Raw genomic sequence first — 54,629 nt, 5'->3', positions numbered from 1 at the left:
CAGATGAGCAACTGGTGATAGTGGCAGTCCACACACCGCCTAAAATCCGTTTTCAGAGGCTCAAAGCCCGCGGCAGGCACGACGATCCTCATACATGGGAAGACTTCGAGGAGAGAGACTGGAAGGAGCTCCGCTTTGGAATCGGAGGCGTTATCGCGATGGCCGACCACATGCTTGTGAACAACGGCTCAAGAGAGAACTACGAAAGGGCCGTCCAAAAGCTGGTCGGTGAGATACTCTCCGAGCTTTGAGAAGCTTTTTAATCCTTTTCTCCCAACTCCACTGGAGGTGAAAACATGAGCGAGCTGTTCGAGGAAGTGGAAGTCGAGGCTTACGTTTATCCCACGGAGGACATCGAGAGGGTAAAGAAGGCTATGCTGAACCTCATCCCCGATTTGGAGTTCGAGGCCTTCGATAAGGGAGACTACGTAATCCTGGCTGGCAAAACCAAGAACAGAAAAGCCCTGAGCAGACTTTACGAGCTCTTCCGCGGGCAGGCCATTCTTGACACCGCGCGCTCGTTCCTGGAGGAGGGCTACTTCGGCGAGGAGATAATCATAAAGGTGAACAAGCAGGCAGCCTACGCTGGAGTTGTGAACTTCAACGAGGAAAGTCCGCTCGGTTCGATAACAATAATCATAAGGACGAAGGATCCAGGGAGGCTAATGAAATGGCTTGCTCCGAGGACGAAGGACGGAGTGCCCGTGGAGTGAGAAAAACACTTTCGTTTTCATTAACTATTTTGTTTACCCAAAACGTTTAAATTGGTCACTTCTGTCCTTTTTAGGGTGGTGCTGATGAGAAAAGCAGGGTTGTTACTAACCACTGTCCTGTTACTGGCCGTCCTCTCGGCCGGCTGCATATCGGGTTCTCCAGGAAAGACTTCAGAGAAAGAAGCGACGCTGACGATCTTCCATGCAGGTTCGCTCAGCATACCCTTTCAACAGCTTGAGAACGAGTTCTCAGCATACGCTGAAAAGAACCTCGGCGTCAAGGTGAAGTTCCAGGACGAGGCGAGCGGGAGCGTTGAGGCCGTCAGGAAGGTTACTGACCTCCATGAAAAGGCTGACATCGTGGCAACTGCCGACTACACGCTAATCCCCCAGATGCTGGTTCCCAACTATACCGACTTCTACGTCCTCTTCGCCACAAACCAGATAGTAATTGCCTTCACGAACAAGAGCAGGTACGCGGACGAGATTAACTCAACGAACTGGTACGAAATCCTCGCCAAGCCCGGCGTCCGCTTCGGCTTCAGCAACCCCAACGACGACCCCTGCGGCTACCGCTCGGTGATGGTCATGAAACTGGCAGACCTGTACTACCACAAGCCCATATTCGAGACCCTCGTTGAGAAGAACACCAACATCTACGCCAACGGCACCCACGTCTACGCACCCAAGGAAATCCAGCTTAAGACGGACAAAATAGTCATAAGGCCGAAGGAAACCGACTTGACCGGTCTCGTTGAATCGGGAAGCCTTGACTACTTCTTCATCTATAAGAGCGTCGCAGAACAGCACAACCTCAGCTACATAACCCTACCCGATGAGATCAACCTCAAGGACTTCAACAAGGCCGACTACTACGGGCAGGTCGAGATAACCCTCGGCTCGACAGGGAAGACGATAAAGGCTAAGCCCATCGTCTACGGCGTCACCGTCCTCAAAGACGCTCCTAACAGAGAGCTCGCACTCCAGTTCCTCAAGTTCCTGCTCGGGGAAGAGGGTAAGAAGGTCTTTGAGGAGAATCACCAGGACTTCCTGAACCCACCGGTGGCCTTCGGAAACGTGCCCGATGAGATAAAGGATCTGGTCGAGGTCAAGGGGTGAGGTTTTTATTCTCCTCCCCTTATTTCGGTGGAGAGCAATGCGCCGGGACTACACCCTCTACCTCTTCGCAGCGCTGGGAAGCTTCCTAATAGCCTATATAGTTGTTCCCATCACAGTGATTTTTCTTAAGCAGGCCTCCGACTGGGGGATGCTGGTCAAGACCCTCCACGACCCGTACGTAATAGAAGCCCTTAGGAACTCACTCTTAACGGCCACTGCCACAGCCTTCATAGCCCTCCTCTTCGGCGTTCCCCTCGGCTACATCCTAGCTAGGAGGGATTTTCCCGGAAAGAGCACCGTTCAGGCATTGGTGGATGTCCCGATAGTGATCCCGCACTCCGTCGTCGGCATAATGCTGCTCGTTACGTTCTCAAACTTAATCCTCGACAACTACAAGGGTATAATCGCTGCCATGCTGTTCGTCTCGGCCCCATTTACAATCAACGCCTCCCGCGACGGGTTTTTGGCGGTGGACGAGAAGCTGGAGGCCGTCGCCAGAACCCTCGGTGCCTCTCGCCTGAGGGCCTTTGCATCGATTTCACTTCCAATGGCGTTCCCGTCGATAGCAAGCGGGGCGATAATGACGTGGGCAAGGGCAATAAGCGAGGTCGGCTCGATACTGATAGTTGCTTACTATCCAAAAACAGCACAGGTTCTCATCATGGAATACTTCAACAACTACGGGCTGAGGGCCTCAAGGCCGATAGCGGTCGTGATGGTGAGCCTCAGCCTGGGAATCTTTATAGTGCTCCGCTGGCTGGTGGGGAGGAAAAATGCTGGAAGTTAGAGGAATATCCAAGGATTACCGCGAATTTCACCTGAAGGAGATTACATTTTCAGTCGAGAGGGGAGAGCACTTCATAATTCTCGGACCGAGCGGCGCCGGAAAAACAGTCCTTCTTGAAGCGATAGCAGGGATAATCGAGCCGGACTCTGGAAAGATACTCCTGAACGGGGGGGACATAACGGGCCTGCCGCCCGAAAAGCGCGGCCTGGCGTACATACCTCAGAACTACGCCCTCTTCCCGAACATGAGCGTCTTCGACAACATAGCCTTTGGTTTGAAGATCCGGAAAAGGCCAAGGGCAGAAATAGAGCGGAAGGTTATGGAACTATCGGAGGTCCTTGGAATCTCCCATCTCCTCAAAAGAAAGCCAAAAACCCTGAGCGGGGGGGAGCAGCAGAGGGTGGCAATAGCGAGGGCTTTAGCAGTTGAGCCGGAACTCCTCCTGCTCGATGAGCCCTTCGCCAACCTGGACGTCGGGACGAGGGGAAGGCTGATCAGGGAGATGAAGCGCTGGAAGGAGGAGCTCGGCTTCACCGCCCTTCACGTTACTCACTCCTTCGAGGAGGCCGTGAGTCTGGGGGACCGCATTGGGGTCATGCTCGGCGGAAGGCTCGTCCAGACAGGGCCCGTCAGGGAGGTCTTCTCAAGGCCAGCGAATGAAGAAGTGGCGAGGTTTTTGGGCTTTGAGAACATCATCGAGGGAACCGCCGAGGGGAGAACCTTGAAGGCCAACGGGATAACCATAGAACTCCCCGTTGAGGCCTCCGGGAGGGTGAGAGTTGGAGTACGGCCCGAGGACATAGTCCTCTCAGCCAGGCCCTTGAAGAGCTCAATGAGAAACGCCTTTGAATCCGTAGTCGAGGGGGTTGAGGAACTCGGCCCACTCGTTAGGGTTAGGCTTAAGGCCGGCAACACAGAGCTCTCGGCCTTCATCACGCGCTCCTCTGTCTTCGAGCTCGGCCTCGAAGTTGGCAGAAAGGTGTGGGTTGGTTTTAAAGCGAGTGTGGTTCACGTGTTCTAAGTCACGAAGGGTCGCCCAATTTACCATTACTAAAAGTTATGCATATTTTGCATATTCACCATTCATGGATACAAAATTTGAATAGAAAAGGCTTAAATATTCCCACCACGTACAAGGAAACGATGCCCCATGCAGGCCATAACAAAAAGGAATGATCCGATACGTGAAGTCCTCCCCTGGGCATCCTCAGATTATCTGGAGAGGCTGATGGAAGAGCGAAAGAAGGAGATGGGCGAGGTCCTGGAGATCCTTGATTCCTTGAGCCTCTCCGATATCCCTGAGGAGGTCAGGGACATAGTTAAGAGGCCCGCATGGGAAAGCCTTCTCGTTTGATTTCTTAGTAGAGCGTTACCTCAACCTCTTCCCCTTCTAAATAACCCTCGCTGTCCTCTGGGATTCCCATGTAACCGTTGCTCTCCACGAGCGAGCTGATTATCCCGCTCCCCTTCTTCTTTATTGGTCTCGCTTTTCCGTTCTCGTACCACACTTTAACGAACTCGTACCTACCGAGCTGGCTCGGAACCCTCTCAGTGAGCCTCGCGCGGACCTTCGCCTCGTAGTTCCTTGCGCCAACGAGCTTCGCCAGGGCATGCTTGACGTAGAGGTGGAACTGGGCAAAGACGGCAACCGGATAGCCGCTCATGACGAACGTCCTTTCGCCGTAGCCTATTGGCCTTCCGGGTTTTATTGTGGTTCCGTGGAAGAGCAATTTGACGAAACTGTGGGCGAAGTCCATGTCACCGAAGGCGGAACCACCGGTTACAAGGACAAGATCGTTCTCTGAGCGAGCTTTTCTGATCGCCTCGCCAATCTTAACCTCATCATCTGGGAGGACCCCGTAGAACCTCGGCTCGCCAAAATACTGCTTAACGAGTCCCTTAAGCATGACAGAGTTGCTCTCCAGTATCTTTCCGTGTTTCAGTGCTTCCTCATCAAACTCCTCGATGAGCTCGCTGCCAGTAACTATTATCCCTACTTGCGGCTTCCGCTTGACCTTAACGGTCTTGAAGCCGATGCTTTTGAGTATCGCTATGTCCTGATGCCTTAGAATCTGCCCCTTCTTGAGAACCACCTGACTCTTTCTAACGTCCTCCCCCTTCATGGCCACGTTTTGTCCTGGGGCAACGGGCCGGAGAACCCTGATTACGTCGCCTTCGCGCTCGGCCATCTCCTGCATCAGGACGGCGTTTGCACCCTCCGGAATTTTGACCCCTGTGAGGAGCTTCACTGCAGTTCCAGGTTCTACGGTCTTACTGCTCTCCCTCCCAGTCGGAACCTCGTCTATCACCCTCAGCTCGACAGGTCTGTACTCCCTTGCAGGGAACGTGTCCTCAGCTCTAACAGCATAGCCATCTACAGCCGCTCTGTTAAAAGGTGGGCTGTCTATCGGTGAGGTGACATCCTCAGCCAGAACCCTTCCAGAGGCCTCGTCGAGTGGAACCTCCTCAACCTCAGCGATTTCGCTCAAATCGTTCAGGAGAAGGGACAAAGCCTCTCCATACGGCATGAGCCTTTTGAACTCCCTCATAACTACACCCCCAGAGTTTTAAGCCAGTCTACCCGCTTAAAATCAGAATCAAAAGTGGCAATGTTCTCAACGTTGTGGCTCCGGCAGGCCAGCACAATTTGAGCATCAGATGGCATCAGGTTGTACTCTTTCATAGTCTTGTACAGCTCGTCTCTTCTGAATGAATCGCTGACTATAACGACCCCAAGTTCATCAAGAAGGCCATTCAGAGATGCCACCACTTTAGAAAACGGCTCCCATCCATTCTTAGCTACGAACTTCCTCAGGCTGTGCTTTCCTTTTATTCCCATCTTTTCCCTGCCGACTATGAGGGCCAGTGCACCGAGGGCTTCTCTATAAACTGTGGGGGACGTCAAAAATACCCAGGAACCCAGCAGTATTTCCTCAGCTACTCCGGCTTTTTCACCATCCACGAGGTACTCCACTATGACGCTGGTGTCGATGAGCAGGAGATCGCTCAAAGCTCTTCAGCCTCCTTGATGGCCCACAGTACTGTCTCCTCGCTGCTCTTTCCAAGTATCCCTCTGAACCGTTTTATTTTCTGTTTCTTGTCCTTGTTTAACGCGAGTTTATTATCATTTTTTGTGGGGACATTGCTTATCCTATCCACTTTTTCCATATTCTCACCCACCATGTCCTTGCACTCTTGTCCTTAAAACTATTCACGCCCGTGCTTTAGAACGTGTCCTGCCTCGGCCAGTATGAGCTTTATTCCCGTCTTGGTCGCCCCCAGGCTCCCTGGTAGGCAGAACACTGCCATGGCCCTTCCGGAGCTCCGTATTATGCCTCCCGTTGCCCTCGTTATCATAGCCGCGGTTCCTATCTCCTCGTAGCTGACGAGTCTGAAGATCTCCCCAAAGGAGAGTTCTTTGTCAAGAAGGGGTCTGATGCTCTCTATCGTCACGTCCCTGCTCGTTATCCCAGTACCTCCAGAGGTCACCAGAACATCCGCTCCGGCGCGAAAGGCATCGACAACCGCCCCGATTATCTCCATCTTCTCATCGGGTACGATCTTGTAGAGAACCTTCTCGTGCCCGGCCTTTTCCAGCTCTTCCACCAGGAACTTCCCACTCTTATCCTCTTTCTCCCCCCTGCTCGCGGTGTCGCTGACAGTTACAACGGCGAACTTAAACCTCCTCGGAGCCTTCTCCTTATGGTCTTTAACCCCCATGATATCACCGGGGGAAATTAGAAAGGAAGCTTAATAACATTTGTCTTGTTAAATAAATCTGTTTAACATACCGGCAGAACGATTTTAAGGACGTTCGAGAAACCTCTATGGTGATTACCATGTTCATGGCAGAGTTCAAGCTCCGCTATGGAGAAATGAAGTGGTACGTGAGGAGGATAATAGAGGCAGGCAATAAAGAGGAGGCCGAAGAGAAGGCTAGGCGCTACGCCGAACTTATGAACCGCGGGGAAGTTACGTGGGAGCTGGGCTACGTTATAGAAGCGGAGAGGCCCCTCCTCGTTGGAGAGGAGGAACTCAAAAAGCTCGGGGCCTAATTTCGCTTATCTCCCCTGCAACGTTCTTGCCTATTATTTCCCTAATTTTTTCCACGTTCTTCGTATGGCCAAGGGCCCACATGAGCTTGGTGAGAGCGGCTTCTTTCGTCATATCCGCCGTTGGTATCACACCGGCCTCAAGGGCCCTTCTACCAACTTCGTAGCGCGTTAAATCCACTCCTCCATAGACTGCTTGGGTTGTCATGAGAACCGGCTTTTCCTTTGAAAGACCGGAGACCGCCGACAGAAGGTTCCTACCCCGGTAGGGTATGCCTCCAGCTCCGTATCCCTCAATGAGAACCCCATTCACAGCTTTTACGAGGGCCAGAAACGCCTCCGGGGAGAGGCCGGGCGTGAGGCGTATATCCGCGACGTTTGGATTAAGCTTCGGGTAAAAGGAGGGCTCACCCCCTGGGAGTTCTGGGCTCTGCCGCACTACCAGCTTTTCGCCCTTCACGTACGCCACATCCGGGTAGTTTATGCTCTGAAAGGCGTTCAGGCCCAGGGAGTTCACCTTAGAAACACGGGTTCCAAGCATTATCTTATCCATAAAGGCAACGTAAATCCCGGGCATTCCAGAGCGGGCGAAGGTAACCGCCGTCCTTAGGTTCCTAGGCGCATCGCTCCCCGGTTCTGTTATTGGGAGCATTGAACCGGTTAGAACCACTGGAATCGGAGGGTTCCGCACTATAAAGCTCAGCGCCGAGGAAGTGTAGGCCAGTGTGTCCGTCCCGTGGGTGATGACGATTCCATCGTACTCTCCAAACGCCTCAAAAACGGCCTTTCCGATGGTTATCCAGTCCTCCGGCTGCATTAACGTGCTGTCAACGCTGAGGAGGTCGAGGCTCTCGATAATCTCACCGCTTCCCGCTTTTATACCCGCAATGTCCAGTATCTCATCGATGCTCAGCTGAGCCTTGTAGCCTCTCTCCGTCATCGCACTCGCTATTGTGCCCCCAGTGCCGATGATGAGTATCCTCATGCTCTCCACCGGCGGAAGTAGGACCATGGGTTTTTAGTCTTTTTGACAAAAATTGAAGAAAATAATGGGGAGAATTCGTCATTATGACATCAGCGTTCGCGGAGGAGCAACATCAAGAGGAGAGCTACCGCGTCCATCACGGCGGAGAAGAGGAAACTGTATGTTAGGGAGTAGCTCTTCCACAGCCAGCCTGCTATGACTGACGCGGGAAACACGAAGACCCCAAAGACCGTGTGGTAGGCACCTATGACCGTTCCCTTCTCGTACTCACGGGCGAGGTCGGCCATGTATGCCCTCGGGACGGTATCCTCAATGGCTATGTAGAGGCCGTAGAGGACGAAGGCTGCTAGGAGAGTGGACAGACTGCGGGCGTAGGCGAACGTTAATGAGGCCAAAGCCGCAACCCCAAAGCCCAGGGTTATCATCCTCTTCTTCCCGAACCTGTCGGAGTACGCCCCCATGGGATAAGCGGAGAGCGCGTAGATGAGGTTAAAGAGCGCGTAGAAAGCCATCCCCTGAACCACAGTGTAGCCAAGTTCCTCCGCTTTCCAGAGGGTAAAGGCGTAGCTGTACCTTCCAAGGGCTCCGATGGCCACGACACCGAGGAAGAGCTGAAGGTCTCTGTCTCTTAGAGCTGAGATGCCGGTTATCTTCTTTTTGACCTCCTTCCCTTTGTCCTTTACAAAGAGAACAATGACAAAGAGGGCGATTATGCCGGGTACGGCTGAAAGGAGGAACACGTACCTGTAGGCTGTCTCCTTCGGAAATCCCGCTAGGAGCTTCATAAGCCCTATAGCGACTAGAGGGCCGGTCACCGCGCCCAGCGTGTCCATCATCCTGTGGAAGCCGAAGGACTTGCCAGATTTGCCTTTCTCGCTGGATTCAGCTATTAAAGCGTCCCTTGGGGCCGTTCTAACGCCCTTTCCAATCCTATCAAGGGCCCTCCACGTAAGGAAGTCCCACCAGTACCTTGCGAAGGCGAGGGCTCCCTTTGAGAAGGTGGATATTGTGTAGCCGGCGAAAACAAAGGCCTTTCGTTTTTTAAAACGGTCGCTCACATAACCGAAGGCCACTTTGAAGAGGGAGCTCATGCTCTCAATAGCACCCATAATCGAACCGCTTGCGAGCTTTCCCTCGCCGAGAACGTCCATCAAATAGCTCGGTACTATCGGGTTTATCATCTCGCTGCTCATGTCGTTGAGAAAGCTGACGATTCCAAGGAGAAAGACATTCCAGCTTATTCCAAAGATTTTTCTCTCGATTTCGCTTTTTTCTTCGCTTTTCATCCTTCACTCCCTCAGAATCTCCATACAGAGCTCTCTAACCTTCTCTTTGGCCTCTCTGAGGAGCTTCTCCCCTCTCGGTGTAGCCCGGTAGAGGCGAACGCGCCTTCCGTTCCTCACTTCGCTTCTGCTCTTCAGGAGCCCCATATCCTCCATTCTGTGGAGGAGGGGGTATATCGTTCCTGGGCTCGTTTTGTAGCCGTGCTTCGCCAGTTCCTCCATCATGAGCTTTCCCGTTACCTCTCCCCCACTCGCGTGGTGGAGTACGTGGAGGCCCATGAAGCCGGGGAGAACCCGCCGTATCATATCGAACACCGATATCGGATTTCGATATTTAGGAATAAAAATTTTGGGTCACTCGAGCACGTGCTTCTCCAGAACGTAGCAGTGGAAGGTGCCTTCGAAGACCTTCTCGCCCTTTTCGTTGAGGACCTCCCCTTGGACTATCTTCTTTTTACCCAAGTCCTCAACGATTCTAGCCTTCGCTAGAAGCTTCTCGCCAGCCTTTACCGGCTTGAGGAACCTTGCCTCAGCCTTTCCGAGGACAACTGTCGGCTCGTTCACGGCCAACATGGCCGTGTAGTCGGCCAATCCGAAAGTGAAGCCGCCGTGGACAAGGCCGTACTCATCGACGGCCATCTCCTCCGTTGTCTTCAGAACTACCTCGGCCTCTGGCGGCCCGATCTTTGTGGGCCTTCCTACAAGCCTCTCGGACGTCATCTTGTGCGTCCTCTGCTCCATACTCCCACCTCACTCCTCCAGTTCTATCCCGTAAACCTTCTCAGGATTCTCGACATGGATTTTGTAGACGTCTTCCTCTGTGAAGAGCCCGTTCTGGAGGAAGGCCTTCGTCCTCTTGGGGACTGTTTTCGGCCCCAGGACAGCGCCGGGCCTTCTCCTGTCGTCTATGTAATCGGTCTCCATCATGAAGCGGTTCCCCTGCTTTATGGCCTCCTTGATGTTCTTTCTGCTCGCTATCACGCTCGGAAAAACTCCGACTTCCTCGGCCACTTTCACGAGCGGCGGCGAGAAGTGTTTGACGACTTTGTAGGGCTTTATCCCAACTTCCTTCACATATCTCCCAAGCTCCCTGAACTTCTCCTCGTCGAAGCTCTCTGTGTGCAGCTGAACCGCGCAGTCGGCTTCCTTTGCGAGGCTCATCCCGTACTTCATCAGCTCTATGCTTGCTTCCCAGATATCCTCTGGAACTTCGTAGTGGGGCCTACCTATCTCGCCGATTCCTATCGCCTTTCCTTCAAAGCATAGCTTCTGGGCATAATCTAAAGCCTTCATGACCTCGTTTTTCGCGTACTCACGGCCTTTCTGCCTCGCCAGATAGTCGAACTCCGCCGGATGGACCCCAACGACGGCGTAAGCCTTCACCGGAGTATCACTGTTTATCCTCTCGACGAGCTCAATGTGAAAGTCCATCGCCTTCATGAAGTCCTCGGCCTTAAGCCCTGGAAAGCCGTAGTCGTGGGCGCTCTTGTAGACCACGACGAGGTGAGTACCCCCCGCTTTGTGGAACTGTTTCACGGCATCCAGAAAGAGGCCGTGATACGGGTCGACGTGAAAGTGGTCTTCCCAGATTATCATCTTCACCACCTCAGGATTGATAAACCTCAAGGGTGTCCCCCTTCTTGGTCTCTATCCTGCCCTCCAGAATCAGAGCGACCTTATCACCATCAACCGCGTACTCAACGCGTTTCCGGTCTTTCTCGATTATGTACACGAGCGCCGCGTTTTTCTTTCCCTTGACCTTGTACCCTGGATAAACCATGCCGCCCTCCACGGTTCCGATGATGGTCACCTTTTCCCCGATCCGGAGAACACTCTCGACATGAAAAGAGGCCACTGGATGCCTGGATACGATCTCAATCCCCTCCTCAAGCGGCTCCCTTTTTCTCCCGAAGAACTTTCCCAGCAGGCCCATGGTGCTCCCCTTCCACCATAGAGGGTAATGGCTAAAAACTTTGCCGGGCTCGGAGGGTGTTCACGTCATCATTCTTGGGTTTCAGTATGCTTGCTACTCTTCATTGCCCACCCTATTTCGGGGGAGAGCCTTTTAAAGCTAGCCTTAAAAACTTCTCATCCTACTGCTGTGGGGATTGAGATGAAGGCCCCTGACCTTGGCATAAGGATAGGTTTCCATGATCACGGAAGAAGGAACTCGATAGCCGACCTCGGCGTCAAGATCGGGCACAAAACACTCTTCGATGGCGACGACATCAGGACTGGCGTTACAGTGCTCTTGCCCCCCGTGAAAAACCCCTTCCGGGAGAAGCTCTTTGCTTCCACCTTCATCATGAACGGATTTTCCAAGCCCATAGGCTTCGTCCAGGTTGAGGAACTCGGCTACATTGAAACTCCAATAGCCCTGACGAACACACTGAGCGTTTATACTGTAGCCAGCGCGATGGTTAGGCACATGATCGACCTCAATCCAGATTTAAAGAGTGTCTCTCCCGTCGTCATGGAGTGCAACGACTCTTACCTCAACAATATCAGAAAGATGGCAGTTAAGGAGGAACACTACTTTGAGGCCGTCGAGAGCGCTTCGCTGGACTTCAAGGAAGGCGCCATTGGAGCGGGAACCGGAATGAGCGCCTTTGAGTTCAAGGGAGGGATAGGCTCTTCCTCACGGGTGGTAGAGGTAGATGGGGAGGTGTACACCGTCGGAGTGTTCGCTCTGGCTAACTTCGGGAGGAGGGAAGATCTGACGATAGCCAGCGTTCCAGTCGGAGAGCTTCTGAAAGATTACCCGGGCAGAGGCACCTCCGGCAAGGGCAGCATCTCGATGGTGGTTGCCACCGACGCTCCCCTGACTGCGAGGCAGTTGAAGAGGCTTGCGAAGAGGGCGATTCTTGGCCTTGCAAGAACCGGAGGCTATGCTTATCATGGGAGTGGCGACGTTGTACTGGCCTTCTCAACTGCCCAAACCGTGCCGATCGGGAGAGAGCCTGAACTGCTGAGCTTTCTGCCGGACAACGGCTTAAGTAGCCTTTTCAGGGCTACAGCGGAAGCGACGGAAGAGGCGATAATAAACGCTCTCCTGCAGGCCAAGACCGTTGAGGGAAACGGGCACGTGAGATACTCACTGCCAGTTGATGAAATTATTGAAATCCTAGAGAAGTATGGAAGGATAGAGCGCGGTTAGTTTTGAGTATTCATATTTATACTCACTAGTAGTTGATAGTTGGTGGATTCCAAGTTTTTATCAATAACTTCTATGAAATTCGAAAAGCGTATATATGAGATCTACCTTAACATACACATGGAGGTGATGGGGGTGGTCAGGGTCGTGCTGACGACCGATGAGACGCTGACGAGCACTTATCATGACATCCCCCTCTTGGATTTCCTCGGCTGCGCCCCATATGGAAAGTTTCCGGCGTGGATTTACTCTTTTCTTGACACCCAGTTGCCGGACGAGAGCGGGGTGCTCGGTCAGGCTCCCTACGGTCTCAGGAAGGTCGAGGCCGCCCTGCTCAGGGACGGCTTCAAAAGGGACGAGGTCGTGGTTGCTCATCCAAGGGCAGTTGAGAGGTTCATAGGGAACGATACAACAATCGTGGCCATCTATGAGATGGACCCCCTTGGACTTGGACCAGTGAGCATGATGTTCACCAACGGGGGGCAGTGGGAGAACTACACGAGCGTCAAGTTCAGGGAGCTCGTGGAGAGGATAAACAGGGTCAGGGACTCGAAAGGCGTGAAGTTCAGGATAGTCGTCGGTGGACCAGGCGCGTGGCAACTTGACTTCAGAAGGGAAGTCAGAGAGAAACTGAGGATAGACCACGTCGTGATGGGCGAGGTTGACCACATAGCCGGGCGTCTCTTCAGGGACATCGAGAGCGGGAGCGCGGACGAGACGGTTCTCATTAAAAGCTGGCCGAGGGTGGAGGAGATCCCGGCCATAGTGGCCCCCTCCTACAAGGGGCTCGTCGAGGTGATGAGGGGCTGCGGAAGGGGCTGCCGCTTCTGCGAGCCGAACCTCAGGGTCGCAAGGGACATGCCCCTCGAGAGGATAGAGCGGGAGATAAGCCTCAACGTCAACGCTGGAATAGACCATGCCTGGCTCCACAGCGAGGACATCTTCCTCTACAAAGTCGAGGACAGGAAGAACTTCTACCCAAATGAAGAGGCGGTAGTGGAGCTCTTCGAGATGGCTAGGAAGTACACGAGGAACGTGAACCCAACCCATGGAACGGTTGCCGGTGCGCTGGCCGCCCCGGGGATGATAGAGACCATCTCAAGGATAGTTGATGCGGACCCCCGCCACTGGGTTGGGATACAGGTGGGCTTTGAGACGGCCTCACCAGAGCTGATAGGGAAGTACATGAACAACAAGATGAAGCCCTTCTCTCCCGAGGAGTGGCCGTGGGTTCTCCTGAACGGAACCTACGTCCTGAACAAGAACTACTGGTTCCCCGCCTACACCACAATACTCGGTCTTCCCGGGGACACCGATGACTACGAAATAATGACGGCGAGGCTCATAATCACGATGGAAAAAGAACTCAAAGAAAAGCTCGGCAACAGGGCGCACTTCACCGTAACCCCTCTCTCCTTTGTCCCCATGGGTCTACTCAGAGACCAGGAGTTCTACAGGATTGACGAGATGATAACCTACGGTCAGTTCCTCCACCTCTACTACGCCTGGAGGCACCTGGCAAAAGAGGTCGCCAACGAGCTTCCAAAGCTCGTCAACAGCAAGCTTTTCTTGGTACCCTTCTATCCCCTCGCCAGGGTGGGCATCAGGGCGGTCCTGAGGCAGATAGAAAAGTGGGGACAGAAGAAGGGCTACGAGGTGAAGCCTCTTGAGCCCCTCGACCTCCACATTGAGACAGAGGAGCACAGGTGGTACTCCCAGCCGGGCCTCGCGGAGGCTTACTAAACCTTTATCTCCTCCTCATACTTCCTCTTCATCAGCAGCGCGTCCTCTTCGATGTTTGGACTCTCGCTCACAACGACGCCCTTAACCCTGAACTCCTTCAGAACCTTGAGAAGGTCCTCCCAGTTCATGTCGCTCTCCCTGAGGGGCAGGTGGTTCTTCTCGCCTTTATCGGTGTACTCTATTCCGCTCATGTGGATGTGCATGTTGTTGAGGACCTCCCTGCCCAGCCTGTCCTCCATGAAGGAGAGCATCTCGCGCCACTCCTCGGTGCTGTTGCACTTTCCTTTGTTCCTCGCGTGCGCATGCGCGAAGTCTATCGTGGGCAGAACCATCTCAAGCTCCTCGCTGAGCTTCACTATCTCCCTAAGGTCTCCGAACTGGGTGGGTTTTCCGGTCAGTTCCGGTCTAACCCAGACTTTTATTCCCCTGTCCATGAGCTCCCTCTGTATGTCCTTGAGTTCGTTCAAAATCCTCTGGTAGACGCTCTCTGGAGGCTGTTTTAGGTAATATCCAGCGTGAAAGACAACGCTCCAGCCGCCAGCTTCGTAAAGCCTCTCAGCGCTCTGGATTATCCTTTTCTTGCTTGCCTCAACTTTCTCCTTCTCCTTCGCGTTGAGGTTGATGTAGTACGGCGCGTGGGCGGTGAGGAGGACATCGTTCTTCTTGGCAACGTACTTTATCTTCTTGGCGAGTTCCGGCTTCAGGTTCACTCCTCTAACGAACTCAAGCTCCATAGCGTCCAATCCCAGGTTCCTGACGTGGATTATCCCATCTATGGTTGAGCGCTTCGGCGTTGAAAGAGGTATCCCGGCGGTTCCGAAGCGTAAGCGGTCGACCTTGAACATTCTCATCACCAAAAGAATTAGGGCTGCCTAATTCATAAACCTTTCTCCGGGGGGCTCGACCTCTTCACCGACCACCTTGCCCAAGACGGAAAGCTCTTTTTCCAGTTCCTCGGTGAGGGAATTAAGCCTCTTCCTGAGCTTGGAAACGTTCTCCTTGATCCCCATTAGGTGTTCCTCTATAGCAGCCAGTTCGTGCTCGGCGTTCCTCCTTTCTTTGGCCTTTGACTCAACTTCTGACTCCAGGCGCTCGTGCTCGGCTTTTAGTTCGCGAATCTCTTTTTCCTTCCCTGGAAGATTTTTGAGGAGCCACTCCGCGCTTTTTCTGTACTTCCCATCAAGCCTCGGTTTGACCTTCTCCAGCAGGTTCAGAAAGTCCTCCGGATGCTCGAGTACGTATGAACTGCTTCTGAGAAACGGCTCCGCTTCTGGGAGCCTCATCCGTTTCATAGGTTTTTGGAGTTTGGAGGCTTTCGAGCGCACTTCCGTCTCCAGTGTTCTAATTCTTAGCTCCAGCTTCCGTTTCCTCTCCAACAGTTCCTCTCCTGGGCCCACCCTGGACGTCCTCTCCCTTTCAAGCCTGAGCTTCTCCTCCTTCAGGTCAGCAAGCTCCCTTTCGAGTTGCTCCAGTTCCGCCCTAACAGTTTGAATCTCCTGCAGAATTTCAGAGATATGAAGCTCTGGTAGACCAGCCTCTATCGAAGCCTTTTTGGCAGAGTATTCGGCGTAGAGCTCCCCCAGCTCTTTCAAAAGTTTGTTTATCCTGTAAACGTCCTTCTCAAAGAGCGTCAGCGTGTACCTGCCGTGCCCCGTGTGAATTCTGGAGAGTTCCTGAAGGCGTTTTCCCAGGTCTTCCATTGATGACAGGCGGTCAATGGCCTTCCTCATCGTGGAGACATACGCCCTTCTCTCCCGGAGGGTTATCTTAAGCAGGGTTGGATCTACCTTTGAGGGGGGCTCCTTTGCCTCTAGCTCATTCAAAACTGAGGATATTTCTTTGACTACCTCAAGAGTCCTATCCATGTATTCCTTCTCGAGGGACTCGCTCTCCCTGCGTTTTTTCCTTAAAAGCTCATCATACACTCTCAGTGCCTGTTCCAGCTTCAACTTTACCACTCCTGGCCCATTCTATCATATATCTCCTAAGTAGCGAGCCCGCCAACATGCTGAGGGCAACGTCAAAGAGGGCCCCAAGTATCTCTAGGATTGTGCCGGCAGAGTAGAATGTAATGACAGATAAGGCGTACCTCGTTGTCATGTCGAGTATTATCCAAAACGTCGGGAGTATCAGGAGCGCCGTTACGTTGTACCAGAGGTGCAAATCGCGCCTCATGTAGGCTTGTATTATCCTTCCGATGAGGGCAACTGCTATGCCAACCATCAGGGTCGTGTTTATCGAGTTTATGTATAGCACGAGGGAAATGAGGCTCGTACTGGGCTGATAGTGGAGCAGACTCTGAGCGTAAGCGTCCAGGTCGCTGTAGGCCCTTATCATTCCGGATATGACCACTATAAGGCCCGCAACGCCAAAGATAACCTGAATGAACTCGTTGACGAGAGCGTCCATTATCCTGAACCGGAACCCTTTGGTGAAGGCATAGCCCCCTATCAGGAGGAGCAGGGTGCCGCTGATGATGCCAGATATCACGTTCATGCTCTCCGGTTGGCTTATCGCTATGAGATTACCTATCCCATAGAGCAACAGGATAAAGCCGGGGATCCCCAGGAAAACCTTCGAGGCCTCCGGGTCGCTCATAATCTCCTTGAGATAGCGGTAGACTACATAATAGGTAGTCTCTATGGTCTCGTTCTGTTTGACGACAACCCTTTTAGAACTGATTATCGGAACGCGGGAGCTGATTATCGGGAAGATCTGCTCATCTTCCGCCCCGTCTGTCACGGTTATAACTCCATCCGCCGGAAAGCGCTCCAGAACCCCCTCCAGCTGTCTTGCTAGCTCAAGGTCGCTCTTAACCCCAACATCAGGATGACCTGTTATAATGGCAACCTCAACATCGTCAAACTCACCGCTCTTCTTGAGTTCATCATAGAGCTTCACAGCGGCGTAAGCAACGTTTGCATCGCTGTCCTCAGGATCGGCGAGACTGAGCTTCAGAGCCGCGTCTATGCACTTTCCTTTTCCAATAATCGGCCCCTTAACTTCCGCCTTCTTCCCGAAGTCATCGTCCCTGTCTATTGCGAGCACAAGGGCCTTCATACGAGCATCATCCTCCAGAGTGCACCTTCTCCATGACGGAGCGGACTTTGTCCTCCATCTTGACTTTCCTGTCGCGCCTGTCGTCTATTCTGATGGTCGTTGAAACCCTCCTCGCGCCCATTTTAAACATGAGCTCGTGGGCCTCTCCGATTATTGCGAACGCTTCTCCAACCGTTGGAACCTCTATTATCGTTGACATCGGCGTCAGTTGGTATTTAACGCCTAGGCTATCTAAAAGCTTTACTATTTCTGCCACGTAGCGGCTTAGACTCCTCTCACCTAGGGGAACGACCACGAACTCCACTATAACCATTTCGGCACCCGACTTAACTTTTTTCGGCAATCTTTTAAATTTTGCGGGAAAGCTAAATAATCCCCAAAGTCATAATTGGTATCAGGTGATAACAATGACTGTGATAAAAGACGAGTGGGGTGAGTTCCTCATCAGACTCGCGAGGAGGGCCATTGAGAAATATGTGAGGCATGGAAAGACCATCAAACCTCCGAAGGATACCCCGCCAGAGCTGTGGGAGAAGATGGGCGTCTTCGTCACACTCAATAACAGGCATGCTCCCCCTAAGATGGCCCTGCGCGGCTGTATAGGCTTTCCCCTTCCGATATATCCCCTCGTCGAGGCGACGATAAAGGCGGCAATCTACGCGGCAGTCGACGACCCGCGCTTCCCGCCGGTGAGGGAGAGCGAGCTCAATGACCTCATCGTAGAGGTCAGCGTCTTAACACCGCCGGAGCTCATTGAGGGACCTCCAGAGGAGAGGCCGAAGAACATAAAGGTCGGCAGAGACGGCCTGCTCATAGAGAAGGGCATCCACTCTGGCCTGCTCCTACCACAGGTTCCGGTCGAGTGGGACTGGGACGAGGAGGAGTTCCTTGCCCAAACCTGCTGGAAGGCAGGACTTCCGCCTGACTGCTGGCTTGATGAGGACACGGAGGTCTACCGCTTCACAGCTGAGGTTTTCGAGGAGGAGATACCCTGGGGGCCGGTGAGGAGGAAACCGCTGGTGTGACAGAACGTTCTCTTTAATCTTTTGCAATCTACTTAACAAAACTACGGTTTTAACCCTCTGAAGAACCAAGAAATGAAAAGGAATTCGATAAAAATTAAAGGCTGTCCAAGCCCCTAAATGTGTCCGAGGTCTCAACAAGCTTTCCATATCTAAGATTGTATGTGACGTCTGCAATCCTAATGAGTTCCGGGTCGTGCGTTGCGAGTATAACTGTCTTTCCTCCTTCCTTGAGCCTCCTGAGGAGCTCAACTACCCCCATCGAGGACTCCTCGTCGAGATAGGCTGTTGGCTCATCGAGGATTACCACACCGGGATCCTTTGCGAGGGCCATGACTATGGAAGCCCTCCTCAGTTCACCACCGCTTACCTGGGAAGGATTTTTCTGAAGGAGCTCCTCAATCCCAAGCTGCTCAGCCAGTGAGAGTGCGAGTTTCCTGTGCTTTTCATCAAGTTTGTCGGAGGAGTTGAGGGTCAGCTCTATGTTCTCCCAGAGGGTGAGCTGGGAAACGAAGAGAGGATGCTGGAAGGAAATTCCAATGTTCTTTCTGAGATTAAGGAGCTCCTTCTTTGGCAGTTTGTAGGGGTTCCTGCCTCCGTAGCTTATTATGCCTTTAGTCGGCCGGAGTAGAGTTCCGATGACCCTCAGTAGGGTCGTCTTTCCGGAACCGCTCGGGCCGAAGACGGCGGTGATTTTCCCTGGAATGAACGACCCTTTAAAATCCGAAAGCGCATTGGCCTGGTTTCCTCCGAGGTCATATTGAACGGAGAGACCTTCACAGGTTATACCCCACTCCTTAGACAAGTTTCACACCTCCCGTATATTCCCCAATAGCAAGATGAAGTAAAGTGCAAGGCCTGCGAAGACGCCAAGTAATGGGGAGAGGCCTATTAACACCAGCTTTTTCCCGATGAACCCCATTGAGGCAAAGGAGTATCCGTCCCAGATCATTGAGGCCGGAACGAATATAAGGATCAGCGTGGGCAGGAGGACTGGAACCAGGGAGGACAACGGCTCTTCTCCGTTGACCCTCATGAGCTTCGCCAGTCCTGACAGCCTCTCTCCATCCCTGAATCCCATCACTATTCCTGTGATTGCCATCAGGACTCCCGAGAGCAGCGGAGGGATTAAGCCCCTCGGGTTCTTAAACTGAGATTCCACATGAGTGGATACATCCCCCATTGACCACAGCTTTTCAAACGCCTCGGGGTACTCCGGAATTATTGTCCCGTTTACCTCTTCCATTACTTCCCCTGTTGTCCTTGAGTTTCCATAGAGCAGGAGGTACGCTGGCCTGGGATTCAGTCCGTTTCTTCTTGCAATCTGGCACGAGACGATGGGAGACTCAATTCCTCCCGGGAGCATTTCAACGGTTTCATAGGGGGCAGAGACGTTGTGGACTTTCCAACCCTCATCTACCACAGAGAGAGTGAGGGAACCCCCCGAAACCTTCGCGATACCCTCCGCTTTTAGCTCTTCAAGGTAGTGCTTTGGAATTATGATTCCTTCGGGACTGGAAGACAGCTGGGAGTGGAGTAGCCGGGCGTTCATGCTGATTCCGCCCGCTTTCTTCAGGAACTCCAGGAAGTCACGGGCGTAGCATAAAAGCCTGCCGTGGGTGGAATACGTCATTCCGCTACCCTCTACAACTGTACCTGCCTCCCAGAGGGTGGCGTAAGTCACGTCCTTTTGGGAGACGACCCCGAGGGTCAGGTTGTATGCCTTGGATAGGTTGTCCGAATTCGCGAAGTTGACTACTCCTGTCGCGCCGCCGCCATACAAGTCGCTTATGGATGCGAGTGAGACAAGGGGGGCAGAAAACAGCAGCGAGGAGTAGAGGAAAAGCACTCCAATAGAGATCATTCCAGCGAAGAGCAGCTTTGCTGCAGCCCTTTGTTGGGGCCTTCTGCGTCTCAGGAGGGGGAAAAGGAGCGAGAGGAGTCCCACGGAGACCAGGACTTCTGGGAGGTACCTGAAGGTCACTCCGAAGAGCAAAAGAGAAGCGTCGGAATTTCCAAGGGAAAAGAGGTAACCCAAAACGCCGGATGCATAGAGCCTCAGCCGGAGGTTGTACTGAAGGGCAATCCCCAAAATGCCCAGGAAAATCAACGAAAGAACCACCAGAGTTGACCTTTCCCCGAACTCCTTGCCTGCAACGAAGTTCCGGAGGGTGTAAATCAGCAGAAGCATGACGACAGAGAGGAGTGAGGCCCTTCTGTCGAGGAAGAGGGCCGTCAGTGTAAGGGCAAAAAGAACCGTTCCCGCGGTTATTAAATCCAGAACGATTTTCCTTCCCCCGTTGGTTGAGATTAGATACCTCATCCTCTCCTCGTCTTCCTTCTCCCTCCCCATTATAACGAGGAGGGCTGGCAAAACCGGGAGGAGCAGGGCAACGTACCCCCACAGGTAGTCCCAGATGCTTCCCCCAGAGGACTCAACGGCAGAGACCCAGCGCGGAGTCAAAACCCTCATTGCGACGGAGAGGTTGTATCTGGCCGCTTCCCTGGACAGGGCCCGATGGATATCCTCTATGCTCTGGCTCCCGTCCGTTATGACTATTATCCCCTGGGTGCCAACGGAGAGATTCTCCAGGTCGTCCCCAATACCGTAAGGTCTTAGGAACTCTCTCGCGAAATCTGGGGATGCGACACAGGCATTGCCCCTGTACTTCTCCCACCTCTTCAGAATCGCCCTAAGAACCTTGCTCCTCTCGTCGCTTCCAGAGAGCACCCCGACAGTGCCAACCCTTATGGTTGCAATGCCATCATAATACCCATTCCCAACGAGGCGGCTATAATGGTATTTTATCTCAGTCCCTTTGATTTTCTCGGCGGTCTTTTCGTCCGAAACGTAGCAGTCGGCCCCTCCGTTCCCCCCAACGAGGGGTACCAAAACTGTCCATTGTTGAGTCTTCCCAGGCTTAGAATAGTCTGAAATCCACAGCGGCAGGTAAACTTCTGTGGCCATTACCCATGCATTGGCGAACATGCTCCGAATGTCGTTTACGGAAAAACCACCAGACCCCCTCACGGGACGAGGTGGTTCCGCCCCGGTGAGGGCTTCTCCGTTCTTCAGGTAAACGATGCCGGCATGGTTGTCACCTTTCGGCACAAACCAGAACGAAAAGTACTCCCCCGAAAACTCGCCGTGCCTCATCTCAGTCACCTGGTTTATGATGGCGCTCGCCGTCGCTGGTATTACTGCAACGAGAAAAACGAGGAAAAGAAAGGAGAGGAAGACCTTCGAGTAATGCTTTACCATCGGCCCGATGTTCATCATGGCACCTCCAATGTTAGGAAAAAGTGGTTATCTTATCAACCCGATAGTACCAGAGGTAACCATCGTCTCCTCCAGCTTGGTCGTTATCTCCAAGTATGAAGGTTATTCCTCGGACCTTAAAGTCATCCCATGTAATCCAAGTGTTTGTTGATTTGTATTTTGCCACAGCAAAGAGAACTATCAGAGGGCGATCCCTGAGAGTATTGTCAACATACTCCGCTTGGGAGTTTTGAGTCCTTGTGGATATAAGAAACCTTAATGTTGTGGGGAAGGTCTCATCCTTTGTGACTTTGACAGCCCCAGCATATCTTAGTATCCAGTCGTTTCCGCCCCCCAGGACTACACAAGTGTCATCAGATTCGCAGATTTTCTTTTGAACATCCTCCCTGATCTGCTCAGCGGTGTAAGTGTAGCCCTCCTTATTTGTATCAATGTCTATATAGTATCCTGTTGGCACGGTACTGGACCAGCTTAGTCCAAATGTCTGTTCTGCACCAAGCTCAAGAAGTTTTCCCACGCCCACTGAAGCCCCAGAAGAAAGCTGATATGAAACTCCACGTGTTATATAACCACCAGTTGTTACATACCCCCGCGGTCTGATATCAGAGATTCCAATGAGATTAGAAGGTGGGTCAGTTGTGGAATGAATTGCATTGCCGTACCACATCATGACTTGATACTCCACAGGTTCGTAGTCAGGCCACCAGCTGTTAACTATCTTTGAGGAAGCAAGGTACACATCTATAAAGTTGCTATCATGCGTACTTAGGTAATAGGCATTCCCATATGCAAATCCAGGTCCATAGTGTAGGTCAACAGTAAGGTGATTCACACTATTGTATTCTTGGCCCATCAGAGTTGGAGATATTCCACTCCCACTAAGGCCTTCTGTCGAGTACGCCCAGCTAAGACCTCCCTGAGCCACTATATACCCTCCAAGTAGGGCAACAACTAATATTTTCAATAGCTGGTCTTTCCAACCTTCCATGGGAATCATCATATATTCTAAATTAGAGGATATTTAAAAATTTTATGGTTGATATCTAGTAACGCAACCTTCAAAAGTTAAATACTGTTTGGAATAATAACAAACCAAAAAGCTACTTACTTTCTCAACTTCGCTATGAAGAAGCTGTTGCAGTCGTGCCTGTGCGTCCACGCCCTGAAAACTTTGTCCCCGATCTCCAGAAAGCCCCTGTCCCCCCAGCTGAAGGGGTAATACACCAGTTCAAGCCCAACTTTGTTGATCGCAAACAGAACGTTCTCCTCGTCTTCATCCATTCTAATTGAGCAGGTGGAATAGGTCATCTCACCCCCTTCCAGTAGGTTCTCGTAGGCGTTCCTCAGCATGTTCCTCTGGACGCTGATGATTTTCCTGATTTTGGCGTCGTCGAAGCGCCACTTCACCTCCGGGAACTGGCGGTAGGTTCCGGAGCTTGAGCAGGGCGCATCGAGAATTATCTTATCGAACTTCTCCTTGTCCCTAAAGCTCTGACCGTCAGCGTGGACGAAGCGGACGTTCTTAACGCCAAGAACCTTCGCCTTCTCCTTCATCCTCATCAGTCTATCGTAGGAGTAGTCAACGGCCACGATTTCTCCTTTATTCTCCATCAGGGCCGCCGCGTGGAAGGTCTTTGAGCCTGGAGCAGCTGCCAAATCCAGAACCCTTCCTCCTGGCTCTGGAGAGAGAACGTGGACGACGTAAGCTGAAGCCAAGTCCTGGATTACGAACTTGCCCTCTTTGTACCAGTCGAGCCTCGTGACGGGTGTTTTGTACTCAAGAACCTTCAAAACGTCTGGAACTGGTGTTAGTGCAGTCCTAACGCCGTTCTCCTCAAGGTAATCTCGGAGGGAGTCAACGTTGGTCTTGAGCGTGTTCGCCCTGACATAATATCTCTGCGGCCGATTGTTGCTGAGGAGGAGCCGCACAGCCCCGTTGTAGCCGAGGAGGTCTATAACGTACTCCACATACCAGCGCGGGTGGGAGAAGCGGACGGAGAGCCACTCAATCCTGTCCTTCTCCTTGAGCTTCTTTAAAGCTCTCTCTATGTCGAACTTCTCTATCTCGTGCATTAGGGCGTTGACGAACTTAGCTTTGGAGAAGTCGAACTTCTCCTTGACGACGCGGACTATCGAGTCCGTAGCAACCGCCGGAGGAACCTTCCGGAAGTGTATCTCAAAGGCCCCTATGCGTAGGAGATTTGCCAGATACGGGTCAAGGTCTTCAATCTTTGAACCCTTGAGGACGGAGTTGATTATGAAGTTTATCTTAGCCCTCCACTTCTCGATCTCGAAGACGTACGCATGCGCCAAACCGCGCGCCTTCTCGCGGTCTCTTCCGGATACCCTCTTAAAGACCCTCTCTAATGCGTGCTTCGATGAGAGCTCGCGCTCCTCAACCAGGCTTAACACGTCCGCCACCACTTCCTGAAAGCTCACGCGGTAAAACAGCTCCATAAGAGGGCCTTTGAAGATGGGCTTAAAAATGTGGCGGTGAAGTTTATTAGGTTAAAAATCTACACATTGTGGGTGAGAGCATGGAAGAGATAGACCGCATCGTATTCAGCTTTCCCCTTTTCAAGGACTACCACGAAAAAGAGCGGTTCCTCAAGGTAGTTGGCCTTCTAGTGAGTCACCAGATAACCTTTGAGAAAGCGGCCCAGTTGCTTGGGCTAAAACTGGAAGAACTCTCGTTTCTTCTCGACAAACTTGGGATCGAATACTCTTTTCTCGACGAAGAAGAGACTGAGCTTGAGATCAGAGAAATGAAAAAAGCAAGGGGAGAACTAGGAGATGTTAATATCCCTTTCCGGTGATGAAAGATGATCCTCGACACTGACTACATAACCGAAGATGGAAAGCCCGTCATCAGGATCTTCAAGAAGGAAAACGGCGAGTTCAAGATTGATTACGACAGGACTTTCGAGCCCTACATCTACGCCCTCCTGAAGGACGACTCCGCGGTTGAGGAAGTCAAAAAGATAACCGCCGAGAGGCACGGGACAGGGGTAAGGATTACGCGCGCCGAGAAGGTGGAGAAGAAGTTCCTCGGCAGGCCGGTTGAGGTGTGGAAGCTCTATTTCACCCACCCGCAGGACGTCCCGGCGATAAGGGACAGGATAAGGAAGCACCCCGCCGTCATCGACATCTATGAGTACGACATACCCTTCGCCAAGCGCTACCTCATCGACAAGGGCCTAATCCCGATGGAGGGCGACGAGGAGCTGAAAATGCTCGCCTTCGACATCGAAACGCTCTACCACGAGGGCGAGGAGTTCGCAGAGGGCCCCATTCTGATGATAAGCTACGCCGACGAGGAAGGAGCACGCGTCATTACCTGGAAGAAGATCGACCTCCCTTATGTTGACGTTGTCTCGACTGAGAAGGAGATGATAAAGCGCTTCCTTCGCGTTGTGAAGGAGAAGGACCCTGACGTCCTTATAACTTACAACGGCGACAACTTCGACTTCGCCTACATTAAAAAGCGCTCCGAAAAGCTCGGGCTGAACTTCCTCCTCGGGAGGGACGGCAGCGAGCCGAAAATCCAGAGGATGGGCGACAGGTTTGCGGTTGATGTGAAGGGAAGGATACACTTCGACCTCTATCCGGTAATAAGAAGGACAATAAACCTTCCGACCTACACGCTTGAGGCCGTCTATGAGGCAATCTTTGGCCAGCCAAAGGAGAAGGTCTACGCAGAGGAGATAGCTCAAGCCTGGGAAACCAACGAGGGACTCGAGAGGGTGGCAAGGTATTCTATGGAGGACGCGAAGGTTACCTACGAGCTGGGAAAGGAGTTCTTCCCGATGGAGGCCCAGCTTTCTAGGTTAGTCGGCCAGAGCTTCTGGGACGTCTCTCGCTCCAGCACGGGCAATCTTGTCGAGTGGTTCCTCCTGAGGAAGGCCTACGAGCGGAATGAGCTGGCCCCCAACAAGCCATCAGGAAGGGAGTACGACAAGAGGCGCGGCGGATACGCTGGCGGCTACGTCAAGGAGCCAGAGAGGGGTCTGTGGGAGAACATAGCATATTTAGATTACAAATCGTTATATCCCTCTATAATAATCACCCACAATGTCTCACCAGATACCCTCAACCGGGAGGGCTGCAAGGAGTACGACGAAGCCCCCCAGGTGGGCCACCGTTTCTGCAAGGACTTTCCGGGCTTCATCCCGAGCCTCCTTGGAGACCTGCTCGAAGAGAGGCAGAAGATAAAGAGGAAGATGAGGGCTACAATAGACCCGATAGAGAAGAAGCTCCTCGATTACAGACAGCGGGCAATTAAGATTCTGGCGAACAGCATCCTGCCCGATGAATGGCTTCCAGTCCTTGAAAACGGAAAGATCCGCTTCGTCAGGATCGGTGAATTCATAGATCGGAAAATGAAGGAAAACGCTGAAAGAGTGTACAGGGACGGGGAGACGGAGGTCCTTGAGGTCAGCGGGCTTGAAGTCCCGTCCTTTGACAGGAGAACCAAGAAGGCCGAGCTTAAGAGGGTAAAAGCCCTGATCAGGCACCGCTATTCGGGCAGAGCTTACGGCATCAAGCTGAAGTCGGGGAGGAAAATAAAGATAACCTCAGGCCACAGCCTCTTCTCGGTGAGAAACGGAGAGCTCGTTGAGGTTACGGGGAATGAACTCAAGCCCGGCGACCTGGTTGCCGTTCCGCGGAGATTGGAGCTTCCGGAGAGAAACCACGTGCTGAACCTCGTGGAGCTTTTCCTCAGATTCCCTGAGGATGAAACGTCAGACATTGTCATGACGATTCCGGTCAAGGGCAGAAAGAACTTCTTTAAAGGAATGCTTAGAACCCTGCGCTGGATTTTTGGAGAGGAAAAGAGGCCGAGAACCGCGAGACGCTATCTCAAGCACCTTGAGGACATTGGTTATGTCCGGCTTAAGAAGATCGGCTATGAAGTCCTCGACTGGGGATCCCTTGGGAAATACAGAAGGCTCTACGAGGTGCTTGTGGAGAACGTTAGATACAACGGCAATATGAGGGAATACCTAGTTGAATTCAATTCCATCCGGGACGTGATAGACATTATGCCCTCAGTAGAGCTTAAAGAGTGGAAAATAGGGACGCTAAACGGCTTTAGGATGAGCCCGTTCATTGAAGTTGACGAGTCGTTCGCAAAGCTCCTCGGCTACTACGTGAGCGAAGGGTATGCAGGAAAGCAAAGGAACCTCAAAAACGGCTGGAGCTACAGCGTGAAGCTCTACAACGAAGATCAGAGTGTCCTGGATGATATGAAGAGACTCGCTCAGAGGTTCTTTGGAAAGGTCAGGAGAGGCAGAAACTACGTTGAGATACCGAAGAAGATCGGCTACCTGCTCTTTGAGAACCTCTGCGGGGTTCTGGCGGAGAACAAGACGGTTCCAGAGTTCATCTTTACGTCGCCAGGGGAAGTTAAGCTGGCCTTCCTTGAGGGATATTTCATCGGTGATGGCGACGTCCACCCGAGCAAAAGGCTCAGGCTCTCCACGAAGAGCGAGCTTTTGGCCAACCAGCTCGTCTTCCTCCTGAACTCGTTGGGAATTTCGGCTGTAAAGCTTGGGCACGACAGCGGCGTTTACAGGGTTTACATAAACGAGGGGCTCCCCTTCGTAAAACTGGGCAAGAAAAAGAACGCATACTACTCCCACGTGCTCCCCAAGGAAGTCCTGAGCGAGGTCTTTGGGAAGGTCTTCCAGAAGAACGTAAGCCCGCAGACCTTCAGAAAGAGGGTCAAGGACGGAAAGCTCGATCCCGAAAAGGCCCAGAGGCTCTCCTGGCTCCTCGAAGGTGACATAGTGCTCGACCGCGTTGAGTCGGTTGAGACTGAGGAATACATCGGCTACGTCTACGACCTCAGTGTCGAGGACAACGAGAACTTCCTCGTTGGCTTCGGTCTCGTCTACGCGCACAACAGCTATTACGGCTACTACGGCTACGCGAGGGCCCGCTGGTACTGCAAGGAGTGCGCCGAGAGCGTAACGGCCTGGGGAAGGGAGTACATAACGATGACTATCCGCGAGATAGAGGAGAAATACGGCTTTAAAGTGCTTTACAGTGATACTGATGGCTTCTTTGCAACAATACCCGGAGAAGATGCCGAGACAGTCAAAAAGAAAGCGAAGGAGTTCCTTGAATACATCAACTCCAAACTTCCAGGTGCGCTTGAGCTTGAGTACGAGGGGTTCTATAAGAGGGGCTTCTTCGTCACCAAGAAGAAATACGCTCTGATAGACGAGGAGGGCAAGATAACGACGCGCGGGCTTGAGATTGTGAGGCGCGACTGGAGCGAGATAGCCAAAGAGACGCAGGCGAGGGTTCTTGAGGCCCTTCTGAAGGACGGTAACGTCGAGGAGGCCGTGAGCATAGTCAAAGAAGTGACAGAGAAGTTGAGCAAGTATGAGGTTCCACCCGAGAAGCTTGTAATCCATGAACAGATAACGAGGGATCTAAAGGACTACAAGGCAACGGGCCCGCACGTGGCAATAGCAAAGAGGTTAGCCGCGAGGGGAATCAAAATCCGCCCCGGGACGGTCATCAGCTACATCGTGCTCAAGGGCTCTGGAAGGATAGGCGACAGAGCGATTCCCTTCGACGAGTTCGATCCCACGAAGCACAAGTATGACGCAGATTACTACATCGAGAACCAGGTTCTCCCGGCCGTCGAGAGGATTCTGAAGGCCTTCGGCTACCGGGCGGGAGATTTACGCTACCAGAAGACGAGGCAGGTTGGGTTGGGTGCTTGGTTAAAGCCGAAGGAGAAGAAGTGAGACTTCAGAAAGTTTTCTCTTTTTCTATCTCCCCCAGAACCTCAAGAATCCCCTCAACAGAAGGAACCTCAAATCCCCGCTCGTGGATTCTTCTCACTTCCTCCGCTTCGGGGTTAATCCAGACGGCCCACATTCCGGCCCTCAAAGCCCCCTCAAAGTCCTCCGCCTTCGTGTCGCCGATGTGAACTGCTTCCTCCGGCTCCACACCGAAAACCCTGAGCGGCTTCTCGAACATCTCCCTCATGGGCTTGTACGCCAGAACCTCGTCGGCGAAGAAGGTCTTGTCTATGTAATCCATCATGCCAAAGCACTCGAGGAGGAGGCGCGTGTATGAGCCTGGCCAGAACATTACGTTCCCGGTGACGGTGACTTTGAGGCCCCTCTTCTTGACTTCCTTCAGAGTCTCCTTCGCCCCTGGGAGGACTATCCCATCTCCTACCCTTAGAACTGCCCTCGCGGCGGCCCTCTTGACGAGTCCAACGTCTATTCCAAGGAGCTCCGCCAGGAGTTCCTGGCTCTCTTCAAGGGCCCTCGATGGGTCACCCACCGTTTTCGCCCTCATCCTTTTTATCCTCTCCCTGGTGAGCGTCATGCCCTCGACAACGTCAACTGTGCAGGCACCCATCAGGTTGGACAGCTCAACCGCCATCGCGTCGAGCATGACGTTTATGTCGAGGAGTGTGTTCCAGACGTCGAATGAGGCCAGCTTCATAGAACCACCCAGGAAATAGTGAAATGGTAAGGAATATAAAAGTTCACGGTTCAGCGGCCATGTAGATTCCATTTCTCTCGGATGCCTCGAAGACCTTTCCGCCCTCATTCGTCTTGAGCTCGACGAGGACTTTCTTGGGAGGCTTTTCTACCTCGACCTCGACCTCCCTCGTGCTGAGAATCTGGATGAAGGCATCCCCTATCCGCTCGAACTCGAAGACGAGCGCATCTTCCTCCCATCTGTGGCCACGGTAAGAAACGCCGCCCATTTTAAAGGTAGCTTCCAGAACGATTTTCATCAACATTCCTCCATATCTTTCTTCGAAGTACCTTCTCGCAGGGGGTTAAAAAGGTTGGCAGAAAACAAAGAGAACATCAGGCCCTCTTCAGCTTCACGACCTGCTTCGCGAACTCCTCAAGAACCTCCTTTCTCATCCCCTCGAAAAACTTTATAGAGCCCGCGTAGCTGTGGCCGCCACCCTCTATGCCCGCGCTCGGCAGGGCCTCCTGGAGCTTAGGAATTATCTCGTTGAGGTCGAAGTTGTAGGCCGCCATCCCGTCCGCTGCCCTCACCACGGCGAAGTCAGGTCCGTAGGCGAGGGTTAATATGGGCGCGTCCTCGCCGTACTTCTCCTTAAAGTGGTCGTGGATCAAACCAGAGAGCTTGCCCGGGCTCGGGTAGGAGAACTTCGGTGCAAAGAGCTCTATGTCTATGGTGTTGAACCGTATGCCGTTGGGCAGGACGACGCTCTTCACGTGTGGCAGGGAAGCCTTCAAAGCCTTTTCCTGCTTCTCCTTGACCTCCGGGTAGATTGCGTTTATCAGCTCGCGGTGCCTCTGGAGGTTGCCGGTCAGGAGGAGTATCTCGTCTATTATCCCGTGTCCGTCCATGAACTTCCAGAAGTAGGCCTCGTGGTCGATAACCTCGGCAATTTTCTTCAGGTCTTCCTCGGTGAGGCCCTTCGCCTTCTTCGCTATCTCAACGTACTGGTAGTATTCCGGGGCCTTGCTCCTGTCGCCGGTTCCCGCTATGGCTGGCAGGTGCTTTATCCTGTCCTCGACCCCCGGATTGATGAAGCGCGCCACCTCAGTAGCGAGCATTCCGGCTGTTAGCTCGTAGTAGCCGCGCTTGATGTGATGAGGATTGACGTGGACGTCAACGTAGTCGTCAACCTTGGCCTTGTCCTCGCTCACCCACTCGCGCGGGTCATGGTGGTCTATAACCACTATCGGCACGCCGTAGGCCCTTATGCGCTTGTAGGCGGGAATATCCTCGCTGGTTCCTCCGTTGTCAACTATGACGAGGAGCGGCAACGGGTCGCCGAACTTCTCGTGGTCCTCGACCATGAAGATTATGTCCTTGAGAACATCTTCAAGCTCGTAAAAGGGTGCCCTGCTCGGTCTCCTCTTGAAGAGCTTCCACCTGGCCTGGGAGTCCGGCGAGATCTTCTCTATGAGGGGGACGATGGCGTACTCAAGGGCAAGACCGGAGGTGTAGCCATCCGCGTCGGAGTGGTGCCTCAGGAGTATCGGCCTGCCCTCAAGGATAGCCCTCCTTATCATGAAGGCAGCTTTCATTATCTTCGGTTTGAGTTTCTCAAGGACTTCGCTTTGCACCAGGAACCCAACGTCCTCCGGCTGGGCACGCCTGTTGAGAACGTCCTCGATTTTCTTCCGGATCTCAGCTGCCTCCGGGCCCCACAGACGGGACATGTCGCTGGCCTCGATCTGAATCTCGCCCGCATGGAAGGCGACCTTTCCGATTACCTCAACGATGTCGCCGACGTTGATGTTTGGGTACGCCCTCACTCCTGGAGCTTCAAAGGCCGCAACCCACGTTATTCCGGTTCCATCGGTTATCGTGAGGACCGTTGGTCCGCCGGTGACCTGTATCTGGGTTACCTCGCCCCTCAGGCGCACTGTCTCGCCCGCCATGTCCTTGCTGAGCTCGCCTATCGGGGTAACGGGCATTTCCTTCTTCACGGTCACTTCTTTGTAGTTCCTGAGGGCTGACTCTATCAGGTCGATCTCGTTCTTATCGGGCCTCACGTCGAGAACCTGAACCAGAATCGGGTTGCCCGGCTTGTACTCATGGCCACCCAGTAGGTCTTTTCTTTTAATAAGACCTGTAACGTGCGGATTGAGCCGGACAAAGACGCCAAAGCGCTCAACTCTGTCAATAACTCCTTTGTAAACGTTTCCAACTTCAACATCACCGTAGTCGCAGGTTTTGTCGAGGACGTAAACTATCTTGTACTTCCTGAGGCAGTCCGGGCAGACCCAAGTTGTCTCCATTCCCGGCTCCCAGGGCCCCTTAACCTTCCCGCAGATGTCGCAGACCAGAACCCTACCCGTTCCACCGCACGTGGGACAGGTGTCGTAGACTGGAACCGTCCCCTTCCCGTGGCATTCGGGGCAGGGTATCTCGTCCACCTCGTCTTCGACACCAAAGTAATCGAGATTGCGGTAGCCCTTGAGTTTCTCCCCAACCTTGAACTCCGCCGGGACGTAGCCGGTTCCCCCGCAGACTGGGCACTCCTTCTCGCCAACGATTACCTTGCCCGTTCCGTGACACTCAGGACATTCCTTAACCGCCATATCAATCACTCTCCAGAATTTTCCTCCTTCACTCGATGCCCCTAACGGCCCAGAGCTTATAATCTTTTGGAGCACGCTACGTTTATAACCCCGAACGAGAACGTCTTCCCGCGATGATGAGTGAATCCAATACTGACCGGATGATGAGCCCCAAACCTGAGCACGGTGAAGGCGAACTCAAAGCGATAAGCGAGAGGCTTGAATCTGTATTTTAATCAGCACCTTTGCGGTTATCGGCTCCATAACAGTCGACATGGTGAAGTGAATGAGGGTAATAACCGGTGGAAAATACGAGAACCTGAGGGAAGCTCACTCCGCGGTTTTCTTCCCAGAATACGGCAAGAACAGGGAGAAACTGCTGGAGTTCGTGGGAACACTCAAAGGGAACGAGACCATCATCACAGCCAGCCTTGAGCTCATCGACCTCCTGGCGGGCAGATTTCGAAAGGGAGAGGAGAACGTTCTCATCTATTCGAATACTGAAAAGGCTCTGACGTTGAAGGAAGTCTACGAGCTGAGAAAATATCTGGATTTCGATGCCAGGGGCGGCTTTTCCGGGGAGAGGGCGAAGGTCAGCGTGCTCTTCGTCGAGGGAAAGACCGACGCCAAATTCTTCAAGGCCGTCTTCAAGAAGCTCTTCGAGTTCAAAGAGAGCAGGGAGGTCCCCCAAAACCTGATGTTCATCGAGCGGGTCTTTGAGAGGGACAACTTCGACCTTCTCAAGAGGGCATCGGACGGAAATTACGTCGCAGTAATCCCAAGCGAGGGCAACTCTGGGGTTATCAGAAACCTTGGAAACTTCATTCGTGCCATGGAGGTATTCAACTTCTCGGTTGACAGAATAGGGGCCGCGATAGACATCGATGAGGACAGGGATTCAGCGCTCCAGTCCATAGAGGGAAAGCTAGCTCAAGTGGGGGCCAGAAAAAGGGGGCAGGAATACAAAATCAGAGGAACGGAGATCACCCCGCTCGTAATCGGCCTTCCCTTTGAGGATGAACTCATAGAATGGAAGAAGCCCACGGTTGAGGACTTAATGCTCCACCTCATAGATCGGGAGGGGCTGCTCGGCAGGATAAAACCTGCACTCGGAGTTCTCAACGAGAGCCTTGGAAGGAAGCTCACCCCGAAGGAGGTCATGTATCTAGCGCTCTCGGCCTACGGCCACTGGGGCAACCTCGAAGGATTTTACGAGCTCTTCGTGATGCGCTCCCGCTTCAGGAACCTGAAGGCGGTTCTGAGGGAAGCCGGCATAATGGACGGTCTTGAGAAGCTGGCGTTCTGGGAGGGGAGAGCAGGAACTTCCAGAGCGGGACGACCCTGATTCTCATCCTACCTTTTTCTATTGTGTCTTCCTCATCCCACGTCACGATGGTTAGCCGTCTGCATCCCATGGCCTTTCCGGCACTGATCAGAGCACTTACTTCCCTCTCAAGGCTCCCGGAGAGTGAAAACGTGACCTGTATGAGCTCAACCGGCTTCCCCTCTTTGGCCAAAAGAAAATCCACTTCCTTCTCCCCGGAACCCCCGTAGTAGTAGAGCTCCCATTCAGGTTCCCAGTAGTGCTTTCTCCGCAGGAGCTCCAAGAAAACTGCGTTCTCCATGTCCCTGGCGACGTCCTTTTTGGAGAAGATTGAAAGTCCCGTGTCCACCAGGTATACCTTTTTAGGAGCCCGATGAACTTCCTTTTCAGAAGGGGCATACTTGGGCAGGAAGAAGAAAAAGAAAGAATCCTCAAGGGCCTTTAGATACTCCAAAACAGTGGTCTTGGAAGTTCCAAACTCCGACCTCAGGTACCGGTGTATTGAACTGTAGGAGGAGTACTTTGAATAACTTGAGAGAACCACTTTTATGATGGCATCAATGAGTCCAAAGTTCCTTATCCCGTGTCTTTCCACGATGTCCTTGGTTATCATCACCGATAGATACTCCTCGAGGATACGGATTTTATCATCGAAGAGCACCACCTCAGGGAATCCCCCAAACTTGAGATACTCCTCAAGGAGTTTCTTGAGCCTATGCACTTTCCGTCCGTAAAGGTCCTTTTGTTCCACCTTTTCTCCCTTAAACTCAAGGAACTCCCTAAATGAAAGTGGAAGGAGGGTGTAAGAAATGCCCCGACCCCTGAGCTGCGTCGCAATCTCTCTTGAGAGGAACTTCGAAGATGAACCCGTTAAGACAACTTTGAACCCCTCGTCCAAGAGGTACCTAACACCAAGCTCCCAGTCCGGGACGTCTTGGACTTCGTCGAGGAGGAAAAAGACCTCCTTTCCGATGTTCTCAGGGTACAGGTCGAAATATGCATCAACTACCGCCGGGAAGTCCTTTGGAGCGATCCCAAAGAGGAGCGGGTTCTCAAAGTTTAAGTAGACGTACCTCTCCCTCTCCTCCCCGATGAGAGAATAGAGCAGGTATGTCTTTCCAGAGCGCCTCGGTCCGATCACCGCCGTGGCCTTTCCGGAATAGACGCGCGGCTTTAGTTCCCTCTTAAAAATTTCCGGCAGCTCCCTCTCGTGGAACAGGCGGATGTATCTCTTTACGTCTTCGGCATTCATGGTACATTATACTGTACCAATACTTATAAGGGTTTGGTACATCACATAGTTCCAAAATTCCCCCACTCCTAACTAGCACAGGACATCGGAAGTGCCAAAGAACGAGAGAACAAAGTTCAGAGCTCGCCCTTCTCCTTCAGCATCGCCAGATAGCTCGTGAAGGCCCCTGTGGAGATTGTGTCTCCAAGACCAACAGTCGAGACGGGGTTCTGGACTAACCTAGTCGGGATGATGACGAGCTTGTACTCCTTCGTCCTCAGCTTCCTCTTTGCCTCCTCAAAGCGGAGCTTGACGTACTCACCGCGCTCGTTGTACGGAACACTCATTCCAACGCTTATCTGGTCGGGGGAAGTTATTTCTCCAAGAGAGGCCCTCGAAGCGGCGAGCGTCGTTGCAAGTTCAAGGCTTTGCCTCAGCTCCTCCTCACCCAGTGGATTGTCCGCGTGGGCGATGTACATGATGTAGTATATCGTGTGTATCTGGAGGAGCTCGAGGTTCATCTCATCGATGAGTATTTTCCCGCCCAGAACGGTATCCTCGATGCGGGTGTATGTGAATATCCTGTCTGCGAGCCTGTCGTAGCCAAGGGCGCTTAGAACGTAGGCTATCTCCGATTCGTCCATCCCAACGCTGTCCACAAGCGGAAAGAGGTTGTAGATGACCTTTTTCCTGAGTTCCCTGCTCTGTATCGAGGCGAACTCCAGGTGGACCTTCACGTCCTTCTCGCGCTTGAGCAGCATTATATCCTCCTTGGCCTTCTTGAGGTAGTGGTTCGCGTCCTTGCCGTCTGAGTAGCGGAGCTTTATCCCCTGGTAGCCGGAGAGGATAGCACCATCGCTCATCTCGCCTATCCGGGGGAGGAACGGTCTGAGCTCAGGCTCCGTGTAAATCCTTATGCTCTCGAAACGGGCTGAAACTATAAACCTGCCAGAGAAGGGAACAGTTATCGTCTCATCGCCTAGTTTGAAGGTAGTCCCGGCGCGGAACTCAAAAATTCTGTTCACCTTAAGAGGGTCGTTCTCGCGGTAGGCCTCACGCGGGTGTTTGAAGATAAGCCTCCCGTTCTCAACGACCGGGTAGAAGAGGTTGGGCCTGTTCACAAACATCTCGGCCTGTTTCTTGGCAAGGTGTGGAGTGTAAACAGTCACGCGGCGGAAATCTAGGCTTGACAGAAGGTTAGCGATTATCCCGGCCTGTCCGCCCATTCTCTCAACGTCGTATTTGAAGTGAGAATCGAACCAGGAGTGGAGTTCCTCGTTAACGAGCGGGACGGCCATCGGTTTTCCTGTCTTGAGGGCGTGGACGAGTCTGGCCACAAAATCGAGGGGCTCGTTTATCTGCCTCGGGTATTCATCTATCCTCTTTCTCACCGCATCTGCGCCGAACTCGTCTATCAGCCTCTGCACCATCTCCCCTTTTAGGTACACTATAGCATCAACGTTGGTGTTGTATGCCGTGTATATTGAAAGTTCCCTCGCCTTCTCCAGGAGCTCCCTGACCATATATATCACCCTCAGTGACTAACAATGTTAAAACTGCGAGGACTCTTAAAAGGATTTCGGGGGATAAAAAAAGGACTGAAAAATGTCAGAACTCTACGAACAGCCTTCCCAGCTTTGGAATCTTTTCCATAACGTCCATTTCCCTCAGAGCAAGCCAGAGAGAGGCCTGGTTGCTCGTAACAACAGGGACACCAAGGTCCTCCTCTAGGGCCTCGATTATCTCAAAGGTTCTCCAGTTGGTGCAGCTTATGAATACAGCATCCGCCTCGTCAATGAAGCTCGCCTTTGTGAGTCGGTATGACTCGTACGGCTCAAGCCTGCCGATTTTGAGGTTGTCCTCTATGCCGAGCCCCCTGATGTCCAGAACCTCGAACTCGTTGGCCTCAAGGAACTCCTTCTCTCGCTTGTTTATCTCGTCGGTGTAAGGGGTTACAACGAGCACAGAATGGGCGTCCAGGATTTTTAGGGCCTCTACAACCGCCGTGCTCGTGCTTATAACCGGTACCTTAACCTCGTCCTCTATCCTGGCCTCAAGCTCCTTCTCGTAATCCTTACCGCCAATGAAAGAACCGCTCGTACAGCCATAGAGTATGAGCTCAACACCGGCATCACGCAGGAGCTTTGCGCTCTCAACGGCTATGGAACCCATCTTAACAAGCTCCTCCTCGGTAACACTTCTGAGGGGCATCCTAGAGGTGTGAATGGAAACACCCTCCGGGAGGTAGTTGTGAAGCTCCATCTCCATCGTCGTGTTCGAGGAGGGGACTATAAGGCCAAGTCTTCCGCGCCATCCGTACATTCGTCTCACCGTAAGGGGTTGGAAGGAGGGCTATTAAACCTTTGGGATAATGACAAAGCCAGACTGTGAAGTCCTAAAACGCGCTGACCCGTTAACAGGGCAAACACTAACCCCACAAATAAAATAATTCAATAAAAACAGTCCCAAGAACTACCGGTCACAAAAAGTTTTAGTACTTTGTGAGCACACTAACAACGGAAGAGGTGGTTAAATGTCAGAGAGCGTGGGGATTATCCTCAACCGCATTGAGAAAATTGAAAAGGAACTGGAAGAGGTCAAGCTGGAACTCCTTAAACTCCAGACAGAAAAGGAGGAAGCCGAGGTAATACCCGAGGAAGAGTACAAAGAGCTAACAAAAAAAGCCGAAGACCTCAAAAACAAACCATCAAAGGGCCTAAGCGCAGACGAAGCAATTAATGAGCTCTTAGGGTGAAGTGAGTGTACACTGTAATCGTGGATAAAGACGTTGTCAAAAAGGCCAAAAAGTACCTCCAACCTTCCCAGCGCAGAAAGCTCGCCGAGTTCATAGAGGCTTTAAAAACTAACCCATATCCAAAACCTCCCTATGATTTGAAGCCCGTTAAAGGCGAAAAGAGTAAGGAGACCAACACATACCGCCTGAGGGTAGGGGATTACCGCGTCTTCTACACGGTCTACTGGGAAGAGAAAATAATTGTCGTCACCGATATACAGCCGAGAGAGCGAGCATACAAGAAGTAGCCCAACATTAAAGGGACCTGAACAAGTTGATGCTGTTCGTGTTGGCTGCTCTGTGGCACGGTAGGAGGCCAAGTCACAATTAGAACTTCTAAACCTTTGGTTCCGGAAACTTTGATAAGGCCTTGAGGATCATCCCCGTTCGGTGAACTACATGGAGCTTGATGAAGCTATCTTAAAGCGCTCTTCGGTTAGGTATTTCTCGGACGAACCAGTGAGAGAGGAGGAGATAAGGGCGCTCATAGAGGCCGCCATAAGAGCACCAACCGCGAGCGGCCTTGAGAACTGGTTTTTTGTGGTTTTCAAGAGCGAGGAAGCCAGGAGAAAAATCTACGACCTCATTGGGGAGGGTATGGTTGAGTACTACCGCGCAGTGAACCTGCCCGAGGAGAAGATAGGGAAGCTCAAGCGGAGAATCTACGAGGAGGGAATGTACGGGGCACCAGTTTATATAGCCGTTTTCATTGACAGGAGAGTCCGCTTCCTCAAAGGGGAAGAGTTCGATGAGGTCGAGTTCATCTGGAGCGTCGAGAGCGCGGCGATGGCCATAGAGAACCTCATGCTAAAGGCCGTTGAACTGGGCCTCGGAACGGTCTACATAGGAGTGACTAACTTCAAGGGTATAGATAAAAAGGTTAGGGAGCTCGCCGGCCTCGATGGGAACTACTATCTCGTCGGGGTTATTCCCGTTGGCAGGCCGAGGAATGAGACGAAGCCAAGGGGAAGGAGGAGAAAGGCAGAAGATGTTACAAAGATACTCTAAAGTCGGAGCCACCAGAAAATGCAAGAAAACACGGGGACTCCAACCGCTTACTCCACGCGTATCCCGAGGAAAACACCTAAACTTTTCCTAAACTTTTTTATTACCCCCACCTTACCCTCGCTGGTGAAAGGATGATAGAGTTCGTCATACTGCTCGGTGTCATCGGCGGATGGTTCATAGCGGTGACAACGCTCATAGTTATGCTGCTGTTCGGCAAGATGTGGGGCCTGCTCGGGATAGCAGTCCTCATCCTCGGGATAGAGCTCAACAAGCTCCTCAAGCGGAGGTACAATGAGCTCGTGGTTCTGGGCTCACCTAAGGCAAAGGAGCTCGCCAGGCACATTTTTGAGATGAACGAGCTCATAATGCTCTCATCCTACGCGGCGGCCCTTTTCATGTACGTTGTGATCCAGAAGTACATCCAGGTGGTCATAAAGACTCCAATGGGGTGATATCATGTTCAACGTGCTCCTGATTAGGTACGGTGAGATTGGAACCAAGTCGAGGCAGACGAGGAGGTGGTTCGAGAACCTCCTCATGAACAACATCCGCGAGGCACTGGTGAGCGAGGGGATAGAGTTCAAAAAGGTGGAGGCCAAGCACGGCCGCGTCCTAGTGAGAACGAATAAGGCGGGAGAAGCGGCAGAGGTTCTCACCCGCGTGTTCGGCATAGTCTCACTCTCGCCGGCCATGGAAGTGGACGCCGAGATGGAGAAAATCAACAGAACTGCCCTCAAGCTTTTCCGGAAGAAGAAGCGCGAGCTTGGGCTTGAAAAGCCCCGCTTTCGAGTTACAGCGAGGAGAATAACAAAAGAGTTCCCGCTCAAGAGCCCGGAGGTTCAAGCAAAGGTCGGGGGGTACATATTCGAGAACGAGGAGAGCGAGGTCAATCTGCACGAATACGACATCGAGGTCGGCGTTGAGCTGATGGAAGGGAAGGCCTACGTGTTTGTTGATAAGGTTAAGGGCTGGGGCGGGCTTCCGATAGGAACCCAGGGAAAAGTCGTCGCCTTGCTTAGCGGCGGCATAGATTCTCCCGTTGCCGCTTTTCTCATGATGAAGCGCGGCGTTGAGGTCATTCCAGTCCACATTTACATGGGCGAGAAGACCCTGGAGAAGGTGCGCAGAATATGGAACCAGCTCAAGAAGTACGGCTACGGAGGAAAGGGTGAGCTGGTGGTTGTCAAGTCCCAGAACAGGGAAGAAATGCTTAGAAAGGTCAAGGAGCTCAAGAAGGAGAAATACACCTGCGTCCTGTGCAAGTTCATGATGGTCAAGCACGCGGACCGGATTGCGAAAGAGTTCGGGGCAAAGGGAATAGTCATGGGCGACTCGCTCGGACAGGTGGCGAGCCAGACCCTGGAGAACATGTACATCGTCAGCCAGGCGAGCGACCTTCCAATCTACCGGCCCCTCATAGGTCTCGACAAGGAGGAAATAACCGAGATAGCCAAGAAAATCGGAACCTTCGAGCTTTCAACCCTTCCCGAGGATGAGATACCGTTCATCCCGAAGCACCCGGTGATTAGGGGCTCCTGGGAGGAGTTCAAGAAGATCTATAAAGCAGTGTTCGGGGAAGACCCCAAGAAGAGGGAGTGCTGAGGTGAGGGTATGAACGTGAACATAATAAAGCTCGGGGGGTATGTAGCCGTCTTCCTCCCCTTGATCTTTGTGACAGGCCTTCTCATAGTGATCCACCGCAATCCGTGGTTCTCATTCACTAACAACGCCCTGAGCGATATGGGCTCCCTTAAAAACCCCGCCAGATGGTGGTTCAACAGCTTCTTAATGATCTATGCCATTACCACACTCATTCCATCACTGGCAGCCTTCAAGAGCGGGCTTAGCTACCTGATGCCAGCGGCGGCGATCTTCCTGTTCCTCGTAGGCGTCTTTCCCGAGGAAACCGGCCCACACACCCCCTCCGCAGTGCTGTTCTACACCCTAGCCCTATCAGATATAGCGATAATTGGTCTCAAGCTCTGGCACTCGGGAGTGAAGTTTGGTTACCTCTGGAGCATCCTAGCGGTAACGACCTTCCTCTTGATGATGTGGATGATCCGGGCCAGAGTCTTCAAGGGCATAGCCATTCCAGAGCTGGTAGGGGCAGCAACGATACTGGCGTGGTTCGTTTACGTGGGGCTCCTGCTCCTCAGAGGTTTCAAACTTTAGGTTCGGGAAAGAGCCTTAAAGAGGTCGCTAAAGAGTGTAGACCCCGAGAGTCGTTGCCTTGCTCAGCTTGGGAATAGACTCGCCGGTGGCAGTTTATCTAATGCTCCGAAGAGAACTGGAGATTACCCCAATTCACTTCAGGCAGGGCCCTATCAAGGAAGAAAAGGTCTTAAATATGGTGGAAGTTCTGAAGCGCTACGGAAAGCTCAACGATCCCGTCGCTGCGGACTTCTCTGAAATACACGTCCCAGCATTCAAGATACTTCAGGAAATCGGCAGAGTTAGGTATACGTGTGTTCTGTGCAAGTGGCTGATGCTGAGAAGGGCATGTCAAATTGGGGATGAGATTGGCACGCGGACAAATAATAACAGTAGACTCCCTCGGACAGGTTGCTTCGCAAACCCTCGACAACCTGATGGTGGTAAGCACTGCCAGTGATCTTCCCGTCCTGAGGCCATTGATAGGGCTCGACAAGGAAGAGATAGTAAGGATCGCAAAGGAGATAGGGACGTTCGAGATAAGCTCACGAAAGGAACCTTCCTGCCCATTTACACAGAGATACCCCATTATCCGGGCATCATCTGGGGAGTTCAGGGAGATCCTTATGCAACTCGGAATGTTTTCCAGGTAGTGTCCCCAGCATTCTAGGATACCCTCCCATTTATAAACCTAGTATCCAAATTTCAATGCCCCTGCGCGAGGACCCCGGGGAGAATGAACCGGGGGGCGATGCGGGGGCAACAGCCCGGCCTTACAGCGAGGTCCCCACGGGAGGGCCTTCCGCGTTACGGAGCACAATGACCGTGGGAAACCCAGGCCGGGCACAATTCTGGCCCGCCTGGGTTAACCCGCCTGAGTTCTGCCGCTGGCTGCGGTGAAGGCGGGGGTTACGGGCGGGCCACATTTCCATGAATTCCCCAACTAAATTTTTACAGAATTATGCAATTAATGAAATAAAGAGATATGTAGTTTTGAAATGGGACTGAACAGAGAGTCTTTTTGGCATGGACGGCCACATAGAAGAGAATCACGCACAAGCATCCCAGACACAGGTTATTCAGCCAAGCCTCCAAAAGGAACGTAGAGAAAGTATAAGAGAAAAGAGGTTCACTCGAGAACCTCAAGAATCTTTGCCTTTATTATGCCCTTTCCGCCGGTCGGCTCCACCAGGGTGGCGCCGCAGACGAGGCACCTAACTGGGGTTGACGGGTTGCTGAAGACTATCTGCTCGTTGCCGCAGTCAATACACTTGACGCGGAGAAACCTGCTCCTCGGCATTGGAATGAGGTTCTTCGGAAGGGCCATTCCTTCACACCTCCACCAGCTCGAACTTCTTCACACGGAAGCCCTGTCCCCTGGTGTGGGCCTTGCCGCAGACGGTGCAGCGGAACCTGAGGTCGAGCTTCTTGACCGGCTTCTCCCTTCCGGCCGGGTTCGGCCTCGGGAAACCGCGGTAACCCTTCATGATCCTCCTGAATCTCCTCTGGCCCTGGCTGAGCTCACTCCTCGGCCTCTTCTTTACCTTCTCGACCTTGTGGATCGTGTGCTTCTTACAGTAGGGGCAGTAAGTCCTTATCTGCTTCGGGTACTTCATTCTCTCACCTCCGAGAGCGGCCCGGTGGGCTCCTACTCGCCCCGGCCTCGGACACCCCCGAGCCATGAGGCATGATAGTGCCTGCAGGCAACGGTAGAGGGGAGGCTTTAAAAAAGTTTTTGCTCACCCTTTCACTTTCTCGTCCCACTTCTCAAGCATCGTATCCAGAGCAAGCAGGCTGTTGAGCCTCAGCCTTACCTTCCTGTTCTCCCAGTCGATAGAGCCCTTGAACTCGTTGAGGAGCTCGAAGACCTTCTCCGCCTCCTTCTTGGGCAGGCTGCTGCCGTAGAACTCCTCCCCGCAGTGGGGGCACTTGAAGACGAAGGAATCCAGTGCACCGAGGAAGCGCTCTTTGTCCTTGAAAACATCCTCGGCGTTCTCAAGGGAGAGCATCTGGTTTATCAACTCACCCCAGTCAAGGGGTTTTCCACAGAGCGGACATCTGGCCATAATCGCTCACCTCAACCGTTTTTGGCAAGAAACTTCTCAATCTCCTTAACTATCAGCTTGATGGCTTCATCAAGGTTCTTCTTTCCGTTGGCGCCGGCAGCACCCGCGTGCCCACCGCCGGAGCCGTCGATTACGGGCCCCACCTTCTCCAGTATCTTCCCAAGGTGCAGACCATTCTTCACGAGGGCCTCTTTGGCCCTGACGGATATTCTAACCCCCTTCTTCTCGCTTCCCACCACGGCAATATCCGCCCCAAGCTGGAGGAAGACCTTACATGCCATCGATTCATACGCCGAAACACGGGAAATCGCTATTATGTACCTGCGGAACTTCTTGAGCTCAAGCCTCTGGCATGCCTTCAAAACCGCCATCTTCCTGGCCTGCTCGGTGTTCTCATCCCCCACCGGAGCGACCAGCTGCTGTATTTCCCCCATCTGAATCGGAAAGGCCTCAAGGATCTCCCCCACTGTTTTGAACGTCCGCGCGTTGGCAAAGCGGAAGTTGGCGGTGTCCGTCAGTATTCCCGCCAGCAGAACCCTCGCCGAAGGCTCGTCTGCGAACCCAAGGTATTTGAAGAGCTCCCAGACGATCTCGGCCGTGGAAGTCCTGGAGGAGTCGACCACGACTATGTCCGCCGGGATTGGCCTCTCCTTTTCCACGTGGTGATCGATGAGGATAACGGTCTTTCCTCTGGGAAGTTCTATCGGCTCAAGCTGTTCCAGGGAAGATGTGTCGAATATCATGACCGCATCGATTTCATCATCTACAACAGGATTCCTCTCCACGGGGACTGGAGAGAATTCAAGAAGCCTCTTGGCGTAGGAGGAAACACTCTGGGCGACGCCTATCTTAACCCGCTTCACCCCCCTGCCCTTCAGATAGCGGGCGAAGGCTATCGCGGAGCCAAGGGAATCTGGATCTGCGTTGTGGTGGCAGAGGAGGAGAAAGGATTTATCATCTGCGTTTTCAAGGAAGCGCCTGAGCTTGATTTTGCCCTTCATGGGCGTTCCTCCAAGACTTTTTCTATCCTCTCTACAAATCTATGGGCATCCGCCACGACTTCCTCTGCCTCTTCTACCTCGGGCCTGAAAGTGACATCGTAGTCTGCTCGTTCTCTCAATGTTTCAGCTAGGCCTAGTGCCTTGGCATAGTACGCCTCTATAGTTCCATCCGTAACGAATTCAAGCCCGAATTTTGCAATTACTCCTCTGTGGCTCTTTGTTATAATACCTTTAGCCCTTAACAGCGCGCTTGCGGCATAAAACATGGCATAGTACGCCCTGCTCATTGCGTCCCTATAAAAACCCTGTTCCAATAGAATCTCGGCCGCATTCAGGGACCCATGTGCGTTGCTGAGGAGGAGCTTTACTTCCTCATTATCCAAGTGAGATTCCCTCCCTCTTGACGTTCGTGTAGAACGCGCTCTCAATGCGCTCCATGAATTCATACTCCTCAACGCTTATCGCCTTTGCGGAGATGTAGACTCCGTATTTTAATAGATACTCTAGGACTATATCCAAAAGCCTTTTCTGGGCTTCCCAGGGGTCCCCATTGACGACCACGAGGACGTCAATGTCACTGTCCGGTCGGTAGTCTCCCCTCGCTACGGAACCAAAGAGGATAACCTTCCTGACGGAGCCCCCAAATGACCTTTTCACATCGTTCGCAAACATCCTCGCGATCTTCTGGTAATCCATATCTCTCACCGGGATTAAGATAGGCATTAAACGATTTAACCCTTTCCGGCTATCTCCCTCAATCTCCTCTCAACGACGGAGTAGGCCTCCTCAAGGGCCTCCTCCACGAGCTTCTCAACGTCTGCCTTGACAAAGACCGGAACCTCGAGGTAGGCCTCAACCTCCAGGTCGAGGGTGTCCCCGAGGTTTATCCTCGTCGTGACGTCCACGTCCTTGACATCGCCCCGGTTGAGGGCACCAAAAATCCGCTTTAACACCGTCTCCTGGGCAAGCTCCCCTATCTCGATCAGTTCTTCCTCGCTCAGTGGGGGCAGGCCTATGTGGATTACCCTCCTGCCCTTAGAACTCTCCTCCATGTTCACCACCGGAGACGCTGAAAAACACAGAAATAAAAGGTCAGCCGGCCACCGGCGGCCTCAGAGCGGACTGAATCTGAGCGGTGAGCTCCTTGAGCTTGTCGTTAAGCTTCTTCTCCTGTCTCTCAAGGGCGTTCAGCCTAACCTCAAGGGTCTCGACCTTCTCCTTGAGCTCCTCAACGGCCTTGGCCCTCTCGGTCTTCACTATGAGGCTTCCAACGGTCTTGTAAATAACCGCGTCATCCTCGACCTTCTCAATCTCCTCAAGGGCCTTTTTGGCCTCAGTGAGCTCAAGCTGGACCTTCTGCTTCTGCTGAATGACGAGCTGGAGCTGCTGCTGGTAGCTCTCAAGCTGTCCCAACATCGCCTGAACCTGTGGTGGGATATTCTGCATTAGACACACCTCCGTAATCGTAATCCGCACTAAGCTAAGGGGGAGAGTTTAAGAAAGTTGTGGAAAGAATCAAACGACCTTCTCAAAAATCTCCCCGTCGGCGCCAGTGTGTATCCTGAGCCTGACCCTCCCACGGAGGAGTGAGCTCTTAACCTTCTTCGTCAGTATCTCGTCCACCTGGAAGATTCCGGCAGGGTGCTTCATCCAGATTTCGATGAGTATCGGCTCTTCTTCGTTTCCCTCCTTGATTTCAACCCTCTCTATGGCGAGGGCCGAGACGGCGTGGATGTCTACCTTGTCCTTCTTGTGAACGAGCCTGCTCCTTCCTGCCTCCATGTCGCAGCCATCCGCTATCGTCACCAGCGAGCCTTCAATGGTCGTGCACTGCACGTGCTCGTCATGGGTGTAGATGGCGTTGAGCGTGAGCGCCTTGAGGAGGAGGGGGTCGCGCTTCTCGAACTCCGAGATGAGCTTCTCTATTATGGGCTCCGCCAAAAAGACGCTGAACTGGTAGTGCGGCGTCCTGTGTATCATGTTGCCGATGTCGTGGAAAAGAGCGCCGAAGGCAACGATGAACTTGCTCCAGCGGAAGGGCTTTCCGAGCTTCTGCGCCGTCGTCTGAATGCCGAACTTCTTGATTATCCTAAGAAGCTCAAGGGCCCTCCTTGTCGTCAGGAGGACGTGAACCGGTCCGTGATCGTTGAAGTTGTAGACGTTGAGGACGATGTAGTTCGTCGTGTCGAAGTAGTAGTGGTACTCATTGAAGGCCCTCTCGTAGGTCTCGAAGAGCTCGTCATCGTCCATAAGCTCGCGGATTTCGTTCAAAAGTCCCTCTTCGGTGTACATTTTCTCACCTCCATTCCTCAAACTGGAGAAGGTCGTGTTTTAAGGGTTTTGAACGGTGGAGTTTAAAGAAGGGAACTTGATTGGGAGGTTGTTGGACAAGGGGATGGCCGATAGAACCTGCGTGAAAAGCCCTGCCAGCTTAAAATGAAAGAAGGGCGAGCAGAGTACTGCCGTTCTCAGCCCCTATATCTTCTCAGTCCCAGCAACGCGGGAATTAACGCTAATCCAATCAATGAAGCCGGTCTGCAGAGTTTTCTTCCGGTGGGAGATGCGGTACTCTCATTGGGAGATGCCGTGGTTTGAGTGCTTGAGGAAGAGGAATCCCCAACGTATCACCCCCATGAAATCTTTAACCAGATATAAAAGCCCTTTTGAAGCCCAGTTTGAAGCTCATCTCGTCCTGCACGCTCCCGTTATGTTCTCACCCATAACCTCAAAGTTGCAGTCCAAGGTTTCTATTTTTATCGTGCCATTGGTGAGTTTGTAGTACGCGTAGGGCTGCCCAAGTATCAGTTTAATCTCTGAGAATCCAGGGGATGCCAGTTTGCTTGTTATTGCCTGAATACTCCCGGAATAGTCCCCCAGCGATGTCGGCTTGTAGGGCGCCTGTGGGGTGTACCCCCTTAACACTGCCCCAGGATAAACCACAGTAACAACATCATGTATTTTGTTAAACTGAGCTCTGACAATGATAGTCGGAGACTCGAGGTCTCCAATTTTTCCATCGGGGAGCACTAAAATGCCGTTGTATACTGCTGGACTCTGGGATTCTGTGAGAATCAGTTGTTTGAATTCCGTGAAGTTTGTTGATGTAAGGTTGAGGGATTCAAGACCGGACGTCCACTGCCCTTTGAAGAACACGTAAACATCCGGCTTGTTAACTTGGTTTTCAGGCGGGTTAGAGAGACTCTCGCTAAAACTCGAATAGCTGAAGGGAGTTTTATACGTCCTGGAGATAACGTGCCAGCTTTTTCTTCCCCTTCTTTTGAGATGTATGCGTCCACCTTCATGAGCTCTCCTTTTTGCCCAGAATAAAAGACGAACGTCCATTGGGGTGCTTTCCCATCTCCAAAAGCTGAATCGTTGCAAAGACATGGGGATGGCATCGGGTGAAGATCACAGAGGATCTGCTGGCAGCTCTCGGAACCGTAGATAAGGACAAGCTCGGCATCACTGGCCCAGTTCTTTACTAATTGCTCAACCCTAGATGAATAGAGCTCGGCAGGATACATCGGCTGAGGTTGCAATTCACTCACTTTGGGACTCTTTATTAGGTAATAACTACCGAGGGGTGCTGAAAAGAATAAAAGAAGCAATAGCACGAGAGCACTGCGTCTCATAGCCTCACCTCTTTGTCCTTTTTGTTAGGAGGATTGGAGCCAGGACTAATCCAATCAACACTCCTGGCCCACAGATCTTGCTCCCAGTCTTTGAGGTCGTCTCTGGGGTTGTAGTGGTTTGAGCGCTTAAAGAAGAAGTTGTAGTTGAAGTGGTTGTAGTTTTTGATGTTGCCTCTGAAGTGGTCGTCTTTGGGCCCCACGGGGGAGCTATCGTCTTAAAAACCGGCTTCCCCCACTGACAAGTCACGTTGCTCTCATTCCTCCAGCACTTGAAAGTAATGTACTCATCGCATTCCAAGGAGCCTTCGCAGGCGATAGTATGAAGGGTTATTGTCAAGTTGTGCGCATTAACCTCCACTTCCCATGAACCTATCGAACTATTCCAATAACCCTTTCTCCATTCTCCAATAGAGAAATTCCCAGTAACGTTCGGGAGATAATTCTCAACCCCCCACTGGTACTCTTTGATGACTTTTGAAAGGTTCCAGTCGGAGAGGTTAAATGGTATTCTAGGGGTTCTTGGGTAGTACCAGTCTGGCTTTTCAGTTTTTGTGCCCTTAGGGGAATACGAGATGAACCAGACATGAGTCTTGTTATGTGGGAGTATTATGTAAAGCCCTTGAATTGAAGTATCATTAAATGGGTTTGTTGGGGGAGTTCCATTCCTTGCAATAGCATTCCCCCTAATGGAAATACCAAGGTACGTTTGGTTCTGATCAAGGTGCTCAAGGACGTTAAAGGCCCCAGCCAAGGGAAGGAACATCATTAGGAGAAAAACAAAAATGGTAGAGGCTAAAGACAATACTCTCCTCATAACCTCACCTCTTAACCCTTCTTAAGAGAACTGGAGCCAAGACTAATCCAATCAACAATCCTGGCCCACAAATCTTGGTCCCAGTCTTTGACGTTGTCTCAGAAGTTGTAGTGGGTTGAGTGCTTGAGGAAGAGGTTGTAGTTGATGTAGTTGTAATCCTCGAAGTTGTCTCTGAAGTCGTGGTTGTTCTCCCAATCGGAGGCACGTTGTGATAAACCTTGAAAACCGGCTTACCCCACTTACAAGTCACATTACTCCCATTCCGCTGGCACTCGAAGGTAATATACTCATCGCATTCCCCGGATCCCTCGCAGGCGAGGGTGTGTAATGTAATTTTCACGTGGTTTGAATTGATTATCATGTTCCATCTAGATATTGAGCTGTTCCAGTAGCCTTTCTTCCATTCTCTAAAAGAGAAATTCCCACTAATATTTGGCAGGTAGTTCTCAACGCCCCACTGGTACTCTTCGAGGACTTTGGACCAGTTCCAGTCTGTCATGTTGAAGGGTTTTGGTCGTCCATGCTTGTGGAAGAAGCCCTCCTTCCATTTGCCCCCCTCATAATACTCGTTGAAAGTGTGGGTTTCATTGTACTCGTAACCAATGTTAATCCACGTTATGGACGAGTCGTTGAGTGGATTCCACGGTGGAGCACCACCATTCGGACTGTACCCCTCAATGTTGATGTAATAAATTCCTCCCCTCGATAACCCCTCCCAAACACTCACACTATTGGCAGAGGGAATTAAGAGCAAAAGAAGAAAAACAAAGGCCAAAAGACCTACTATCTTCCTCATGACCTCACCTCTTAACCCGTTTTAAGAGGATTGGAGCCAGGACTAGCCCAAGCAACAATCCTGGCCCACAAATCTTGTTCCCAGTCTTTGATGTCGCTTCAGAAGTTGTAGTGGTTTGAGTGCTTGAAGACGTGGTTATAGTTGATGTGGTTGTAATCCTCGAAGTTGTCTCAGAGGTTGTCGTATTCTTTGGAGCCCAAGGCGGAGTAATATCCCTCATCACTGGCTTACCCCACTGACAGGTTACATTACTCTCATTCCTCTGACACTGAAACGTGATGTACTCCTCGCACTCACCACAGTACGCCCCGTAAAGGACAACCTTCACAGAAGTCGCATTAATCTCAGCATACCACCTCGTTATCGTACTGTTCCAATAACCCTTATACCAATATTCTCCGCTGACGTTAGGGAGATAATTCTTAACGCCCCACTGGTACTCTTTGATGACTTTTGAAAGATTCCAGTCAGAGAGGTTAAATGGTATTCTAGGGGTTCTCGGATAGTACCAGTCTGGCTTTTCAGTTTTTCTCCCGCTTGAAGAATAATAAATCGTCCACACGTGCGTCCTGTTGTAAGGCAGTATAATGTAAGTCTTGTAGATTGAAATGTCGTTAAACGGGTTTGCTGGAGGAGTTCCATTCCTTGCAATCGCATTCCCCCTAACACAGATGCAGAGGTAGGCCTGGTTTTGACTAAGATGCTCAAGGACGTTAAAGGCCCCAACTGGTTGTATAAACATTAAAAAGACAAAAAGCAAGAGGAAAAATCGCTTCATGCTTATCACCCCCACCGGGCGATCATATAATAGCCAACTCCGGTGTACGGGCCGACTTTGGCCGTATAATTGCCTGGAAGTTGAGTGTCCTCCTGCCCGTCAAAGTCGAGATCCAAGTACAAGCCCGCATCTATACCATCAACATAATCATGCCCCAGGGTGTGCCCTTTCGCGAGGAGCGCAAACACGACATCCCACGCTGATTTGCGATTCTGCTTAAGCCCATCTATTGTATAGTTGGTCTGCCAGTGAGTGGGCATAACCTTGTCAATACTGTCCAAATTGTCAGGGCCACCATGGTTAATTATCAGTTCCAGCAGTCCGTATCCTGCTTTGTTTTCGAGTTCTCTGGAGACGTTTTCAAGCTGTTCCCTGAAGTCAGCGTAGTCCTTCGGCGTGCTTATCTCGGTCCACTGGTGACCGGCCTCCATCACGGTCTTCATCTTCTCGAACCATATGCCGTATTTGTTCTCTAATATGTCCTTCAGGCCACCACAAGTGAATCCCACCATTGTGCCATTCTGATTCGGATCCCAGGAGAACGGGGCCCCATACTCGTCCCCTATGCCGAATACGAAGTGTCCAAGCTCATGTGCCATGCCCCCGTACCAACCTTTGTTTAATGGGTCATTGTACCAGTTCCATGGGAAACGAATGTAACTCTCCTCTCTCCCATCGAGGTTTTTCACCCACTTCCAGTACCAGAAGCCGTTAGAGGTGTATGGAGGCGTTTTGTTCAGGGTCATCCTCACCATCGACTCCCTCCATTCCTCGCTTCCTTCCTGGACGTTGTTCTTTATGCTGATCTCAGATATCATCGCGTAGCCGTCCGTGTAGTCGTAGATAACTTGACTAGCCCTCTGGAAGCCCTTTACAAGCTTCTTGAGATAATCCTCATCCGCGTTCCAGCCAACTTCAATTGACAGCTTACTATCCTTCACGGCCAGTATCCACCCCATTCTTTCAGTTTTTCGTTGTAGAGGGATTTCAGATCATCCCTACCCACAAAGAAGTAGTAACATTTAGAAAGATAAACACAGTCAGGCCAAGAACGGCGGCACGAGCAGTTACCGGCTCTGCACTCGCAAGAAACGGTCTTTGGACAGGGAAACACCTCGTACCCTCTTGCTTTTGCTTTTTTCACTGTTAGCCATACTTCTTGGTACGGATAATTGTCAATATTAAGTTTTTCGAGCACGCTGGAATACTCGGTGACGTTGAACCCAGAATAGCCAACTACAGGGATAGTGAGTGGGATTCTAACTGAAGGGGAATAGTGGATAGTCATTAAGTCTGCGGAGCTGTTTTTGGATTCTATAGTTATCCATACCCCATCAACGTTGGATTTGGCTGGTGGAATCAGTACATAATCTAGATACTGGATAACCGTCTTGAATTCACTTGAATTCTTCCTAAGCCCAACCCGGAATTCATGATAACCAATCCCAATGGCATATTTGTACAAATGACCCTCAAGTATCTTCCCTCCTTCCACGCCGGTGGAGCTTAAATTCCCAAAACGAAGAACCGAGCACTCCACAGATGGTGAACAGATGGATAAATCAAGTTGATTCAGTGAATCCTCTGGGATTATGAATTTGGAGTAGTTTATTGGTGTTTGGTACGTCTTAACCAGCCGGTCTTGCAGTTCATCACATTTGGATATCGTGTAAATTTTGACTTCTTCCGGCCTGTAGAAGACAAACTGCCATTTTATCGTGTCCCTAACTTTCACTCCATATGCCCCAATCAACTCATAGTCTTTGCTAAATTGGCTGGCGTATTCTTTGTATACTTCGTACCCGTTCAGGTAGTCCGTCTCAGGTTTTCCGCCGTTGTCGAGTGGGAGATACTCTTTTAAGGCCATTACGGCTCCAAGAATTAAAAGAATTAGGAGGGCAAGAACTGGCGCCCTCATTGTGTGTCCACCTCCATGAAATAGCCGACTCCGGTGTATGGGCCGACTTTGGGCACATATTGAGTGATATCTGTGCCCAAGTCAACTTTAATAGTGGCATTAATGCTAACTGTGTATGTCGAGTCTTCCAAGCTCACAATTGAAATGATGTGAGGTTGGGATATTGTCTCTACCAAGACTTCCCAGGCAGATTTCTGGTATGTATGCCAGTGATCGGTTGTGAAATATGTCCAATTTTTCTTGTATAATTCCTCAAAATACATATCTAAATCCTTAAGCTGATCATTGAACCATTTGTAGTCTTGTGGTGTGCTAAGTTCACTCCATTTTATTCCTTTGGCTTTTGTAGCATCATCCTCATAACTCATTATTGTTGGCAAGGCCCTAAACTCAATACCATATTGTTCAAGGTCACTGGATATAGTGCCATAATGAAGTCCTTCCCAAGTGCAATATTCATCGAGTATCCAATACAGATAATGAGCCATCTCATGTGCAATGCCATAATAGTAGTCTCTGTCTAATGGGGACTTCCCACCAAATTTTTCAAAGAGGTTTATATGGCTTAAAGCTCTATCTTTAGTTGGAGCATCTGATGACCACTTAATCCACCAGCCCAATGTTGTTGAATTGAAATATGATGAATCTCCTAGATGTATAATAACGTCTGATTCATTCCACACGGGACTATATCTTTTCACGTTGTTATGGATTGTTATTTTTGTTATCATGGTGTGTCCATCCGTGTAATCGTAAACCACCTGGCTCGCCCTCTGGAAGCCCTTTACAAGCTTCTTGAGATAATCCTCATCCGCGTTCCAGCCAACGGCCACGGTAAGTTTAATGCCAAGAACATCCCTCTTCACTGGATCCTTCCCAATGAACTGCTCAACGACGTTAGGAACTCCGTCGCCGTCGAAGTCGCCGTAGGCATCGTGCTCAATGAAGCCCCAATACTCGTCAGGAACGTCTATCCCAAAACCGTCCGATGGGTCAAACCTCTCGATTGCTCCACTTTCCTCAAGCTCTTCGTTGAGCTCAAGCTCCCGGTAGAAGGGTACTCCATCCTCGTCGTTGGTTTTTATGAGGAACCATATCTCCGCATCGTCCTCGTCGATGTCAGAGACCTGGGCAATCTGAACGTCCCTGGGCTCTCTTATGGTCGTATCTATTTTTGAATTCTTGAGCTTTATCAATGTGGAGTTTGGAACGGATGTGAGTGAGGCGTATTCCTCCTTAACGAAATCCCATGGGGTCATCTCAGGGACACTATCAATTTTCTTGAATCTCAGGGGCTTTTGGAAGGGAGAGAACCTCAAAACCTTCGCACCCCTTGTGTTCACGAGCACGACCTTCTTTTCCTTCCCGCCCGAAAGGCTAAGCGTGAACTCAACGATTTCAGCGGGGTTGATGACCTTCAAAAGTCTGTTTTTACTAGGAGAATACGAGACTTCATCAACGCCGTCCCAGCCTCTAACGTTCGTAATGTTGACCTTGTGAAGGTCATATCCAAGGGCCTCAAGGTCATCGTAGTATTTCGAGAAGGGCTCCGCGTCGTATTCACCCCCGTGGGTGTAATCTTCGGTTGAATCGTCGGCCCCGCTGAGGTGGCCGTAGCCGAAATAGTACTGGTGGTCGTTTATGCAGTCGTCTCCCCACCACGTGCCGTTCCTGAGGCTGAAAAACAGCTTTGCAACTTTTCCCTCCTCGTTGTTCCCGGAGCGCGGAGAGATGTCCATGATCTCATCTGGATTGTCTATTATAAATCCTGAATCTCTGTCCACCAGTTTAAGATCTATCTCAACGGTGTCAACGTTGTCTGGAGGGTTGAAGCTCAGGACTGCCACTGCCTCCCTCTGGAGGTTCTCAAAAACATTGTCTCCAAGCATTACGGTGTTCTCAACATCTTGTGTGTTGTCCGGGGGATTTTCCTTTATCGTTGTAGAAGAAGAGCCCACCTTAAACGTGGCCTCAATCCTGAAGTCGGCATCCCACTTGTCGCCTTCAGGTGGATCAAGCGCCCTCGCCCTAAACAGGTACAGTTCGATTGTAGCGTCCCTAAATGGGTCAACATCCCGGGAATCTATGACGCCGTCCCCATCCGTGTCCGGATTGTTGGGGTCAGTTCCGTATTCAACTTCAAAGCTGTTCAGCCAGCCGTCGCAGTCGTTGTCATTAACTTCAAAGGTCTCGATCCGGCTTTTTGTCGAGAACCGGTTATCGTACACGGCAGTCATCTTATGGCTGCCGGATGGGGGAGCAGTCACCTGGAAGGGCACGTTGAGGAGTTCACCGGGCTGGATGTCAGTGGTGGTAGAGCCCACGAGATTGCCGTCAATGTAGAGCTCAACGGTCCCGATGCCCGTGAACTGGTCGGCATTGTAGAGCTGCACGCTGAAAGTTGTCTCTTTGTTTCCACATATCCTGTCGGGGTAAATAATGTCCCAGATCTGGACGTTGGGGTCTATTATGACGTCCGGCTGGACTCTAATGGCGCTTGTCAAAGTACCCCCCCCACAGAAGGGCAACCAACAGAAGTACCAGGCCAACTATTTTTCTCATAGTGGCATACCTCCGGAGTTTCAGGTTAAGAATAGAAACTATCTCCTTAAAAATCATCCTGTTAACTGGCAGTGATAAAACTAGATAAACCTAACAAACGAAGCAGCGTTAAAATTAAGCACTGTTCTCAGTTCCCCGCAGAGCGCCAACTCCCTTCCTGAGGAGAAGCGGGGGGATGTTGTGCCGACCTTAAATTTATAACCACAACTGAGAAATGAAATCGCAGGGTGAAGAGCGTTGAAGTTTCGGGTTATCATAGAGCCCCAGCCGGAAGGCGGTTACGTTGCCTACGTACCAGCACTCCCAGGGTGTGTAAGTCAGGGCGAGACCAAAGAGGAAGTTCTGAGGAATATTAAAGAGGCAATCGAGCTGTATCTCGAAGTCGTCGAAGAGCAGAAGCTGAAGGACACAATGCGTGAGATCAAACGCCGAGATAACGTGCAGATTGCGGAGGTCTCCGTGTGAAGCTTCCAAGGGACGTTTCGGGGATTGAGCTGATAAAAGCCCTTCAGAAGTTCGGTTATATCCCCGTGAGACAGTGGGGCTCTCATGTAGTACTCATTCACAATTCTGGAAAGATAGTTGTGGTTCCCCTCCCTAAAAAGCTAAAAACCGGTCTCCTAAAAGCGATAATGAAAGAGGTTGGCATCACAACTGAGGAGCTCATACACCTTCTGGAAGATCCATAATCACTCAAGCATCCCCTCAAGCTCCAGTATTTTCTTCGAACGGAGGTAGACGACGGGAACTCCTCTCTCGCGGAGCCTTTTTTTGAGGCCCTTGTCGTTCGTGCAGACGATAACGCGCTCGTTCTTCACCGCAAAATCCAGGAGCTGGTCATCTATCGGCCTCTCGCCAAAGCGGCCGACTTCTACAACGTCAAACCTCTCCGCGAGCTTCTTCGCCATCCTGACGGCCATCAAATCCCTGCCGCGGGATTTTCGCTCTATCACATCGAGCTCCTGAAGGATGACGTCCGGAACGGCGACCCTGAACCGAGCCTGGATAACGCGCTCCAGCTCGCGTATTATGTCCACCCCGAACTGGCCCGGAACGAGGAGAAAGTTCGTGTCGGGGATAACGAGCCACTCGCGCCTCTCAGTTTCGGACATGGAGACCACCGAAATCGGGAGAAGAGGGAAAAATCTCACTCCCTGATGAAACCGTAGCCTATGAGCCTCCACCTGCTCCCAACCTGCCTGCTGATGGCCACCCTGGCTCCCGGCTCGGCGCAGACGGGTATCTGGAGCTTGAGTTCGACCTCGTCCTTTCCGAGGCCGGTAACGAGACCCATCGTCCTTGCAGTT

General features: G+C 51.8%; 63 protein-coding genes and 1 pseudogene (2 of these 64 only partly in view). 22 read left to right on the top strand and 42 right to left on the bottom strand.

Features of this window, described 5'->3' with window-relative positions; genetic code table 11:
• The 6 genes from E3E29_RS01485 to E3E29_RS11950 all read left to right on the top strand — a co-directional run.
• On the top strand, window positions 1-251 hold the final stretch of the coding sequence (locus E3E29_RS01485) for a dephospho-CoA kinase (protein WP_167909785.1). 307 nt of this gene lie to the left of the window's left edge; 251 of the gene's 558 nt are visible here — the last part of the coding sequence; its start codon lies beyond the left edge, outside the window; it ends in the stop codon at window positions 249-251.
• A gap of 45 nt (window positions 252-296) precedes the next feature.
• A complete protein-coding gene (locus tag E3E29_RS01480) occupies window positions 297-713 on the top strand; it encodes an RNA-binding domain-containing protein (RefSeq protein ID WP_167909188.1) in 417 nt (138 codons plus the stop codon).
• A gap of 84 nt (window positions 714-797) precedes the next feature.
• Window positions 798-1,832, top strand: coding sequence for a tungstate ABC transporter substrate-binding protein WtpA (gene wtpA, locus E3E29_RS01475; RefSeq protein ID WP_167909784.1), 1,035 nt, complete (start codon window positions 798-800; stop codon window positions 1,830-1,832).
• Between the two features lie 37 nt (window positions 1,833-1,869).
• On the top strand, window positions 1,870-2,619 hold the full coding sequence (gene wtpB, locus E3E29_RS01470) for a tungstate ABC transporter permease WtpB (protein ID WP_167909187.1): 750 nt from the start codon (window positions 1,870-1,872) through the stop codon (window positions 2,617-2,619).
• Window positions 2,606-3,640 (top strand): tungstate ABC transporter ATP-binding protein WtpC, encoded by a 1,035-nt coding sequence (gene wtpC / locus E3E29_RS01465; protein WP_167909186.1) that lies wholly within the window; start codon window positions 2,606-2,608, stop codon window positions 3,638-3,640. Before wtpB ends, wtpC begins: the two co-directional genes overlap by 14 nt.
• 207 nt (window positions 3,641-3,847) lie before the next feature.
• The gene (locus tag E3E29_RS11950; RefSeq protein ID WP_277346681.1) at window positions 3,848-3,973 is read left to right on the top strand and encodes a hypothetical protein; all 126 of its coding nucleotides are present in this window, start codon (window positions 3,848-3,850) and stop codon (window positions 3,971-3,973) included.
• 4 nt (window positions 3,974-3,977) lie between these two features.
• On the opposite strand, the gene E3E29_RS01455 is transcribed toward E3E29_RS11950, so the two are convergent.
• The 4 genes from E3E29_RS01455 to E3E29_RS01440 are packed head-to-tail and all read right to left on the bottom strand — an operon-like array spanning window position 3,978 to window position 6,339.
• Window positions 3,978-5,168 carry a molybdopterin molybdotransferase MoeA gene (locus E3E29_RS01455; RefSeq protein ID WP_167909184.1) on the bottom strand — a complete coding sequence of 397 codons (1,191 nt, stop codon included), beginning with the start codon at window positions 5,166-5,168 and terminating at the stop codon, window positions 3,978-3,980.
• A gap of 2 nt (window positions 5,169-5,170) precedes the next feature.
• A complete protein-coding gene (locus E3E29_RS01450) occupies window positions 5,171-5,629 on the bottom strand; it encodes a PIN domain-containing protein (RefSeq protein WP_167909183.1) in 459 nt (152 codons plus the stop codon).
• Window positions 5,626-5,799, bottom strand: a complete 174-nt coding sequence (locus E3E29_RS01445; RefSeq protein ID WP_167909182.1) for a hypothetical protein — start codon at window positions 5,797-5,799, stop codon at window positions 5,626-5,628. Before E3E29_RS01445 ends, E3E29_RS01450 begins: the two co-directional genes overlap by 4 nt.
• A gap of 27 nt (window positions 5,800-5,826) precedes the next feature.
• Window positions 5,827-6,339 (bottom strand): molybdenum cofactor biosynthesis protein B, encoded by a 513-nt coding sequence (locus E3E29_RS01440; RefSeq protein WP_167909181.1) that lies wholly within the window; start codon window positions 6,337-6,339, stop codon window positions 5,827-5,829.
• 119 nt (window positions 6,340-6,458) lie between these two features.
• Here E3E29_RS01440 and E3E29_RS01435 point away from each other — a divergent pair, with 119 nt between their 5' ends.
• On the top strand, window positions 6,459-6,674 hold the full coding sequence (locus E3E29_RS01435) for a hypothetical protein (protein ID WP_167909783.1): 216 nt from the start codon (window positions 6,459-6,461) through the stop codon (window positions 6,672-6,674).
• Here the strand turns inward: E3E29_RS01435 and E3E29_RS01430 are convergent.
• The 6 genes from E3E29_RS01430 to pbp11 form a co-directional block, all read right to left on the bottom strand.
• On the bottom strand, window positions 6,655-7,656 hold the full coding sequence (locus tag E3E29_RS01430) for an asparaginase (RefSeq protein ID WP_167909782.1): 1,002 nt from the start codon (window positions 7,654-7,656) through the stop codon (window positions 6,655-6,657). The two genes, E3E29_RS01435 and E3E29_RS01430, sit on opposite strands and share 20 nt — an antisense overlap.
• Window positions 7,657-7,745: 89 nt before the next feature.
• Window positions 7,746-8,942 (bottom strand): MFS transporter, encoded by a 1,197-nt coding sequence (locus E3E29_RS01425; RefSeq protein ID WP_167909180.1) that lies wholly within the window; start codon window positions 8,940-8,942, stop codon window positions 7,746-7,748.
• Between the two features lie 3 nt (window positions 8,943-8,945).
• Entirely contained in the window at window positions 8,946-9,245 is a 300-nt protein-coding gene (locus E3E29_RS01420) for a PadR family transcriptional regulator (RefSeq protein ID WP_167909781.1), read from the bottom strand.
• 48 nt (window positions 9,246-9,293) lie between these two features.
• Complete coding sequence (locus E3E29_RS01415) at window positions 9,294-9,680, bottom strand: PaaI family thioesterase (RefSeq protein WP_167909179.1); 387 nt, start codon at window positions 9,678-9,680, stop codon at window positions 9,294-9,296.
• A gap of 9 nt (window positions 9,681-9,689) precedes the next feature.
• The gene (locus E3E29_RS01410) at window positions 9,690-10,535 is read right to left on the bottom strand and encodes a TatD family hydrolase (protein WP_167909780.1); all 846 of its coding nucleotides are present in this window, start codon (window positions 10,533-10,535) and stop codon (window positions 9,690-9,692) included.
• A gap of 10 nt (window positions 10,536-10,545) precedes the next feature.
• The gene (gene pbp11, locus E3E29_RS01405) at window positions 10,546-10,872 is read right to left on the bottom strand and encodes a tRNA-binding protein Pbp11 (protein ID WP_167909178.1); all 327 of its coding nucleotides are present in this window, start codon (window positions 10,870-10,872) and stop codon (window positions 10,546-10,548) included.
• Window positions 10,873-11,052: 180 nt separating this feature from the next.
• Between pbp11 and E3E29_RS01400 the strand changes: the two genes are divergently transcribed.
• Complete coding sequence (locus E3E29_RS01400) at window positions 11,053-12,096, top strand: P1 family peptidase (protein WP_167909177.1); 1,044 nt, start codon at window positions 11,053-11,055, stop codon at window positions 12,094-12,096.
• A 117-nt stretch (window positions 12,097-12,213) separates the two neighbouring features.
• Window positions 12,214-13,836, top strand: coding sequence for a radical SAM protein (locus E3E29_RS01395; protein ID WP_206205740.1), 1,623 nt, complete (start codon window positions 12,214-12,216; stop codon window positions 13,834-13,836).
• Here E3E29_RS01395 and E3E29_RS01390 read toward each other — a convergent pair.
• The 4 genes from E3E29_RS01390 to E3E29_RS01375 are packed head-to-tail and all read right to left on the bottom strand — an operon-like array spanning window position 13,833 to window position 17,209.
• On the bottom strand, window positions 13,833-14,681 hold the full coding sequence (locus E3E29_RS01390) for a deoxyribonuclease IV (protein WP_167909778.1): 849 nt from the start codon (window positions 14,679-14,681) through the stop codon (window positions 13,833-13,835). The two genes, E3E29_RS01395 and E3E29_RS01390, sit on opposite strands and share 4 nt — an antisense overlap.
• Before the next feature lie 27 nt (window positions 14,682-14,708).
• Window positions 14,709-15,785 (bottom strand): DNA repair protein Rad50, encoded by a 1,077-nt coding sequence (locus E3E29_RS01385; protein ID WP_167909176.1) that lies wholly within the window; start codon window positions 15,783-15,785, stop codon window positions 14,709-14,711.
• Window positions 15,754-16,896, bottom strand: a complete 1,143-nt coding sequence (locus E3E29_RS01380) for a DUF373 family protein (RefSeq protein WP_167909175.1) — start codon at window positions 16,894-16,896, stop codon at window positions 15,754-15,756. The genes E3E29_RS01385 and E3E29_RS01380 overlap by 32 nt, the downstream gene beginning before the upstream one ends.
• A 7-nt stretch (window positions 16,897-16,903) precedes the next feature.
• Window positions 16,904-17,209, bottom strand: coding sequence for an MTH1187 family thiamine-binding protein (locus E3E29_RS01375; protein WP_167909174.1), 306 nt, complete (start codon window positions 17,207-17,209; stop codon window positions 16,904-16,906).
• A 94-nt stretch (window positions 17,210-17,303) separates the two neighbouring features.
• Here E3E29_RS01375 and E3E29_RS01370 point away from each other — a divergent pair, with 94 nt between their 5' ends.
• The gene (locus E3E29_RS01370; protein ID WP_167909777.1) at window positions 17,304-17,921 is read left to right on the top strand and encodes a TIGR00296 family protein; all 618 of its coding nucleotides are present in this window, start codon (window positions 17,304-17,306) and stop codon (window positions 17,919-17,921) included.
• Between the two features lie 94 nt (window positions 17,922-18,015).
• On the opposite strand, the gene E3E29_RS01365 is transcribed toward E3E29_RS01370, so the two are convergent.
• From E3E29_RS01365 to E3E29_RS01350, 4 genes are all read right to left on the bottom strand, one after another.
• The gene (locus E3E29_RS01365) at window positions 18,016-18,723 is read right to left on the bottom strand and encodes an ATP-binding cassette domain-containing protein (RefSeq protein ID WP_167909173.1); all 708 of its coding nucleotides are present in this window, start codon (window positions 18,721-18,723) and stop codon (window positions 18,016-18,018) included.
• Window positions 18,724-18,726: 3 nt separating this feature from the next.
• Window positions 18,727-21,195 carry a hypothetical protein gene (locus E3E29_RS01360; protein WP_167909172.1) on the bottom strand — a complete coding sequence of 823 codons (2,469 nt, stop codon included), beginning with the start codon at window positions 21,193-21,195 and terminating at the stop codon, window positions 18,727-18,729.
• Window positions 21,196-21,211: 16 nt separating this feature from the next.
• Entirely contained in the window at window positions 21,212-22,195 is a 984-nt protein-coding gene (locus E3E29_RS01355) for a hypothetical protein (RefSeq protein ID WP_167909171.1), read from the bottom strand.
• A gap of 107 nt (window positions 22,196-22,302) precedes the next feature.
• Window positions 22,303-23,655 (bottom strand): RsmB/NOP family class I SAM-dependent RNA methyltransferase, encoded by a 1,353-nt coding sequence (locus E3E29_RS01350; protein ID WP_167909170.1) that lies wholly within the window; start codon window positions 23,653-23,655, stop codon window positions 22,303-22,305.
• 80 nt (window positions 23,656-23,735) lie between these two features.
• Here E3E29_RS01350 and E3E29_RS01345 point away from each other — a divergent pair, with 80 nt between their 5' ends.
• Both E3E29_RS01345 and E3E29_RS01340 read left to right on the top strand, forming a co-directional pair.
• The gene (locus E3E29_RS01345) at window positions 23,736-24,014 is read left to right on the top strand and encodes a hypothetical protein (RefSeq protein ID WP_167909169.1); all 279 of its coding nucleotides are present in this window, start codon (window positions 23,736-23,738) and stop codon (window positions 24,012-24,014) included.
• Between the two features lie 6 nt (window positions 24,015-24,020).
• Window positions 24,021-27,959 carry a DNA polymerase domain-containing protein gene (locus E3E29_RS01340; protein ID WP_167909168.1) on the top strand — a complete coding sequence of 1,313 codons (3,939 nt, stop codon included), beginning with the start codon at window positions 24,021-24,023 and terminating at the stop codon, window positions 27,957-27,959.
• A 4-nt stretch (window positions 27,960-27,963) separates the two neighbouring features.
• Here E3E29_RS01340 and E3E29_RS01335 read toward each other — a convergent pair whose 3' ends face one another.
• The 3 genes from E3E29_RS01335 to E3E29_RS01325 all read right to left on the bottom strand — a co-directional run bounded on the left by E3E29_RS01335 (window position 27,964) and on the right by E3E29_RS01325 (window position 31,268).
• On the bottom strand, window positions 27,964-28,671 hold the full coding sequence (locus E3E29_RS01335) for an HAD family hydrolase (protein ID WP_167909167.1): 708 nt from the start codon (window positions 28,669-28,671) through the stop codon (window positions 27,964-27,966).
• A 43-nt stretch (window positions 28,672-28,714) separates the two neighbouring features.
• Complete coding sequence (locus E3E29_RS01330) at window positions 28,715-28,969, bottom strand: hypothetical protein (RefSeq protein WP_167909166.1); 255 nt, start codon at window positions 28,967-28,969, stop codon at window positions 28,715-28,717.
• A 76-nt stretch (window positions 28,970-29,045) separates the two neighbouring features.
• A complete protein-coding gene (locus E3E29_RS01325) occupies window positions 29,046-31,268 on the bottom strand; it encodes a DHH family phosphoesterase (protein ID WP_167909776.1) in 2,223 nt (740 codons plus the stop codon).
• A 265-nt stretch (window positions 31,269-31,533) separates the two neighbouring features.
• On the opposite strand from E3E29_RS01325, the gene E3E29_RS01320 reads away from it, so the two are divergent.
• A complete protein-coding gene (locus E3E29_RS01320; RefSeq protein WP_167909165.1) occupies window positions 31,534-32,592 on the top strand; it encodes a DUF3226 domain-containing protein in 1,059 nt (352 codons plus the stop codon).
• On the opposite strand, the gene E3E29_RS01315 is transcribed toward E3E29_RS01320, so the two are convergent.
• The 3 genes from E3E29_RS01315 to E3E29_RS01305 all read right to left on the bottom strand — a co-directional run bounded on the left by E3E29_RS01315 (window position 32,486) and on the right by E3E29_RS01305 (window position 36,124).
• On the bottom strand, window positions 32,486-33,823 hold the full coding sequence (locus tag E3E29_RS01315; RefSeq protein ID WP_167909164.1) for an ATP-binding protein: 1,338 nt from the start codon (window positions 33,821-33,823) through the stop codon (window positions 32,486-32,488). The two genes, E3E29_RS01320 and E3E29_RS01315, sit on opposite strands and share 107 nt — an antisense overlap.
• A gap of 116 nt (window positions 33,824-33,939) precedes the next feature.
• Window positions 33,940-35,325 (bottom strand): ADP-specific phosphofructokinase, encoded by a 1,386-nt coding sequence (gene pfkC, locus E3E29_RS01310; RefSeq protein WP_167909163.1) that lies wholly within the window; start codon window positions 35,323-35,325, stop codon window positions 33,940-33,942.
• 85 nt (window positions 35,326-35,410) lie between these two features.
• On the bottom strand, window positions 35,411-36,124 hold the full coding sequence (locus tag E3E29_RS01305) for an aspartate/glutamate racemase family protein (protein WP_167909775.1): 714 nt from the start codon (window positions 36,122-36,124) through the stop codon (window positions 35,411-35,413).
• Between the two features lie 211 nt (window positions 36,125-36,335).
• On the opposite strand from E3E29_RS01305, the gene E3E29_RS01300 reads away from it, so the two are divergent.
• From E3E29_RS01300 to E3E29_RS01270, 7 genes and pseudogenes are all read left to right on the top strand, one after another.
• Entirely contained in the window at window positions 36,336-36,557 is a 222-nt protein-coding gene (locus E3E29_RS01300) for a hypothetical protein (RefSeq protein WP_167909162.1), read from the top strand.
• Window positions 36,558-36,562: 5 nt separating this feature from the next.
• Window positions 36,563-36,844 carry a type II toxin-antitoxin system RelE/ParE family toxin gene (locus tag E3E29_RS01295; protein WP_167909161.1) on the top strand — a complete coding sequence of 94 codons (282 nt, stop codon included), beginning with the start codon at window positions 36,563-36,565 and terminating at the stop codon, window positions 36,842-36,844.
• Between the two features lie 151 nt (window positions 36,845-36,995).
• Entirely contained in the window at window positions 36,996-37,604 is a 609-nt protein-coding gene (locus E3E29_RS01290) for a nitroreductase family protein (RefSeq protein ID WP_167909774.1), read from the top strand.
• Window positions 37,605-37,735: 131 nt separating this feature from the next.
• Window positions 37,736-38,056: a hypothetical protein gene (locus E3E29_RS01285; protein ID WP_167909160.1), complete on the top strand. Its 321-nt coding sequence runs from the start codon at window positions 37,736-37,738 to the stop codon at window positions 38,054-38,056.
• Between the two features lie 4 nt (window positions 38,057-38,060).
• Window positions 38,061-39,206: a tRNA uracil 4-sulfurtransferase ThiI gene (thiI, locus tag E3E29_RS01280; protein WP_167909159.1), complete on the top strand. Its 1,146-nt coding sequence runs from the start codon at window positions 38,061-38,063 to the stop codon at window positions 39,204-39,206.
• A 9-nt stretch (window positions 39,207-39,215) separates the two neighbouring features.
• Window positions 39,216-39,776: a DUF998 domain-containing protein gene (locus tag E3E29_RS01275; RefSeq protein WP_167909158.1), complete on the top strand. Its 561-nt coding sequence runs from the start codon at window positions 39,216-39,218 to the stop codon at window positions 39,774-39,776.
• Between the two features lie 100 nt (window positions 39,777-39,876).
• Window positions 39,877-40,408 (top strand): annotated as a pseudogene (locus tag E3E29_RS01270) (hypothetical protein).
• A gap of 476 nt (window positions 40,409-40,884) precedes the next feature.
• On the opposite strand, the gene E3E29_RS01265 reads toward E3E29_RS01270, so the two are convergent.
• The 16 genes from E3E29_RS01265 to E3E29_RS01190 form a co-directional block, all read right to left on the bottom strand.
• Complete coding sequence (locus tag E3E29_RS01265) at window positions 40,885-41,082, bottom strand: 30S ribosomal protein S27e (protein ID WP_167909157.1); 198 nt, start codon at window positions 41,080-41,082, stop codon at window positions 40,885-40,887.
• A 4-nt stretch (window positions 41,083-41,086) separates the two neighbouring features.
• Window positions 41,087-41,371 carry a 50S ribosomal protein L44e gene (locus E3E29_RS01260; RefSeq protein ID WP_014012391.1) on the bottom strand — a complete coding sequence of 95 codons (285 nt, stop codon included), beginning with the start codon at window positions 41,369-41,371 and terminating at the stop codon, window positions 41,087-41,089.
• Window positions 41,372-41,494: 123 nt separating this feature from the next.
• Window positions 41,495-41,821, bottom strand: a complete 327-nt coding sequence (locus tag E3E29_RS01255; protein ID WP_167909156.1) for a hypothetical protein — start codon at window positions 41,819-41,821, stop codon at window positions 41,495-41,497.
• An 11-nt stretch (window positions 41,822-41,832) separates the two neighbouring features.
• The gene (locus E3E29_RS01250; protein ID WP_167909155.1) at window positions 41,833-42,822 is read right to left on the bottom strand and encodes a bifunctional oligoribonuclease/PAP phosphatase NrnA; all 990 of its coding nucleotides are present in this window, start codon (window positions 42,820-42,822) and stop codon (window positions 41,833-41,835) included.
• Window positions 42,819-43,205, bottom strand: coding sequence for a HEPN domain-containing protein (locus tag E3E29_RS01245; protein WP_240922723.1), 387 nt, complete (start codon window positions 43,203-43,205; stop codon window positions 42,819-42,821). Before E3E29_RS01245 ends, E3E29_RS01250 begins: the two co-directional genes overlap by 4 nt.
• Window positions 43,198-43,518, bottom strand: a complete 321-nt coding sequence (locus E3E29_RS01240) for a nucleotidyltransferase domain-containing protein (protein ID WP_167909772.1) — start codon at window positions 43,516-43,518, stop codon at window positions 43,198-43,200. The genes E3E29_RS01245 and E3E29_RS01240 overlap by 8 nt, the downstream gene beginning before the upstream one ends.
• A gap of 35 nt (window positions 43,519-43,553) precedes the next feature.
• Window positions 43,554-43,874, bottom strand: a complete 321-nt coding sequence (locus E3E29_RS01235; protein WP_167909771.1) for a DUF3194 domain-containing protein — start codon at window positions 43,872-43,874, stop codon at window positions 43,554-43,556.
• A gap of 40 nt (window positions 43,875-43,914) precedes the next feature.
• Window positions 43,915-44,268 carry a prefoldin subunit beta gene (locus tag E3E29_RS01230; RefSeq protein WP_167909154.1) on the bottom strand — a complete coding sequence of 118 codons (354 nt, stop codon included), beginning with the start codon at window positions 44,266-44,268 and terminating at the stop codon, window positions 43,915-43,917.
• A 69-nt stretch (window positions 44,269-44,337) separates the two neighbouring features.
• Window positions 44,338-45,114 carry an HD domain-containing protein gene (locus E3E29_RS01225; protein ID WP_167909153.1) on the bottom strand — a complete coding sequence of 259 codons (777 nt, stop codon included), beginning with the start codon at window positions 45,112-45,114 and terminating at the stop codon, window positions 44,338-44,340.
• A 390-nt stretch (window positions 45,115-45,504) separates the two neighbouring features.
• Complete coding sequence (locus tag E3E29_RS01220) at window positions 45,505-46,164, bottom strand: hypothetical protein (RefSeq protein WP_240922722.1); 660 nt, start codon at window positions 46,162-46,164, stop codon at window positions 45,505-45,507.
• A gap of 294 nt (window positions 46,165-46,458) precedes the next feature.
• Window positions 46,459-47,268 (bottom strand): CGP-CTERM sorting domain-containing protein, encoded by an 810-nt coding sequence (locus E3E29_RS01215; RefSeq protein ID WP_167909152.1) that lies wholly within the window; start codon window positions 47,266-47,268, stop codon window positions 46,459-46,461.
• A gap of 4 nt (window positions 47,269-47,272) precedes the next feature.
• Window positions 47,273-48,064: a CGP-CTERM sorting domain-containing protein gene (locus E3E29_RS01210; protein WP_167909151.1), complete on the bottom strand. Its 792-nt coding sequence runs from the start codon at window positions 48,062-48,064 to the stop codon at window positions 47,273-47,275.
• Between the two features lie 4 nt (window positions 48,065-48,068).
• Complete coding sequence (locus tag E3E29_RS01205; protein ID WP_240922721.1) at window positions 48,069-48,851, bottom strand: hypothetical protein; 783 nt, start codon at window positions 48,849-48,851, stop codon at window positions 48,069-48,071.
• Window positions 48,848-49,801, bottom strand: a complete 954-nt coding sequence (locus E3E29_RS01200) for a hypothetical protein (protein WP_167909150.1) — start codon at window positions 49,799-49,801, stop codon at window positions 48,848-48,850. The genes E3E29_RS01205 and E3E29_RS01200 overlap by 4 nt, the downstream gene beginning before the upstream one ends.
• Window positions 49,780-50,760: a hypothetical protein gene (locus E3E29_RS01195; protein WP_167909149.1), complete on the bottom strand. Its 981-nt coding sequence runs from the start codon at window positions 50,758-50,760 to the stop codon at window positions 49,780-49,782. Before E3E29_RS01195 ends, E3E29_RS01200 begins: the two co-directional genes overlap by 22 nt.
• Entirely contained in the window at window positions 50,757-53,264 is a 2,508-nt protein-coding gene (locus tag E3E29_RS01190; RefSeq protein WP_167909148.1) for a hypothetical protein, read from the bottom strand. Before E3E29_RS01190 ends, E3E29_RS01195 begins: the two co-directional genes overlap by 4 nt.
• Before the next feature lie 295 nt (window positions 53,265-53,559).
• Between E3E29_RS01190 and E3E29_RS01185 the strand changes: the two genes are divergently transcribed.
• Window positions 53,560-53,787: a type II toxin-antitoxin system HicB family antitoxin gene (locus E3E29_RS01185; RefSeq protein WP_167909147.1), complete on the top strand. Its 228-nt coding sequence runs from the start codon at window positions 53,560-53,562 to the stop codon at window positions 53,785-53,787.
• Complete coding sequence (locus E3E29_RS01180; protein WP_167909146.1) at window positions 53,784-54,011, top strand: type II toxin-antitoxin system HicA family toxin; 228 nt, start codon at window positions 53,784-53,786, stop codon at window positions 54,009-54,011. Before E3E29_RS01185 ends, E3E29_RS01180 begins: the two co-directional genes overlap by 4 nt.
• Here the strand turns inward: E3E29_RS01180 and E3E29_RS01175 are convergent, their stop codons facing one another.
• Window positions 54,012-54,434, bottom strand: coding sequence for a PIN domain-containing protein (locus E3E29_RS01175; protein WP_167909145.1), 423 nt, complete (start codon window positions 54,432-54,434; stop codon window positions 54,012-54,014).
• A gap of 35 nt (window positions 54,435-54,469) precedes the next feature.
• A protein-coding gene (gene eif2g / locus E3E29_RS01170) for a translation initiation factor IF-2 subunit gamma (RefSeq protein ID WP_167909144.1) crosses the window boundary here: on the bottom strand, window positions 54,470-54,629 show its 3' portion. 1,073 nt of this gene lie beyond the right edge of the window; only the last 160 of its 1,233 coding nucleotides appear in the window; its start codon lies off the right edge, out of view — the gene reads right to left on this strand; its stop codon occupies window positions 54,470-54,472.

It is taken from the genome of Thermococcus sp. Bubb.Bath (genome assembly GCF_012027595.1).
Lineage (GTDB): Archaea > Methanobacteriota_B > Thermococci > Thermococcales > Thermococcaceae > Thermococcus.
This window is presented reverse-complemented; position numbering and strand designations above follow the sequence as displayed.

Excerpts from the sequence above, each read along its gene's own strand:
- E3E29_RS01330 (WP_167909166.1), bottom strand. The coding sequence starts at position 28,969 with ATGAAAATCGTTCTGGAAGCTACCTTTAAAATGGGCGGCGTTTCTTAC.
- E3E29_RS01255 (WP_167909156.1), bottom strand. The coding sequence starts at position 41,821 with ATGGCCAGATGTCCGCTCTGTGGAAAACCCCTTGACTGGGGTGAGTTG.
- E3E29_RS01430 (WP_167909782.1), bottom strand. The coding sequence starts at position 7,656 with ATGAGGATACTCATCATCGGCACTGGGGGCACAATAGCGAGTGCGATG.
- E3E29_RS01410 (WP_167909780.1), bottom strand. The coding sequence starts at position 10,535 with ATGATAATCTGGGAAGACCACTTTCACGTCGACCCGTATCACGGCCTC.
- E3E29_RS01440 (WP_167909181.1), bottom strand. The coding sequence starts at position 6,339 with ATGGGGGTTAAAGACCATAAGGAGAAGGCTCCGAGGAGGTTTAAGTTC.
- E3E29_RS01235 (WP_167909771.1), bottom strand. The coding sequence starts at position 43,874 with ATGGAGGAGAGTTCTAAGGGCAGGAGGGTAATCCACATAGGCCTGCCC.
- pbp11 (WP_167909178.1), bottom strand. The coding sequence starts at position 10,872 with ATGGGCCTGCTGGGAAAGTTCTTCGGGAGAAAAAGGGAGCCGCTTGAG.
- E3E29_RS01225 (WP_167909153.1), bottom strand. The coding sequence starts at position 45,114 with ATGTACACCGAAGAGGGACTTTTGAACGAAATCCGCGAGCTTATGGAC.
- E3E29_RS01325 (WP_167909776.1), bottom strand. The coding sequence starts at position 31,268 with ATGGCGGTTAAGGAATGTCCTGAGTGTCACGGAACGGGCAAGGTAATC.
- E3E29_RS01215 (WP_167909152.1), bottom strand. The coding sequence starts at position 47,268 with ATGAGGAGAGTATTGTCTTTAGCCTCTACCATTTTTGTTTTTCTCCTA.
- E3E29_RS01285 (WP_167909160.1), top strand. The coding sequence starts at position 37,736 with ATGATAGAGTTCGTCATACTGCTCGGTGTCATCGGCGGATGGTTCATA.
- E3E29_RS01390 (WP_167909778.1), bottom strand. The coding sequence starts at position 14,681 with ATGTTCAAGGTCGACCGCTTACGCTTCGGAACCGCCGGGATACCTCTT.
- E3E29_RS01400 (WP_167909177.1), top strand. The coding sequence starts at position 11,053 with ATGAAGGCCCCTGACCTTGGCATAAGGATAGGTTTCCATGATCACGGA.
- E3E29_RS01420 (WP_167909781.1), bottom strand. The coding sequence starts at position 9,245 with ATGATACGGCGGGTTCTCCCCGGCTTCATGGGCCTCCACGTACTCCAC.
- wtpB (WP_167909187.1), top strand. The coding sequence starts at position 1,870 with ATGCGCCGGGACTACACCCTCTACCTCTTCGCAGCGCTGGGAAGCTTC.
- wtpC (WP_167909186.1), top strand. The coding sequence starts at position 2,606 with ATGCTGGAAGTTAGAGGAATATCCAAGGATTACCGCGAATTTCACCTG.
- E3E29_RS01395 (WP_206205740.1), top strand. The coding sequence starts at position 12,214 with ATGGAGGTGATGGGGGTGGTCAGGGTCGTGCTGACGACCGATGAGACG.
- E3E29_RS11950 (WP_277346681.1), top strand. The coding sequence starts at position 3,848 with ATGGAAGAGCGAAAGAAGGAGATGGGCGAGGTCCTGGAGATCCTTGAT.
- thiI (WP_167909159.1), top strand. The coding sequence starts at position 38,061 with ATGTTCAACGTGCTCCTGATTAGGTACGGTGAGATTGGAACCAAGTCG.
- E3E29_RS01345 (WP_167909169.1), top strand. The coding sequence starts at position 23,736 with ATGGAAGAGATAGACCGCATCGTATTCAGCTTTCCCCTTTTCAAGGAC.
- pfkC (WP_167909163.1), bottom strand. The coding sequence starts at position 35,325 with ATGGTCAGGGAGCTCCTGGAGAAGGCGAGGGAACTTTCAATATACACG.
- E3E29_RS01260 (WP_014012391.1), bottom strand. The coding sequence starts at position 41,371 with ATGAAGTACCCGAAGCAGATAAGGACTTACTGCCCCTACTGTAAGAAG.
- E3E29_RS01425 (WP_167909180.1), bottom strand. The coding sequence starts at position 8,942 with ATGAAAAGCGAAGAAAAAAGCGAAATCGAGAGAAAAATCTTTGGAATA.
- E3E29_RS01200 (WP_167909150.1), bottom strand. The coding sequence starts at position 49,801 with ATGGGGTGGATACTGGCCGTGAAGGATAGTAAGCTGTCAATTGAAGTT.
- E3E29_RS01210 (WP_167909151.1), bottom strand. The coding sequence starts at position 48,064 with ATGAGGAAGATAGTAGGTCTTTTGGCCTTTGTTTTTCTTCTTTTGCTC.
- E3E29_RS01435 (WP_167909783.1), top strand. The coding sequence starts at position 6,459 with ATGTTCATGGCAGAGTTCAAGCTCCGCTATGGAGAAATGAAGTGGTAC.
- E3E29_RS01455 (WP_167909184.1), bottom strand. The coding sequence starts at position 5,168 with ATGAGGGAGTTCAAAAGGCTCATGCCGTATGGAGAGGCTTTGTCCCTT.
- E3E29_RS01350 (WP_167909170.1), bottom strand. The coding sequence starts at position 23,655 with ATGGAGCTGTTTTACCGCGTGAGCTTTCAGGAAGTGGTGGCGGACGTG.
- E3E29_RS01375 (WP_167909174.1), bottom strand. The coding sequence starts at position 17,209 with ATGGTTATAGTGGAGTTCGTGGTCGTTCCCCTAGGTGAGAGGAGTCTA.
- E3E29_RS01175 (WP_167909145.1), bottom strand. The coding sequence starts at position 54,434 with ATGTCCGAAACTGAGAGGCGCGAGTGGCTCGTTATCCCCGACACGAAC.
- E3E29_RS01335 (WP_167909167.1), bottom strand. The coding sequence starts at position 28,671 with ATGAAGCTGGCCTCATTCGACGTCTGGAACACACTCCTCGACATAAAC.
- E3E29_RS01275 (WP_167909158.1), top strand. The coding sequence starts at position 39,216 with ATGAACGTGAACATAATAAAGCTCGGGGGGTATGTAGCCGTCTTCCTC.
- E3E29_RS01290 (WP_167909774.1), top strand. The coding sequence starts at position 36,996 with ATGGAGCTTGATGAAGCTATCTTAAAGCGCTCTTCGGTTAGGTATTTC.
- E3E29_RS01360 (WP_167909172.1), bottom strand. The coding sequence starts at position 21,195 with ATGAACATCGGGCCGATGGTAAAGCATTACTCGAAGGTCTTCCTCTCC.
- wtpA (WP_167909784.1), top strand. The coding sequence starts at position 798 with ATGAGAAAAGCAGGGTTGTTACTAACCACTGTCCTGTTACTGGCCGTC.
- E3E29_RS01240 (WP_167909772.1), bottom strand. The coding sequence starts at position 43,518 with ATGGATTACCAGAAGATCGCGAGGATGTTTGCGAACGATGTGAAAAGG.
- E3E29_RS01195 (WP_167909149.1), bottom strand. The coding sequence starts at position 50,760 with ATGAGGGCGCCAGTTCTTGCCCTCCTAATTCTTTTAATTCTTGGAGCC.
- E3E29_RS01380 (WP_167909175.1), bottom strand. The coding sequence starts at position 16,896 with ATGAAGGCCCTTGTGCTCGCAATAGACAGGGACGATGACTTCGGGAAG.
- E3E29_RS01230 (WP_167909154.1), bottom strand. The coding sequence starts at position 44,268 with ATGCAGAATATCCCACCACAGGTTCAGGCGATGTTGGGACAGCTTGAG.
- E3E29_RS01415 (WP_167909179.1), bottom strand. The coding sequence starts at position 9,680 with ATGGAGCAGAGGACGCACAAGATGACGTCCGAGAGGCTTGTAGGAAGG.
- E3E29_RS01265 (WP_167909157.1), bottom strand. The coding sequence starts at position 41,082 with ATGGCCCTTCCGAAGAACCTCATTCCAATGCCGAGGAGCAGGTTTCTC.
- E3E29_RS01355 (WP_167909171.1), bottom strand. The coding sequence starts at position 22,195 with ATGATTCCCATGGAAGGTTGGAAAGACCAGCTATTGAAAATATTAGTT.
- E3E29_RS01370 (WP_167909777.1), top strand. The coding sequence starts at position 17,304 with ATGACTGTGATAAAAGACGAGTGGGGTGAGTTCCTCATCAGACTCGCG.
- E3E29_RS01220 (WP_240922722.1), bottom strand. The coding sequence starts at position 46,164 with ATGGACGTTCGTCTTTTATTCTGGGCAAAAAGGAGAGCTCATGAAGGT.
- E3E29_RS01305 (WP_167909775.1), bottom strand. The coding sequence starts at position 36,124 with ATGTACGGATGGCGCGGAAGACTTGGCCTTATAGTCCCCTCCTCGAAC.
- E3E29_RS01340 (WP_167909168.1), top strand. The coding sequence starts at position 24,021 with ATGATCCTCGACACTGACTACATAACCGAAGATGGAAAGCCCGTCATC.
- E3E29_RS01480 (WP_167909188.1), top strand. The coding sequence starts at position 297 with ATGAGCGAGCTGTTCGAGGAAGTGGAAGTCGAGGCTTACGTTTATCCC.
- E3E29_RS01300 (WP_167909162.1), top strand. The coding sequence starts at position 36,336 with ATGTCAGAGAGCGTGGGGATTATCCTCAACCGCATTGAGAAAATTGAA.
- E3E29_RS01320 (WP_167909165.1), top strand. The coding sequence starts at position 31,534 with ATGAGGGTAATAACCGGTGGAAAATACGAGAACCTGAGGGAAGCTCAC.
- E3E29_RS01250 (WP_167909155.1), bottom strand. The coding sequence starts at position 42,822 with ATGAAGGGCAAAATCAAGCTCAGGCGCTTCCTTGAAAACGCAGATGAT.
- E3E29_RS01315 (WP_167909164.1), bottom strand. The coding sequence starts at position 33,823 with ATGAATGCCGAAGACGTAAAGAGATACATCCGCCTGTTCCACGAGAGG.